General features: G+C 66.5%; 47 protein-coding genes and 1 other RNA gene (2 of these 48 cut by a window edge). 25 read left to right on the top strand and 23 right to left on the bottom strand.

Annotated features, from left to right (window positions below; translation table 11 throughout):
• From ABV408_RS00490 to ABV408_RS00465, 6 genes are all read left to right on the top strand, one after another.
• Positions 1-687: the 3' portion of a 5-oxoprolinase subunit PxpA gene (locus ABV408_RS00490; RefSeq protein ID WP_353980599.1), read on the top strand. 69 nt of this gene lie to the left of the window's left edge; the window shows 687 of its 756 coding nt (coding positions 70-756); the start codon falls outside the window, past its left edge; its stop codon occupies positions 685-687.
• A gap of 82 nt (positions 688-769) precedes the next feature.
• Positions 770-1,030: an acetyl-CoA carboxylase gene (locus ABV408_RS00485; protein ID WP_353980598.1), complete on the top strand. Its 261-nt coding sequence runs from the start codon at positions 770-772 to the stop codon at positions 1,028-1,030.
• Entirely contained in the window at positions 1,027-2,424 is a 1,398-nt protein-coding gene (locus ABV408_RS00480) for an acetyl-CoA carboxylase biotin carboxylase subunit (RefSeq protein WP_353980597.1), read from the top strand. The genes ABV408_RS00485 and ABV408_RS00480 overlap by 4 nt, the downstream gene beginning before the upstream one ends.
• Positions 2,421-3,317 (top strand): carboxyltransferase domain-containing protein, encoded by an 897-nt coding sequence (locus ABV408_RS00475; protein WP_353980596.1) that lies wholly within the window; start codon positions 2,421-2,423, stop codon positions 3,315-3,317. Before ABV408_RS00480 ends, ABV408_RS00475 begins: the two co-directional genes overlap by 4 nt.
• Positions 3,307-4,278 carry a biotin-dependent carboxyltransferase family protein gene (locus ABV408_RS00470; RefSeq protein ID WP_353980595.1) on the top strand — a complete coding sequence of 324 codons (972 nt, stop codon included), beginning with the start codon at positions 3,307-3,309 and terminating at the stop codon, positions 4,276-4,278. Before ABV408_RS00475 ends, ABV408_RS00470 begins: the two co-directional genes overlap by 11 nt.
• A gap of 132 nt (positions 4,279-4,410) precedes the next feature.
• Positions 4,411-5,754, top strand: a complete 1,344-nt coding sequence (locus ABV408_RS00465) for a cytosine permease (protein ID WP_353980594.1) — start codon at positions 4,411-4,413, stop codon at positions 5,752-5,754.
• A 73-nt stretch (positions 5,755-5,827) separates the two neighbouring features.
• Here the strand turns inward: ABV408_RS00465 and ABV408_RS00460 are convergent, their stop codons facing one another.
• Both ABV408_RS00460 and ABV408_RS00455 read right to left on the bottom strand, forming a co-directional pair.
• Positions 5,828-7,990, bottom strand: coding sequence for a prolyl oligopeptidase family serine peptidase (locus tag ABV408_RS00460; RefSeq protein WP_353980593.1), 2,163 nt, complete (start codon positions 7,988-7,990; stop codon positions 5,828-5,830).
• A 278-nt stretch (positions 7,991-8,268) separates the two neighbouring features.
• On the bottom strand, positions 8,269-9,846 hold the full coding sequence (locus ABV408_RS00455; RefSeq protein WP_353980591.1) for an FMN-binding glutamate synthase family protein: 1,578 nt from the start codon (positions 9,844-9,846) through the stop codon (positions 8,269-8,271).
• A gap of 221 nt (positions 9,847-10,067) precedes the next feature.
• On the opposite strand from ABV408_RS00455, the gene ABV408_RS00450 reads away from it, so the two are divergent.
• Together ABV408_RS00450 and ABV408_RS00445 are read left to right on the top strand one after the other, a co-directional pair.
• Entirely contained in the window at positions 10,068-11,447 is a 1,380-nt protein-coding gene (locus ABV408_RS00450; protein ID WP_207036446.1) for a GntP family permease, read from the top strand.
• Between the two features lie 177 nt (positions 11,448-11,624).
• Positions 11,625-12,758, top strand: a complete 1,134-nt coding sequence (locus ABV408_RS00445) for an alkene reductase (protein WP_353980590.1) — start codon at positions 11,625-11,627, stop codon at positions 12,756-12,758.
• 154 nt (positions 12,759-12,912) lie between these two features.
• Here the strand turns inward: ABV408_RS00445 and mmsB are convergent, their stop codons facing one another.
• Together mmsB and ABV408_RS00435 are read right to left on the bottom strand one after the other, a co-directional pair.
• Entirely contained in the window at positions 12,913-13,815 is a 903-nt protein-coding gene (gene mmsB, locus ABV408_RS00440) for a 3-hydroxyisobutyrate dehydrogenase (RefSeq protein ID WP_353980589.1), read from the bottom strand.
• A 69-nt stretch (positions 13,816-13,884) separates the two neighbouring features.
• A complete protein-coding gene (locus tag ABV408_RS00435; RefSeq protein ID WP_353980587.1) occupies positions 13,885-15,378 on the bottom strand; it encodes a CoA-acylating methylmalonate-semialdehyde dehydrogenase in 1,494 nt (497 codons plus the stop codon).
• Positions 15,379-15,571: 193 nt separating this feature from the next.
• Here ABV408_RS00435 and ABV408_RS00430 point away from each other — a divergent pair, with 193 nt between their 5' ends.
• Entirely contained in the window at positions 15,572-16,480 is a 909-nt protein-coding gene (locus tag ABV408_RS00430) for an AraC family transcriptional regulator (RefSeq protein ID WP_353980586.1), read from the top strand.
• Between the two features lie 36 nt (positions 16,481-16,516).
• Here ABV408_RS00430 and ABV408_RS00425 read toward each other — a convergent pair whose 3' ends face one another.
• From ABV408_RS00425 to ABV408_RS00415, 3 genes are all read right to left on the bottom strand, one after another.
• Positions 16,517-17,242 carry a 16S rRNA (uracil(1498)-N(3))-methyltransferase gene (locus ABV408_RS00425; RefSeq protein WP_353980585.1) on the bottom strand — a complete coding sequence of 242 codons (726 nt, stop codon included), beginning with the start codon at positions 17,240-17,242 and terminating at the stop codon, positions 16,517-16,519.
• Between the two features lie 7 nt (positions 17,243-17,249).
• Positions 17,250-17,732, bottom strand: coding sequence for a protein-export chaperone SecB (gene secB, locus ABV408_RS00420; RefSeq protein ID WP_035469782.1), 483 nt, complete (start codon positions 17,730-17,732; stop codon positions 17,250-17,252).
• Positions 17,733-17,802: 70 nt separating this feature from the next.
• The gene (locus tag ABV408_RS00415) at positions 17,803-18,225 is read right to left on the bottom strand and encodes a rhodanese-like domain-containing protein (protein ID WP_035469780.1); all 423 of its coding nucleotides are present in this window, start codon (positions 18,223-18,225) and stop codon (positions 17,803-17,805) included.
• 340 nt (positions 18,226-18,565) lie between these two features.
• Here ABV408_RS00415 and gpmI point away from each other — a divergent pair, with 340 nt between their 5' ends.
• From gpmI to ABV408_RS00400, 3 genes are all read left to right on the top strand, one after another.
• Entirely contained in the window at positions 18,566-20,146 is a 1,581-nt protein-coding gene (gene gpmI, locus ABV408_RS00410; protein WP_353980584.1) for a 2,3-bisphosphoglycerate-independent phosphoglycerate mutase, read from the top strand.
• A 48-nt stretch (positions 20,147-20,194) separates the two neighbouring features.
• The gene (locus tag ABV408_RS00405; RefSeq protein ID WP_353980583.1) at positions 20,195-21,343 is read left to right on the top strand and encodes a peptidoglycan DD-metalloendopeptidase family protein; all 1,149 of its coding nucleotides are present in this window, start codon (positions 20,195-20,197) and stop codon (positions 21,341-21,343) included.
• A 329-nt stretch (positions 21,344-21,672) separates the two neighbouring features.
• A complete protein-coding gene (locus ABV408_RS00400; RefSeq protein ID WP_353980582.1) occupies positions 21,673-23,019 on the top strand; it encodes a S41 family peptidase in 1,347 nt (448 codons plus the stop codon).
• Between the two features lie 74 nt (positions 23,020-23,093).
• Here ABV408_RS00400 and ABV408_RS00395 read toward each other — a convergent pair whose 3' ends face one another.
• The 7 genes from ABV408_RS00395 to ABV408_RS00365 form a co-directional block, all read right to left on the bottom strand.
• Entirely contained in the window at positions 23,094-24,338 is a 1,245-nt protein-coding gene (locus ABV408_RS00395; protein ID WP_353980581.1) for a UbiH/UbiF/VisC/COQ6 family ubiquinone biosynthesis hydroxylase, read from the bottom strand.
• Positions 24,339-24,363: 25 nt separating this feature from the next.
• A complete protein-coding gene (ubiH, locus tag ABV408_RS00390) occupies positions 24,364-25,587 on the bottom strand; it encodes a 2-octaprenyl-6-methoxyphenyl hydroxylase (protein ID WP_353980580.1) in 1,224 nt (407 codons plus the stop codon).
• 210 nt (positions 25,588-25,797) lie between these two features.
• Positions 25,798-27,327, bottom strand: a complete 1,530-nt coding sequence (locus tag ABV408_RS00385) for a TolC family protein (protein ID WP_353980579.1) — start codon at positions 27,325-27,327, stop codon at positions 25,798-25,800.
• Positions 27,328-27,378: 51 nt separating this feature from the next.
• The gene (locus ABV408_RS00380; RefSeq protein WP_353980578.1) at positions 27,379-28,770 is read right to left on the bottom strand and encodes an HlyD family type I secretion periplasmic adaptor subunit; all 1,392 of its coding nucleotides are present in this window, start codon (positions 28,768-28,770) and stop codon (positions 27,379-27,381) included.
• Positions 28,770-30,605, bottom strand: a complete 1,836-nt coding sequence (locus ABV408_RS00375; protein ID WP_353980577.1) for a type I secretion system permease/ATPase — start codon at positions 30,603-30,605, stop codon at positions 28,770-28,772. Before ABV408_RS00375 ends, ABV408_RS00380 begins: the two co-directional genes overlap by 1 nt.
• 444 nt (positions 30,606-31,049) lie before the next feature.
• Positions 31,050-32,429, bottom strand: a complete 1,380-nt coding sequence (gene pepP, locus ABV408_RS00370) for a Xaa-Pro aminopeptidase (RefSeq protein WP_353980576.1) — start codon at positions 32,427-32,429, stop codon at positions 31,050-31,052.
• A gap of 92 nt (positions 32,430-32,521) precedes the next feature.
• On the bottom strand, positions 32,522-33,142 hold the full coding sequence (locus tag ABV408_RS00365) for a UPF0149 family protein (protein ID WP_353980575.1): 621 nt from the start codon (positions 33,140-33,142) through the stop codon (positions 32,522-32,524).
• Between the two features lie 189 nt (positions 33,143-33,331).
• Between ABV408_RS00365 and ABV408_RS00360 the strand changes: the two genes are divergently transcribed.
• From ABV408_RS00360 to ABV408_RS00350, 3 genes are all read left to right on the top strand, one after another.
• Complete coding sequence (locus ABV408_RS00360) at positions 33,332-33,646, top strand: cell division protein ZapA (protein ID WP_353980574.1); 315 nt, start codon at positions 33,332-33,334, stop codon at positions 33,644-33,646.
• A gap of 74 nt (positions 33,647-33,720) precedes the next feature.
• Positions 33,721-33,906: non-coding RNA, 6S RNA (ssrS, locus tag ABV408_RS00355), on the top strand.
• Positions 33,907-33,999: 93 nt separating this feature from the next.
• Complete coding sequence (locus ABV408_RS00350) at positions 34,000-34,608, top strand: 5-formyltetrahydrofolate cyclo-ligase (protein ID WP_353982258.1); 609 nt, start codon at positions 34,000-34,002, stop codon at positions 34,606-34,608.
• A 571-nt stretch (positions 34,609-35,179) separates the two neighbouring features.
• On the opposite strand, the gene ilvA is transcribed toward ABV408_RS00350, so the two are convergent.
• Positions 35,180-36,697 (bottom strand): threonine ammonia-lyase, biosynthetic, encoded by a 1,518-nt coding sequence (ilvA, locus tag ABV408_RS00345; protein WP_353980573.1) that lies wholly within the window; start codon positions 36,695-36,697, stop codon positions 35,180-35,182.
• Positions 36,698-36,884: 187 nt separating this feature from the next.
• Between ilvA and rpiA the strand changes: the two genes are divergently transcribed.
• Positions 36,885-37,556: a ribose-5-phosphate isomerase RpiA gene (gene rpiA / locus ABV408_RS00340; RefSeq protein ID WP_353980571.1), complete on the top strand. Its 672-nt coding sequence runs from the start codon at positions 36,885-36,887 to the stop codon at positions 37,554-37,556.
• A gap of 7 nt (positions 37,557-37,563) precedes the next feature.
• On the opposite strand, the gene ABV408_RS00335 is transcribed toward rpiA, so the two are convergent.
• Complete coding sequence (locus ABV408_RS00335) at positions 37,564-38,559, bottom strand: 2-hydroxyacid dehydrogenase (protein ID WP_353980570.1); 996 nt, start codon at positions 38,557-38,559, stop codon at positions 37,564-37,566.
• Positions 38,560-38,639: 80 nt separating this feature from the next.
• On the opposite strand from ABV408_RS00335, the gene ABV408_RS00330 reads away from it, so the two are divergent.
• Positions 38,640-39,581, top strand: a complete 942-nt coding sequence (locus ABV408_RS00330; RefSeq protein ID WP_353980569.1) for a histone deacetylase — start codon at positions 38,640-38,642, stop codon at positions 39,579-39,581.
• Here the strand turns inward: ABV408_RS00330 and ABV408_RS00325 are convergent.
• The 4 genes from ABV408_RS00325 to ABV408_RS00310 form a co-directional block, all read right to left on the bottom strand.
• Positions 39,491-40,525: a glycosyl transferase family 90 gene (locus tag ABV408_RS00325; RefSeq protein WP_353980568.1), complete on the bottom strand. Its 1,035-nt coding sequence runs from the start codon at positions 40,523-40,525 to the stop codon at positions 39,491-39,493. The two genes, ABV408_RS00330 and ABV408_RS00325, sit on opposite strands and share 91 nt — an antisense overlap.
• 100 nt (positions 40,526-40,625) lie before the next feature.
• The gene (gene waaA, locus ABV408_RS00320) at positions 40,626-41,909 is read right to left on the bottom strand and encodes a lipid IV(A) 3-deoxy-D-manno-octulosonic acid transferase (RefSeq protein ID WP_353980567.1); all 1,284 of its coding nucleotides are present in this window, start codon (positions 41,907-41,909) and stop codon (positions 40,626-40,628) included.
• Between the two features lie 6 nt (positions 41,910-41,915).
• Positions 41,916-43,346, bottom strand: a complete 1,431-nt coding sequence (hldE, locus tag ABV408_RS00315) for a bifunctional D-glycero-beta-D-manno-heptose-7-phosphate kinase/D-glycero-beta-D-manno-heptose 1-phosphate adenylyltransferase HldE (protein WP_353980566.1) — start codon at positions 43,344-43,346, stop codon at positions 41,916-41,918.
• Complete coding sequence (locus ABV408_RS00310; protein ID WP_353980565.1) at positions 43,343-44,482, bottom strand: glycosyltransferase family 9 protein; 1,140 nt, start codon at positions 44,480-44,482, stop codon at positions 43,343-43,345. The genes hldE and ABV408_RS00310 overlap by 4 nt, the downstream gene beginning before the upstream one ends.
• Positions 44,483-44,607: 125 nt before the next feature.
• Here ABV408_RS00310 and ABV408_RS00305 point away from each other — a divergent pair, with 125 nt between their 5' ends.
• A complete protein-coding gene (locus ABV408_RS00305; RefSeq protein ID WP_353980564.1) occupies positions 44,608-45,828 on the top strand; it encodes a glycosyltransferase family 4 protein in 1,221 nt (406 codons plus the stop codon).
• On the opposite strand, the gene ABV408_RS00300 is transcribed toward ABV408_RS00305, so the two are convergent.
• Positions 45,823-46,950: a glycosyltransferase family 4 protein gene (locus tag ABV408_RS00300; RefSeq protein ID WP_353980563.1), complete on the bottom strand. Its 1,128-nt coding sequence runs from the start codon at positions 46,948-46,950 to the stop codon at positions 45,823-45,825. The two genes, ABV408_RS00305 and ABV408_RS00300, sit on opposite strands and share 6 nt — an antisense overlap.
• Before the next feature lie 198 nt (positions 46,951-47,148).
• Here ABV408_RS00300 and ABV408_RS00295 point away from each other — a divergent pair, with 198 nt between their 5' ends.
• From ABV408_RS00295 to ABV408_RS00265, 7 genes are all read left to right on the top strand, one after another.
• Positions 47,149-47,898, top strand: coding sequence for a 3-deoxy-D-manno-octulosonic acid kinase (locus tag ABV408_RS00295; RefSeq protein WP_353980561.1), 750 nt, complete (start codon positions 47,149-47,151; stop codon positions 47,896-47,898).
• Between the two features lie 6 nt (positions 47,899-47,904).
• A complete protein-coding gene (locus tag ABV408_RS00290) occupies positions 47,905-49,746 on the top strand; it encodes a DUF3413 domain-containing protein (protein WP_353980560.1) in 1,842 nt (613 codons plus the stop codon).
• Positions 49,747-49,819: 73 nt separating this feature from the next.
• Complete coding sequence (locus ABV408_RS00285) at positions 49,820-50,608, top strand: glycosyltransferase family 2 protein (protein WP_353980559.1); 789 nt, start codon at positions 49,820-49,822, stop codon at positions 50,606-50,608.
• A 4-nt stretch (positions 50,609-50,612) separates the two neighbouring features.
• On the top strand, positions 50,613-51,686 hold the full coding sequence (locus ABV408_RS00280; RefSeq protein ID WP_353980558.1) for a glycosyltransferase: 1,074 nt from the start codon (positions 50,613-50,615) through the stop codon (positions 51,684-51,686).
• Positions 51,687-51,767: 81 nt separating this feature from the next.
• Positions 51,768-52,763: an NAD-dependent epimerase gene (locus ABV408_RS00275; RefSeq protein WP_353980556.1), complete on the top strand. Its 996-nt coding sequence runs from the start codon at positions 51,768-51,770 to the stop codon at positions 52,761-52,763.
• Positions 52,764-52,880: 117 nt separating this feature from the next.
• Positions 52,881-53,978, top strand: coding sequence for a D-alanine--D-alanine ligase (gene ddlA, locus ABV408_RS00270; RefSeq protein WP_353980555.1), 1,098 nt, complete (start codon positions 52,881-52,883; stop codon positions 53,976-53,978).
• A 174-nt stretch (positions 53,979-54,152) separates the two neighbouring features.
• On the top strand, positions 54,153-55,697 hold the full coding sequence (locus tag ABV408_RS00265) for a sulfatase-like hydrolase/transferase (protein ID WP_353980554.1): 1,545 nt from the start codon (positions 54,153-54,155) through the stop codon (positions 55,695-55,697).
• On the opposite strand, the gene ABV408_RS00260 is transcribed toward ABV408_RS00265, so the two are convergent.
• A complete protein-coding gene (locus tag ABV408_RS00260) occupies positions 55,694-56,653 on the bottom strand; it encodes a hypothetical protein (protein WP_353980553.1) in 960 nt (319 codons plus the stop codon). The two genes, ABV408_RS00265 and ABV408_RS00260, sit on opposite strands and share 4 nt — an antisense overlap.
• 244 nt (positions 56,654-56,897) lie before the next feature.
• Positions 56,898-57,671, bottom strand: partial view of a glycosyltransferase gene (locus tag ABV408_RS00255; protein ID WP_353980552.1) — the 3' portion only. 375 nt of this gene lie beyond the right edge of the window; the window shows 774 of its 1,149 coding nt (coding positions 376-1,149); its start codon lies off the right edge, out of view; it ends in the stop codon at positions 56,898-56,900.

The raw sequence follows: 57,671 nt of genomic DNA, 5'->3' as shown, positions 1-57,671 counted from the left end.
GATCGCCATCTGCTGGCGCTGATCAGTAGCGCCAACATCGCCACCGGCTTCCACGCCGGCGACCCCTCGACGATGGCGCGGACCCTGCGCGAGGCGACACGCCAGGGCGTGGCGGTGGGCGCCCATCCCGGCTTCCGCGATCTGGTCGGCTTCGGCCGCCGGCATATCGATGCCAGCGCCGAGGAGCTGGTGAACGACGTGCTCTACCAGTTGGGCGCGCTACGCGAACTGGCCAGTCGTGACGGTATCGGGTTGCATCATCTCAAACTGCACGGGGCGCTCTACATGCATGCCGCGCGCGATGAGCCCTTTGCCGCCGCGCTGACCCGGGCCCTGGCGGCCAGCGCCCCCGGCCTGCCGATCTACTGTCTGGCCGGCTCGGCGCTGGATCGCGCCGCTGCGGACGCGGCCCTGCCGCGGGTCCACGAGTTCTACGCCGACCGCGACTACGACGATCAGGGCAGCATCATCCTGGTGCGCGGCAGCGATGCACTCGACCCTGAACGCGTGGCGCACAAGGTGCTCACCGCCTGTCGCGACGGGGTGGTGGAGAGCGTGACCGGGCGCCGCGTGGCGGTCAGTTTCCAATCGATCTGCTTTCACAGCGATACCCCCGGTGCCCTGGACCTGGCCACCGCCGCCCGCGAGGCGCTGACCCAGGCCGGATTCACGATCCGCACGACCTGACGCCCTCGGGGAGCGTGCCGCTCCCGCGACGCCAACGGATGAGAGATCTCGACACAATCACAATCAGGCAGGAGATACCCCTATGTCCCAACAACCGTCCCAACACACGATTCAGGCCCCTTTTCCCGGCGTGTTCTATCGTCGCCCGGCCCCGGATCAAGCGCCCTTCGTGGAACCGGGGCAGCGGGTCGAGGCGGATACGGTGATCGGGCTGATCGAGGTGATGAAGCAGTTCTGCGAACTGAAAGCCGAGGCCGCGGGCACCCTCGTCTCGATCGAGGTCGAGGATGAAGCCGTGGTCGAGGCCGGGCAGCCGCTGGCAATCCTGGAGACCGCGCCATGATCAAACGACTGCTGATCGCCAATCGCGGCGAAATCGCCCTGCGTATCGTGCGCGCCGCGCGCGAACTGGGTATCGAGAGCGTCGTCGCGCACAGCGAGGCCGATGCCGACTCCCTGGCGGTGCGTCAGGCCGATGCGGGCGTGAGCATCGGCCCGGCCCAGGCGACCAAGAGCTATCTGAACGCCGCCGCGATCCTCCAGGCCGCGCGCGAGTGCGGCGCCGACGCCGTTCACCCCGGCTACGGCTTCCTCTCCGAGAACGCCGCTTTCGCCCGTGCCGTGGTCGAAGCCGGTATGGTCTTCGTGGGCCCCGATGCCGCCATCATCGAGCGCATGGGCGACAAGGCCATGGCACGCCAGACTGCGGTCGATGCCGGGGTGCCGGTGGTCCCCGGTTCACCGGGCGCGGTGAGCGAGCCGGCACGTGCCGCAGCGATGGCGGCGGAGATCGGCTTCCCGCTGCTGATCAAGGCTGCTGCCGGCGGCGGTGGCCGCGGCATTCGCGTGGTCGAGAACGCCGACGAATTCGACCGCCAGTTGCAGGCTGCCCAGGCCGAAGCGCGCGCGGCCTTCGGCGATGACCGGGTCTATCTCGAGCGCTTCATCGAGCGCGCCCGGCACATCGAAGTCCAGGTGCTCGGCGACGGCGAGCGCGTGGTGCACCTGTTCGAGCGCGAGTGCTCGCTGCAGCGTCGCCGCCAGAAGCTGTTCGAGGAGTGCCCGTCGCCGGCACTCGACGAGGCGGCGCGCGAGGCACTGTGCCACTCCGCCGTGCGCCTGGCCGAACACGTGGGCTATGTCGGCGCCGGCACGCTGGAGTATCTGTTCGATAGTCGCAGCGGGGAGTTCTTCTTCATCGAGATGAACACCCGTATCCAGGTCGAGCACCCGATCACCGAGGCGGTGACCGGTATCGACCTGGTGCGTGAAATGCTGCACGTAGCCAGCGGCGAGCGCCTGCGCTTCGCGCAGTCCCAGATCCAGCGCCGTGGCTGGGCCGTGGAGATGCGCATCAATGCCGAAGACCCGGCCCGCGACTTCTTCCCCTCGCCGGGCACGGTGGCACGCCTCATCTGGCCCACGGGGCCCGGTATCCGCATCGACAGCGCGCTGTTCGAGGGGTATCGCATGCCGCCGTTCTACGACTCGCTGGTGGCCAAGCTGGTGGTCTGGGACGACAGTCGCGCGGCCGCCCTGGCGCGGGCCGCTCGGGCCCTGAACGAGTTCGTGCTCGAAGGCTTCACCACCACCGCCTCACTGCACCAGCGGCTGCTCGAGACACCGGCGCTGCGCGCGGCCGAGTTCGATATCGGCTTCCTGGAGCGCTGGCTCGCCGACACGCCGTTGCCCCCTGCCTCTTCCTCTGCCCCTGCCGCTCAGGAGACCGCACTATGACCGCCTCATCCCCCCCGGCGGCGCGCTATAGCCTGGCCGCCGATGAGTATCTGTTCGTGGAGGTCAGCGAAGAGATGACGCTGGAAGCGTTCTTTCGCGCCCTCTCCATTACCCAGCGCCTGCGCGAACTGGCGCTGCCCGGCCTGATCGAGATCTGCCCGGCCAATGCCTCCTATCAGGTGCGCTACGACCCCGACCGGATCTCGGCGCAGACGCTGATCGATACCCTCGAAACACTCGATGCCGAGGTCGCCGCCCGCCAGCGCAACACGCTGACGACCCGGGTGGTCGAGGTGCCGGTCCTCTACGACGACCCGTGGACGCGCGAGACCCTGATGCGCTTTCGGGATCGGCATCAGGACCCCAGTGGCACGGATCTCGATTACGCCGCGCAGATCAATGGCCTGCCCGACGCCGAGGCCTTCATCGCCGCGCACAGCGGCAACCCTTGGTTCGTCTCCATGGTGGGGTTCGTCGCCGGACTGCCGTTCATGTACCAGATGGTGCCGCGCGAGCGTCAGCTTCAGGTGCCCAAGTATCTGCGCCCGCGCACCGATACCCCCAAGCAGACGGTGGGCTACGGGGGCTGCTTCAGCTGCATCTATTCGGTGCGCGGGGCCGGCGGGTATCAGATGTTCGGGATCACGCCGATGCCGATCTACGATCCCAGCGGGCAGCAGCCGCACATCGACGACTCGATGATCTTCTTCCGCCCGGGCGATATCGTCCTGCACCGCGCCATCGACCGCGCCACCTATGACCGTCTCGATGCGGACGCGAAGGCGGGCCGCTTCCAGCCACGCGTGGCGCCGTTCGATTTCGACCTCGATGCGTTCTCCCGGGACCCGGACGCCGTCGCTGAGCAAGTGAAGGAGGTGCTGCATGCGCATTGACGTGATCAAACCCGGACTCGCCACCTCGATCCAGGATCTGGGACGCCAGGGCTACTACCACCTGGGTATCCCGCCCTCCGGGGGCATGGATCAGCGCGCGCTGCGCGCGGCCAATCTGCTGCTCGGCAACCCGGAAGGGGCGGCAGTGCTCGAGTGCGCCCTGCTGGGGCCGGAACTGCGCTTCGAGCACGCCTGCTGCGTGGCCGTTTGCGGCGCCGAGATGTCGCCCAAGGTGGACGCTCGGCCGCAGCCGCTGAACACCGTCTTCGAGGTGCCGGCCGGGGCGACCCTGAGCTTCGATTTCGTGCGCGCGGGGGCACGCGCCTATCTGGCGGTGGCGGGCGGTATCGATGTCCCGGAAGCGCTCGGCAGCCGCAGCACCTACGCCCTGGGTGGGCTCGGCGGACTCGGCGGGCGGCCACTGCAAGCCGGCGACCAGTTGACCACCCTCACCCCGGCAGCCCCTGCACGCGTGGGGCGGGCACTACCCGAGCCCTTGATACCGCGCTTTGCCAAGGCGTATCGGCTACGCGTGGTGCCGGGCATCTACGCCCACCGCCTGGAAGCGCACAGCCAGGAAAGATTCTATGCCGAGACCTGGACGGTGGCCTCGGAAGCGGACCGGGTCGGCTATCGCCTCAAGGGTGGCTCGACGCTGTCGTTCCTGGAGCGCGAGCCACCGTTCGGCGCCGGCAACGATCCGTCGAACATCGTCGACGCTTGCTACCCGATCGGGTCGATCCAGGTACCCAGTGGCAGCGAGCCGATCATCCTGCACCGGGATGCCGTCTCCGGTGGCGGCTACGCCATGATCGGCACGGTGATCAGCGCCGACATGGATTGGGTCGGCCAGATTCAGCCACACCAGTCGGTGCGCTTCGAGGCGGTCGATCTCGAACAGGCACTGGCGGCAAGGCGCGAATACCAGGACACCCTGGCGGCGCTGCGGCAGATACCGTGAGCACCATATTCCCATGGCCCGACCTCCGCGTCGGGCCCCGTCAAGGAGGGCTAAAACCACCGCCATGACAGCGCACCGCCCGGTGCTCCCCGACTCCTGCATAAAACAAGCACAACAAAAGGTATCCCCATCATGGCTAACGCTCCCCAGGCGCAGACAGGCGCCGACCTAGACTTTTCCGAACGCCCGGTACCCGACAGCGGGCGCATGCCCAAGGCCAATCTGATGATGGCCTGGTGGGCAGTGTGCAGCGCGATCTTCTATATGGTGGTGGCGGCAGCGATGGCGCGCAGCTACGGCACCGTAAACGCTCTGATCGGCATCGTGCTCACCGTGATCGCCTACGGCCTGATCAACGCCGTGATCAGCCGCTACGCGATGCGCACCGGGCTCACCGTGGGGCTATTCTCGCGCCGTCTGTTCGGCCAGGCGGGCGCGCTGCTGGCGAGCCTGATCTTCTTCGCCACCGCGCTCTACTATGCGGTGTTCGAAGGCTATGTCATGGCCCTGGTGCTAAGTCAGTGGAGCAATGGCCTGAGCATGGCCGTCTGCACGGCGATCGTTGCAATCATCGGCGTGTCGCTGATCTTCGGCAGCGTCCAGCACTGGCTCGACAAGTTCAACGGCGTGCTGCTGCCGGTCTACGTCATCGGCATGCTGATCGCCGTGGGCATGGCAATGGCCAAGTTCGGCTATCCCACGGGCTGGCTGACCCGGGTTCCCGCGGGTGGCGCCCCGGCCTGGGGCTGGGCCCAGACCTTCGCCTACTACATGGGCGTCTGGGTGCTGATGATGTTCACCTTCGACTATGCCCGCTTCGGCCGCCGCGAAGATGCCACTTTCCACGCCCGGGTGACCTTCGGCGTGCCGTTCTACCTGATGACCTTTCTGTTCAGCGGTCTAGTCGGCATTCTGCTCGACGCCATGATCCCGGTGGAAGGGCTGTCGGAAGTCTCGGTGGTGCTGGGGCTGCTCGACCTGATGGGTGTCGGCGGACTGCTGCTGGTCTGGGTCACCCAGAGCCGTATCAACACTGCCAACTACTATCTGGCGACGATCAATTTCGAGGCGCTGGTGTACAAGCTCACCGGCACCAAGCTCTCCAAAGTCGTTGCTGGTTGCATTATCGGCGTGCTCGCCTATCTGCTGATGATGGCCGACGTGTTCGGCTACATTCTCAAGGCACTGGCCTACCAGGGCGTGTTCGTGGTCGCCTGGGTCGGCGTGGCGCTGGCCTATATCCAGGCCCACCCGCCCGGTAGCGAGGATAGTGCCATGGCGCCTGAGCGCCTTTCCCGCGCCTACGACATGCACGGCCTGTGCGCCTGGTTCGGCGCCACCCTGGTGGGCATGGTGGTGATGCAGCTACCCGACCTGGCCGCCTTCTCGGCGCCGGCCACCGGACTGTGCGCCTATGCGCTGTATACCGTCGGGCTCAGGAGAGAAAGGCGCAACGGCGTGGGTTCGCCGACCTGACTCGGCGCCCCAGCCGCCTTTGCCTTTTGCTCGCTCCTCTCTCGTTTCCCTCTCGCTCCCCTCTCGGGCGGCTCTAACGGCCGCCCAGTCTTTGCCACAGAAAACGCCACGCCAGCGCACCGAGCCGGGCGCGCTGGGCGTTGTCGGCGGCGCCGCCGTGGCCGCCTTCGGTGTTCTCGTAGTAGTGGACGTCGCCTGCGTTCATCGCTTCCATCTTCGCCATCATCTTGCGCGCGTGCCCGGGGTGCACGCGGTCATCACGGGTCGAGGTGGTGAACAGCACCGCCGGGTAGTCCACGCCACCGTGCAGGTTATGGTAGGGCGAGTAGTCCTTCAGGAAGCGTTCCCAGTCGTCGCTGTCCGGATCGCCGTACTCGGCCATCCAAGAGGCGCCGGCGAGCAGCTGGTGGTAGCGGCGCATGTCGAGCAGCGGGACTTCACAGACCGCAGCGGCGAAGTGATCCGGGTAGCGGGTGATCATGTTGCCCACCAGCAGGCCGCCGTTGGAGCCGCCCTGAATACCCAGCCGGCGCGGCGTGGTCACGCCGCTGGCGACCAGGTCCGCAGCCACCGCGGCGAAATCCTCGAACGCCTTGTGACGATCCGCCTTGAGCGCGGCACGGTGCCAGCGCGGGCCGTACTCGCCGCCACCGCGGATGTTGGCCACCGCGTAGGCGCCACCCCGGGAGAGCCAGCAGCGCCCCACGTCGGGCGCGTAGTGCGGCGTGAGCGATATCTCGAAACCGCCATAGCCGTAGAGCAGCGTGGGCAGCGCTGTTTCACGTGAAACGTCGTCAGCGCCCGCCGGCAGCACGAGGAAATAGGGTACGCGGGTGCCGTCGGTGCTGGTGGCGAAGCGCTGCTCGACCCGCATGCCGCTGGCCTCGAAGAAAGCCGGCGCCTGCTTGACCGGCGTGGGCGCCGCGGACGCGGTCTCGGCCTGGGCCAGGTCGAGGCGCGATAGCGTGGTCGGGGTCAGATAGTCGGTGACCACGACGAAGACCTCGTCGCTGGCCTCGTCGTCCACCGCCGAGAGGCCGACCTCACCGGTGGCTGGCAGAGCGTCGAGGGCAAAGCTCGACCATTCGCCCTCGGCGCGTGGTTCGAGGCGCACGAAGCGGTGTTTGACGTCTTCGAGGATATCCAGCACCAGGTAGTGGCGGGTCCACTCGAACCCTTCCAGCGAGCGCCGGGCATCCGGCGTGAACAGCACGCGGAAGTCGCGGGCGCCGGCCTTGAACGCGGCGTAGTCGATCGCCAGCAGCGCCCCGCTGGGGTATCGGGTCGTCTCTGGCATCCAGTCGTCGCGCAGCAGCACCAGCAGCCACTCGCGGTGCACGCTGGCCTGGGCCGAGAGCGGCAGGTCGAGCGGCAGTTGGGTGCCATCGGGTAGCCGTTCGATCAAGCGCTGCTCGTAGAACGCCAGGGCGTGGTGGATGAAGTCGCGCTCGAAGCCGCGGGTGCGATCGCGAAAGGCCACCGCCATCAGATCACTCTCCGCCGCCTCGAACAGCGTCTCCGCCGCAGCCAGCGGCTGCCCCCGCCGCCAGCGCTTGACGCAGCGCGGATAGCCCGAGCTGGTGAGCGCGCTCTGCCCCGCGGCATCGGCACCGAAATCGGTATAGACATAGACCGTATCGCGGTCGATCCAGCTCATCCCGCCCTTGGCCGCGGGCCGCTGGAAGCCCTCCTCGACCCAGCGCTTGTTGACGAGATCGAACTCGCGCGTCACGTCGGCATCGGTGCCACCCGGAGAGAGTGAGACCAGCGCCCGCTCCCAGGTGCCCGCCGGGTCCTCGGGCTCGAGGCAGTGCGCGCCGTGCCACACCCAGCTCTCGCCCTCGGCGGTGTTGAGCGCGTCGACATCGATCAGCACTTCCCACGCCGGCCTGGCCTGGCAGTAGTCGGCCCAGTGGGTCCGCCGCCATACCCCGCGCGGGTGGTCGGCATCCTGCCAGAAGTTGTAGTAGTGCTCACCGCGCTTGACCACGAAGGGGATGCGGTCGTCGGCATCGAGGATCTCGCGCAGCTCGGTGGTCAGGGTATCGAGCTCGGGCCCGCCCAGGGCATCGAGGGTCTCGCGGTTGTGCGCCTCGACCCAGGCCAGTGCCGCCGGGTCGTCGATCGCCTCCAGCCAGCGGTGCGCGTCGGCCTCGGCGGTCACGTCGAGGTCGGCCCCTGCGCCCGCGGCATCGGGCGTCTCGGCAAGATAGGGAAATCCGGGGAAGCGGCGCATCGCGCGTCTCCTGTTTGTCGTCGTGGGCATCGAACCCTAGGGTTTGTACGAAAAGTCAGCGAGCAAAGGCAAGACAAGGCAAAAATCGGCGAAAACGCGGAGTTTACGGGGTGTAAATGAGCATTTGAGCCGATTTTTAACACCGTATTGCCGAGCGCAGGTAGTTTTCGTACAGAGCCTAGAGCCTAAGCCATGAGCAGAGTTCCACCGAGCGCGGATCTTCGCGCCCCGCTACGCGCGCCCTGATCCACGCGCCGGGGTCTGCCCCCGGCGCCGGCTCAGAAGTGATCGACGGCGGCGGCGCGCCAGTCGGCCTGCCACGCCGCGGGAATATCGTCACCCAGCAGCTGGCCGTCGTTCAGCCGCGGCAGCTCGAACGCCGCGTAGCCGCGCGCCGGCGCGTAGCTGCTGCGATGGCGGATATGGTCCGGGGCCAGCGCATCGAAACGCTCGAGCCCCATGGCGCCGGTGATCGCGGCGAAGCCATCCAGGGTCGCGCGGTGATAACGCGCCACCCGCTCGGCCTTCTCCGGCACGTTGATCGCGCGTGCCCGCTTGGGGTCCTGGGTGGCCACGCCCGTGGGGCACTTGTTGGTGTGGCAGCGCCGGGCCTGGATACAGCCGACCGCGAACATGAATGGCCGCGCGGCGTTGCACATGTCGGCGCCGAGCGCGGTCTTGACCACCATGTCGTAGCCCAGGGCGACCTTGCCGCTGGCGACCAGGCGGATCTTGTCGCGCAGCCCGGCACCGCGCAGGGCGTTGTCGACGAACGGCAGCGCCTCGTCGATGAACACGCCGAGGCGGTCCGAGAACTCCTGCGGCGCCGCACCGGTGCCGCCCTCGGCGCCATCGATGACGATGAAGTCGACCAGGGTGCCGGTCTCGATCATCGCCTTGCAGATACCCAGGAACTCGTGGCGCACGCCGAGACACAGCTTGATGCCCACCGGCTTGCCGTCGCAGAGCTCGCGCAGCCGGGCGACGAACGCCATCAGTTCGCGCGGGTTGGAGAACTCCGGATGCGCGGGGGGCGAGGCGCAATCCTGGCCGGCCTCGATCTGGCGCGTGCTGGCGATCTCCTGATTGACCTTGGCCCCCGGCAGCAGCCCGCCGTGAGAGGGCTTGGCCCCCTGGGAGATCTTGATCTCGACCATCTTGACCTGATCGCGGCGCGCCTTGTCGCGAAAGGTCTCGGCGTCGAAGCGGCCATTCTTGTGGCGGCAGCCGAAGTAGGCGGTGCCCAGCTCCCAGATCAGATCGCCGCCGTGCTTCTCGTGATAGGGGCTGATCGCCCCTTCACCGGTGTCGTGAGCAAAGCCACCCTGCTTGGCCCCCAGGTTCATCGCTTCGATGGCGTTGCCCGAGAGCGAGCCGAAGCTCATCGCCGAGATATTGAGGCGCGACGAGCGATAGGGGCGCGTGCACTGGGGGCCGCCGATGGTGATGAAGCGCTGCTCGTCGGGCACTTTGCGCGGCGCCATCGAGTGGAAGGAGAAGTTGTAGCCGGCCGCATCGACGTCACGGATGGTGCCGAACGGCGAGGTGTCGCCGGTGCCATCGGCGCGGGCGTTGATCAGGTTGCGCTGCTCACGGGAGAAGGGCCGCCCGCTGGTCTCGGACTCGAAAAAGTACTGGCGCAGCTCCGGGCGTACGAACTCGAGCATGTAGCGCAGGTGACCGATCAGCGGGTAGTTGTAGAGCACGTTGGCGGTGGAATTCAGATCGCGCCAGCCAATCAGCGCCAGTGGCACCCACAGCAGCAGCAGCCACAGCCAGGGGTGCCAGACCACGCCGACGGCGATGATCAGCGCCAGCGTCACGGGAACGAGAAGATAAAAGAGGCGACGGTACATGTCGTGGTGTCCATCCGAGGAGTCGGACCCTCAGTGTTGGTCGCGGTGACCGATTGTTCAAATCGGTAACACACCCCTCGCGTCTCCCCCTCTCCAGTCCCCAGCCTGCCTTGTCCGACATTGACCATCAAACATCTGACATAAAGACCATCGTCGACTGTCGTCGTCGCCCACTTCATGCCACTTTGATAGGTCAGGTTTCCCTACTAGAGGTCTCTCCCATGGACGGCTGGACGCAAACTCTGTCGGCCGGGCCGCTGCTCGGCATCGCCGCCGCCGCGATCGCCCTGCTGCTGGTTCTGATCATTCGCTTTCATCTGCACGCTTTCCCCACCCTGGTGCTGGTCAGCCTGCTGACCGCCTTTGCCACCGGCATCCCCGCCGGCGCCATCGTCGATACCATGACCGACAGCTTCGCCGGCACGCTGGGTTCGGTGGCGCTGCTGGTCGGCTTCGGCGCCATGCTCGGCAAGCTGGTGGAGCACTCCGGCGGTGCCCAGGTGCTGGCCGAACGCATGGTGTCGCTGTTCGGCGAGTCGCGCGCACCGTTCGCACTGGGTATCGCGTCGCTGATCATGGGCTTCCCGATCTTCTTCGATGCTGGGCTGATCGTGATGCTGCCGATCATATTCGCGGTGGCCAAGCGCCTCGGTGGCCCGGTGCTGCTCTATGCGCTGCCGGCGGCGGCGGCGTTTTCGGTGATGCACGTGTTCGTGCCGCCCCACCCCGGCCCGGTCACCGCCACCGAGCTCTACGGTGCCAACCTGGGCCTGGTGCTGCTGGTGGGTATCCTGATCGCCTTCCCGATGTGGTACCTCTCGGGTTACCTGTGGGGGCGTTTCGCCGCCAGCCGCTTCGACTTCAAGCTCGAGGTCAGCCTGTTCGGCGGACAGGACAACGACACCATCGAGAACCCGCCCAGCGTGGGCACGGTCATCGCGCTGCTGCTGCTGCCGCTGGCGCTGATCTTTCTCAACACCGGGCTCGATTTCGCCCGCGCCGCCGGCGTGGCCGACAGCGACGCCACCTGGTTCCAGTTTCTCTCCTCGCTGGGCGAGACGCCGATCGCGCTGCTGATCTCGGTGCTGGTGGCGATCTACGTGCTGGGCAGCCGCCGCGGCGAGGGCGGTAGCGCGCTGGAGAAGATCGTCGACTCCTCACTGGGGCCGATCTGCTCGGTGATCCTGATCACCGGCGCCGGCGGCATGTTCGGCGGCGTGCTGCAGGCCTCCGGCATCGGCGGTGCGCTGTCCGACTCGATGAGCGACCTGGGCATGCCGGTGATCGTCGCCGCCTATCTGGTCGCGGTGGTCATGCGCCTGGCCCAGGGCTCGGCCACGGTGGCGCTGGTCACTGCCGCCGGGCTGATGGCGCCGGCGGTGGCCAGCGGCGACTTCTCGGCCATGCAGGTGGTCGCGATCACGCTCGCTACCGCCGCCGGCTCGGTGTTCGCCGGCCACGTCAACGACTCCGGCTTCTGGCTGGTGGGGCGGCTATTGGGGATGGACGTCAAGACCACGCTGATGACCTGGACCGTGCAGCAGGCGCTGGAGTCGATGGTCGGCTTCCTGCTGGCCGGCGTCGTCTATCTGCTGTTCTGATCCAACCAGGGAGAAATATCAGGGATATCAACCGGGGTAGAGATCCAGCGTATAGTCAGCGCCTATCGCAACGGTAGTCAGCGACATTGGTTGGTCGGCTAATCGTTAACTAGACTTTGGTCGACCTGCCGATACCGGCAACCAATTCCGTCGCCAGTCTGGAAAGGAGTTCTCGATATGGCATCGCTGTTCGAACCGTTCGATCTCAACGGCACACGGCTCAATAACCGCATCGTCATGGCGCCGATGACCCGCTCGCGCGCGCCGGACGATATCCCCAACGAAATGGGCGCACTCTATTATCGCCAGCGCGCCTCCGCTGGCCTGATCATCTCCGAGGGCACGCCGATTTCGCGCCAGGGGCAGGGCTATCTCTACAACCCCGGTATCTTCGGCCCCGACCAGATCGCAGGCTGGGCCAAGGCGACCCGTGCGGTACACGAGCGCGGCGGTGTCTTCTTCGCGCAGATCTGGCACGTGGGCCGGGTCTCGCATACTTCGATCCAGATCGCCGGCCAGCCTCCGGTCGGCCCCAGCGAGCAGCAGGGTGGTATGGCCTTCGGCTACAACGAGGCCGGTACCCCGGACATGCTCGCGGCGAGCCAGCCGCGCCGGCTCGAGACCGCTGAAGTCCGCGAGATCGTGCGCGATTTCGCCCAGGCGGCGGTCAATGCCCGCGAGGCGGGCTTCGACGGGGTCGAGGTGCATGGCGCCAACGGCTATCTGTTCGAGCAGTTCCTCAACCCCCACGTCAACGACCGCGACGACGCCTATGGCGGCTCGCGGGAGAATCGCTGTCGCCTGCTGCTGGAGGCCGTCGACGAGGCGAGCAAGATGATCGGCGCCCACCGGGTCGGCGTCCGGCTATCGCCCTTCGGCACGCTGTTCGACATGCCGGAGTACGACGACAACGGTGAGACCTATCTGTATCTCGCCCGTGAATTCGACAAGCGCGGACTGGCCTATGTCCACCTGCACGATCAGGGTGGCCAGGGCATGCCGCCGATGCCGCGCGAGTATCTGCGCCGGTTCCGCGAGGTCTACCACGGTAATCTGCTGCTCGCCGGCAACCTGGATCAGGCCGAGGCACAAACACTGGTCGACGAAGGCACCATCGACCTACCGGTGTTCGGGCGTCTCTACACCTCCAATCCGGATCTGGTCGAGCGCATGCAGAACGGCTGGCCGCTGGCCGACTTCGACCCGAATACCTTCTACGGTGGCGATGCCCGCGGCTATGTCGACTTCCCCACCTATGCCGAAGAGCAGGCGCGCAAGGCGCGCGAGCAGGCGATCCAGGCGAAGTCCTGACATCCTGAAAGCCAGAGCGCCGCGTCAGATCATTGCGGCGCTCGATAGGCGCGTCACGCTGCGCACGCCACTCAGAGCAGACAGCCCAAACGCCCCGGCCAAGCGCCGGGGCGTCTGCGTGTCGTCACCCATGGCGCTCTCTCGCCGAGGGCGATCACTCATGCCCGCGCGCATAGAAGCGCTGAATGCTGGAGAAGTCGTGGCCCTCGCCACCGGCGGCGGCGTGAAAGCCATAGAGACTCTTGGCCAGCGCCCCCAGCGGCGTGGTCGAGTGGCTCCTGAGCGCGGCCTCCTGGGCCAGACGCAGATCCTTGTTCATCAGCGTGACCCCGAAGCCGCCCTGATAGTCGTGACTGGCCGGCGCCTCGGGCATCACGCCGGGCCAGGGGTTGTAGACCTTGAGTGCCCAGTTGCTGCCGGAGCTCTCGGCCATGATCGCCGACAGCACGGCGGGATCGAGGCCGTTGTCGACGCCAAGCTGCAACGCCTCGGCGGTGCCCGCCATGAGAATGCCCAGCAGCATGTTGTTGCAGATCTTGGCGGTCTGCCCGGCGCCGCTGTCGCCGGCATGGAAGACGTTGCGCCCCATCGTCTCCAGCACGGGCCGGGCGCGCTCGACCGCCGCCGCCGGGCCGCCGCAGATGAAGGTCAGGGTGCCGGCGCGGGCCCCGCCCACACCGCCGGAGACCGGGGCATCGAGCATGACCCGCCCCAGCTCGCCGGCACGCGCCGCCAGCGCGCGGGAGGTCGCGGCGTCGATGGTGGAGCAGTCGATGATCAGCGCCGCCGGGTCGATCGTCTCGAGCAGGCCGGCGTCAGCGGCGCCTTCGCCCAGATAGAGTCCCTGGGCCGCCGCCGCCGAGGGCAGCATGCTGATCACCACCTCGGCCCCGGTGACCGCCTCGCGCGGCGTAGCGGCAGCGCTCGCGCCGCTGGCCACCGCCGCCTCGACCAGCGCCGGCAGCAGGTCGAAGACACGCACCGTATGCCCCGCCTTGACCAGGTTGGCGGCCATCGGCCCGCCCATGTTACCGACACCGAAAAATGCGATGTTCATCGTCTCTTCTCCCAGGAGGTAGGGTCCATTCGATCGCATGAGCCCTAGCAGTGTCTGACTCGTGCCGTCTCACTCGAGCCGAATCGAGAGATTGGGCCCGGCCACGGCCTCCTCCTCGAACCAGCGGCTGGTGACCGTCTTGGTCTCGGTGTAGAAGCGCACCGCCTGCTTGCCGTAGGCGTGCTGATCACCGTAGAACGAGCCCTTCCAGCCGGTGAAGCTGAAGAACGGCAGCGGCACCGGAATCGGCACGTTGATGCCCACCTGGCCCACCTCGACCCGCTGCTGATAGCGCCGCGCCGCCGCCCCGCTGGCAGTGAAGATCGAGGTGCCGTTGCCGTAGGGGCTGGCGTTGACCAGCGCGATCGCCGCGTCGAGGGTGTCGACGCAGACACAGCAGAGCACCGGGCCGAAGATTTCCTCGCGGTAGATCGCCATCTGCGGAGTGACCTCGGTGAACAGCGTCGGCCCCACCCAGTTGCCATCGGGCAGCCCATCCACCTGGCAGTCGCTGCCATCCAGCCGGCAGGTCGCCCCTTCGGCCTTGCCGCGGGCGATCAGGTCGAGAATCCGCGCCTTGGCCTGGGGGCTGATCTGCGGGCCGTAAGCGGCATCGGGGTCGTCCCAGGCGCCGGGGCGCAGCTCGGCGAAGGCGGCGGTGAGCGGTTCGATGCACTCGCGCGCGCTGCCGACGAATACCGCTACGCTGATCGCCATGCAGCGCTGGCCGGCGGCACCGCAGGCGGACCCCACCAGGGCGTTGACCACCTGGGTCGGGGCGGCGTCCGGCATCACCACCATGTGGTTCTTGGCCCCGGCGAAACACTGGGCGCGCTTGAGGTGGTCGGTAGCGGTACGGTAGACGTGCTGGCCCACCGCCACCGAGCCGACGAACGAGACCGCGGCGATCTGCGGGTGCGTGAGCAGCGCATCCACCTGCTCGCGGCCACCGTGGATTACCTGCAGCAGATCCGGCGGCGCGCCGGCTTCGAGAAACAGCTCGGCCAGCCGGTTGGGGGTCATCGGGTCCTGCTCCGAGGGCTTCAACACGAAGGCGTTGCCGCAGGCGATCGCCAGCGGGAACATCCACAGCGGGATCATCGCCGGGAAGTTGAACGGGGTGATCCCCGCGCAGACCCCCAGCGGCTGGGTCCAGGAGTGGGTATCGATGCCGCGGGCCACGTTCTCCAGCGTCTCGCCCATCATCAGCGACGGCACGTTGGCGGCCTGCTCGACCACCTCGATCCCGCGCCACACGTCACCCTTGGCATCCTCGAAGGTCTTGCCGGTCTCCCGCGAGAGCCCCGCGGCGATCTCCGCCTGATGGGCCTTGAGCAGCGCCTGGTAGCGCATCATCAAGCGCGCTCGCTCGCTCACCGGCACCTCGCGCCAGCGCTCGAAGGCCGCCCGCGCCGAGGCCACGGCGCGCTCGATCTCATTCGGGGTCGCCGCTGGCGCCTCGCACAGTACCTGTTGCGTGGCGGGGTCGGTAACCGCTATCCAGTGTTCGCTCTCGCTCTGGGCGAATGCGCCCGCGATCAGTTGGGGCAGTCTTAGGGTCATGGTTCGCTCCTGAAGCGCCGGCAGACCGAGCTGACACCGGTGGGCGCCGTGGCGTGGATGCCACCGGCGGCGCCGCGCGGTCCATCTGCGAGGGTGATCTCGAGCCGTATCGAGCCGGGCCGTTCGATCAATGGCTAAGGTGTACCACGCGCCTGGCGGTCATAAGATGGCGGAAATTGCCGGGAGATGGACAATGTTGCGCCAACCGTTGCCACCATTGTCGGCCCAGACCTCACCCTGGCCGCTGCCGCTGAGCGGACGCCGGGTGGTGATTCCGCAGGTGGCGATCGCCACGCTGGAGACCCACCCGCTGTGCCGTGAGTGTCTGCCCCATGGGGTCGGCTTCTATCCCCACGCCGCCGGCCACCAGATGCGGCGGCCGGCCCCGCGCGATCATCTGCTGATCTACTGCGAGGCGGGGTCAGGCATGGTGGAGTGCGCGGGTAAGCTCTTTCCGGTGCGCGCCGGCGACGTGCTGCTGCTGCGCCCGCAGCGAGCGCATCGCTACCGCGCCAACCCGCGTGACCCGTGGACGATCTACTGGGTGCACCTGGGCGGCACGGCGGCGGCGGACTACTTCGATGCCATCGCCGACTCCCACGACGAGGTGTGTATCCCTATCGGCCACCATCCGCGAATCGTCGCCGAGTGGGAGCTGCTGCTGTCGGTGGTGACACGCTTTCGCACGCTGCCGCTGATCCACGCCGCCAATCAGCTCAAGGCGCTGCTGACCTACATCGCCCTGGTGCGCCATCAGCGCGAGGCGCGCCACGCGGCGCTGGACGTCGCCCGGGTCAACGCCTGGCTGCAGGCGCACCTCGACCGCCGGGTGGAACTCGCCACGCTGGTCGAGGCCACCAGCGAGCTCTCGCGCTGCCAGTTCATCCGCGAGTACAAGCGCCAGACCGGGCAGACGCCGATGCAGGCGTTCCAGCACTTCAAGATCAGCCGCGCCTGCTACCTGCTCGATGTCACCCCGCTCGGCGTGGGCCAGATTGCCGCCGACCTGGGCTACGACGACCCCTACTACTTCTCGCGTCAGTTCAAGAAGGTGATGGGCGTGGCACCCCGCGACTACCGCCGCGAGCGTGCCACGCATTGAGCGAGAGGGGCTGGCTTTAGGGGGCGGCGAGCTCGCCTAGAGATCGCCGAAATAGTGCTGCAGCAGCGTCAATGCCACTACCGGGGCGGTTTCGGTGCGCAGGATGCGCGGGCCGAGGGTGAGCGGCTGGAAGCCGGCGTGCTGCGCGGCGGCGACCTCGGCGTCGGTGAGGCCGCCTTCGGGGCCGATCAGCAGTGCGGCGCTGTCGACCGCCTCGGCCTGACGCCAGCTGTCGTCGGTGGCGGGGTGGAGCACCAGACGCAGGCGCTCGCCACGCGCGGCGAGCCAGGCGTCCAGCGTCTGCGGCGGATGCACCCTTGGCACGCTGGCGCGCCCGCACTGCTCGCAGGCACTGACCGCCACGCCTTGCCAGTGGGCGAGCTTCTTGGCCTCGCGCTCTCCCTTCAAACGCACATCGCCGCGCTCGACGTAGAGCGGGGTGATCGCCGCCACGCCCAGCTCCACCGCTTTCTGGATCGCATAATCCATGCGGTCGCCCTTGGAGATCGCCTGCCCCAGATGCACCGCCAGCGGTGACTCGCCGCGCCCGGATTCGAGCGACTCGACGCGCGCGACCACGCGCTTGCGCCCGGCCTCGATCAGGCGGGCGTGAGCTTCGAGCCCGGCACCGTCGAAGAGCACCAGCGGCGCGCCCTCGCCCAGGCGCAGCACCAGCGCCACGTGGCGCGCGGGGCCCTCGGGCAGAACGACGTCGCCGCCGACCCGGAAGTCGGCGGCGACATGAATGCGCGGCATGGCCATGGCGCGCTTACTGCGTGGTGTCGCTGGCCTGGGCGGCGCGCTGCTGCTTCTGGGCGTACATCGCCTCGAAGTTGACCGGCGCCAGCATCAGCGGCGGGAAGCTGCCGCGTCCGACCAGGCTATCGATGCACTCCCGCGCGTAGGGGAAGAGCACATTGGGGCAGAAGGCGCCCAGGGTATGGTCGAGCTGCGCGCCGTCGAGGCCCGCGATACGGAACAGGCCGGCCTGCTCGACCTCGACCAGAAAGGCGGTGGCGTCGTCTTCGTTGTTGGAGACCTGAGCCGTCACCTTGACCACGACCTCGTAGAGATCCTGGCCGACCGACTCGCTGGTGGTGTCCAGATCGAGACCGACCTTGGGCTTGAACGGCTGCTGGAACACGCGCGGGGAGTTGGGGGCCTCGAACGAGATATCCTTCACGTAGATGCGCTGCAGGGAGAACTGGAGCTGCTGTTCCTGCGTGCCCTGCTGATTGTTGTCTTCCGCCATGGTGCGTTTCCTTTGGGTTAGATCGGAGCGGTTGGCGCGTAGCCCGCGGTCGGGCACGTATCGGGTCGGCTCAGCGCTTGACCACCGGCAGGCTGTCGGCCTGCCACTGGGCCATGCCGCCCTTGAGCTTGTAGACCCGCGAGAAGCCCGCCTGGCTCAGCTCGGTGACCGCAGCCGCCGAGCTCTGGCCATGCTTGCAGACCACCACCACGGGCTGGTCCTTGTGCTTCTCCAACTGGCCCAGGCGCTCCTTGAGGCGGGCCTGGGGCACGTTCTTGGCGCCGGCGATATGGCCGGCCTTGAACTCGGCGCTGTCGCGGATATCGATGACGACGCCATCTTCGCGGTTGATCAGCGTGGTCGCTTCGCTGGTGGAGACGCCGGAAGCGCTGCCCCGCTTGGCCTCGAACGCCAGCCACGCGAGCAGCACGACCAGGAAGGCGCTGACCAGCAGCGGATGATTTTCAATGAATTCGAACAACTGATCGATCATGGGTCTGCCGACACTCTCAAAGCGGGAATGCTGGGGCCGGGAAGCGCCGGGCCGCAAGACGCGGCGGCGCGATTCCTGGCGCGCGTGGCCAAGCGCTGGCGCGGCACCTGAACCCAGGCAAAAGCACCACGCTGGCTGAAACTCACGGCCCGTTTTCGGGCGCCGGCCATTATACACGAGGCGGCAGCCGAGACGAGGCGCACGCCGGCCGAGCCGATGCCGCGGGTGCGCTATCTCCCGTGGGTGCGCTATGCTGCGAGGCCGGGGCGTGCCCGCCGCGCTGCCCTGCGTATCGTCACCCTGTATGTTTTTCGTTCATCCGATCTTACCGAGGCTTGTCATGGCAGAGACTTCCACGCCGCGCCCCGTGGCGCTCTTGATTCTCGACGGCTACGGCCAGAACGACGATAGCGCCGCCAATGCGGTCGCCAGGGCCGAGACGCCGGTGATGGATCGGCTCAAGCGCGACTACCCCAACACCCTGATCCACACCGATGGCCCCTATGTCGGTCTGCCCGAGGGGCAGATGGGCAACTCCGAAGTGGGCCACATGAACATCGGCGCCGGGCGCATCGTCTACCAGGACTTCACCCGGATCACCAAGGCGATCGAGGATGGCGAGCTGGGCGAGATCGCGGCGCTGACCACGCCGATCGACGATGCCATCGCCAATGACCGCGCGGTGCATCTGATGGGGCTGCTCTCGCCGGGTGGCGTACACAGCCACGAAGATCACCTGCTGGCGGTGGCCGAGCTCGCCGCCGCCCGCGGCGCCAAGCGTATCTACCTGCACGCCTTCACCGATGGCCGCGACACTGCGCCCAAGAGCGCCGGTGCCTCGATCGAGCGCGCCAACGCCAAGCTCGCCGAGCTGGTCGGCGGCGACAACGGCTTCGTCGCCTCGCTGGTGGGCCGCTACTACGCCATGGACCGCGACAACCGCTGGGACCGGGTCGAACAAGCCTACCGTCTGGTGGCCCTCGGCGAGGCCGATCAGATCGCCGAGAGCGCCGAGGCGGGGCTGGATGCGGCCTACGACCGCGGCGAGACCGACGAATTCGTCAGCGCCACCGCGGTACGCCCGAACGGTGACAAGCTCGCCATCGCCGAGGGTGACGCCGCGCTGTTCCTCAACTTCCGCGCCGATCGCGCACGCGAGCTGACCCGCGCCTTCGTCAATCCGGATTTCGACGGCTTCGACCGCGGCGAGCGGCTGAAGCTCGCGGGCGAGGGGCTGGTGATGCTGACCCAGTACGCCGACGACATCGACACGCCGGTCGCCTTCCCGCCCAAGGATCTGGTCAACACCCTGGGCGAAGTCGCCGCCAGCCACGGGCTCAAGCAGCTGCGCATTGCCGAGACCGAGAAGTACGCCCATGTCACCTTCTTCTTCTCCGGCGGCCGCGAGGAGCCGTTCGACGGCGAGGATCGCGAGCTGATCCCCTCGCCCAAGGACGTCAGAACCTACGACGAAAAGCCGGAGATGAGCGCTTATGAGCTGACCGACACCCTGGTCGGCGCGATCGAAAGCGGCAAGTACGACCTGATCATCTGCAACTACGCCAACGGCGACATGGTCGGCCACACCGGCGATCTCGACGCCGCCACCAAGGCAGTGGAAGCGGTCGACGTCTGTCTCGGCCGGGTGGTCGAGGCGATCCAGAAGGCCGGCGGCGAGTGCCTGGTCACCGCCGACCACGGCAACGCCGAGCTGATGACCGACCCCAAGACCGGCAACCCGCACACCGCCCACACCACCTTCATGGTGCCGCTGGTCTACGTGCATCGGGATGGCCAGGACGACGCGACCGCGCTGCAGGCGGATGGCCGCCTGTGCGACCTCGCGCCGACGCTGTTGCACCTGCTGCACCAGCCGGTCCCCGAGGAGATGACCGGCAACGTGCTGATCAAGGGGGCCTGACGCGGGCATGGTGGTAGTGCAACGTGACACCGCAGGACCCCGGCGCTCGTGACGCGCGGGGGGCTGCGCCTGGGGGTGATCGTGCTGGCCGGCAGCCTGCTGCTGGCCGGCCCTGTGTGGGGTCAGGCCAACCCGCAGGAGGCGCGCGCGCGTCTCGATAGCCTGGCCACCGACATCGAAGCGCTGCAGGGCAAGCTCAAGCAGACCCAGGCGGCGCGCGGCGACGCCCAGGGCCAGCTCGAGACAGTGGAGACCGCGATCGGCGCGATCCACAAGCGCATGGATGCGCTCCAGGACGAGCGCCACGACCTCGACGACCAGGTGGCCACACTCAGCGCCCAGCGCCAGACCTTGGACGCCGAACGCCACCGCCAGCGCCAGGCCCTGGCGCAGCAGTTCGATGCGCTCTATCGGCTCGGCACCACGCCGCAGCTCAAACTGCTGCTCAATCAGGACGACCCCGCCGAAGTCGATCGTCTGCAGCACTATCTCAATGCGATCTCGCAGGCGCGCCAGGCACGCCTCGACAAGTTGCGCGATCTCAACCGTCAGCTCGACCAGAACCTCGCCGCGATCGACCAGCGCCGCCAGCGTCTCGATCAGGTGCAGCGCGATCTCGACCAGCAGCGCGAACGCCTGGCCACCAGCCTGCGCGAGCGCCAGACGCTGGTCGCCAAGCTCGACTCGCGCTATGCCAGCGAGCAGTCACGGCTGGAGGATCTCAACCAGGACCGCGCCCACGTCGAGCGGCTGCTCGATCGCATGCAGCAGGAGCTGTCCAAGCTCAAGCAGCCGCCGCCCTCGACCGCCATCCGCAAGACCCGCGGCGATCTGCCGTGGCCGGTACAGGGGCGCGTGCTCTCGAATTATGGCGACGGTGACGGGGTCGATCGCAACGGCGTGCTGATCGGTGCCGCTGCCGGCAGCGCGGTCAAGGCGGTGCATGCCGGGCGCGTGGTGTTCGCCAACTGGATGCGCGGCTTCGGCAACTTGCTGATCCTCGACCACGGCGATGGCGTGCTCACCCTCTACGCCCACCTGCAGCAGTTCACGGTCACCCCCGGCCAGCAGGTCTCCAACGGCCAGACCGTGGGTGCCGTGGGCGACACCGGCGGCCAGACCCGCCCCGCGCTCTACTTCGAGGTGCGCCAGAACGGCGAGCCGATCAACCCCAACCGCTGGATGGCCAAGCGCTGAGCCCCTCACATGCTAGAACGTCTTTCGCGACCGCTAGACGACATGAGCTTATCCGGCGGCAGGGCGCCGCGAGGGCACTGTGAACCCCTCCCTGGGCGCTACCTTTGCCATCCCTGACAAAGGACCCTCGCTTTGCCCTGCCCCCGGCGCCCATCGTCGGAGGGTTTGGAAATGGGCTCTTGCGCCGCGTTAACATCCGCCCCGGGAGAGGCTATGCTGGGGTTATAAAACGCCGTTCCATCATCCGGACAATCGCATCCACGTAGCGCCGGGTGGCAGCCCCCGTCGGCGCCAGCGGCCCCTCATCCAGCCCGAGTCGCGGAGACCGCATGACATCCACCCGCCCGAATGCCCTGGCTCGTCGCCGGTGGCTCGCCCCCGCCGCCTGCGCCCTGAGCCTGGCCCTGGCCATTCCCGGTGCGGCGCTGGCCGCCGAACCGGCCGCGACACGCCAGCCCACCGACGACGACCTGCCGGTCAAGGACGTGCAGACCTTCGCCGAGGTCTTCGAACGTATCAAGCGCGCCTACGTCGAGGAGGTCGACGACAAGACCCTGCTGCGCAACGCCATGCGCGGCATGCTCAGCCAGCTCGACCCACACTCGGAGTATCTGGATGCCGATGCCTTCGAGGCGCTGCGTGAAACCACCGAGGGCGAGTTCAGCGGCGTGGGCATCGAGGTCGGGCTGCGCGACGATCAGCTCACGGTGATCTCGCCGATCGACGACACCCCGGCGGCCAAGGCGGGTATCCAGCCCGGCGACCGTATCGTCGCCATCGACGGCACGCCCACCGAGAACCTGACGCTGCAGGAAGCGGTCGACCTGATGCGCGGCGACCCCGGCAGCCACATCCAGCTGACCATCCTGCGCGACAGCGAGCAGACGCCGCGCACCTTAGACCTGCAGCGTGAGTCGATCCAGTCGGAGAGCGTCACCCAGCGCGAGCTCGAGCCCGGCTACGGCTACCTGCGCATCAGCCAGTTCCAGAGCCGTACCGGCGACCAGACGCGTGAGGCGCTGGCAGCGCTCACCGCCAAGGGGCCGCTCAAGGGGCTGGTACTGGACCTGCGCAACAACCCCGGCGGCGTACTCTCCAGCGCCACCGAAGTCGCCGATCAGTTTCTCTCCAGCGGGCTGATCGTCTACACCAAGGGCCGCCTGGTCGACGACGACATGCGCTTCACCGCCCACGCTGCCACCCTGGCGCCGGACGTGCCGCTGGTGGTGCTGATCAACGGCGGCAGCGCCTCGGCGGCGGAGATCGTCGCCGGTGCGCTGCAGGATCAGCAGCGGGCGGTCTTGATGGGCACCCAGAGCTTCGGCAAGGGGTCGGTGCAGCAGGTACTGCCGCTGGGCAACGGTGACGGCCTCAAGCTGACCACGGCGCGCTACTACACCCCGAGCGGGCGCTCGATCCAGGCCGAGGGTATCACCCCAGACGTGCGTGTGGTGCGCGGCCGGCTGGAGGTCGACGATACCCCCGGCTTCCAGCTGCGCGAGTCCGATCTGCGCGGCCACCTGCAGAACGCCAGCCCGAGTGCGCAGCGCAACGCCCCGGAGACGCCTATCGCCGCCAACGACTATCAGTTGAGCGAAGCGCTCAACCTGCTCAAGGCGCTCAACGTGGTCAAACGCCCGAGCGCTGCGCCTGCCGCCACGCCCGCGACCCCCTGAGCGGCACGCCGGCGCTCCCTGGACGAGTTATCTAGCAAGACGGCTGCCCATGGGCAGCCGTCTGATGACACACACTAGCGACACCGCTGTGGCACGTCGCCATATTCGCCCAGCGCCTGGCGGATCAGCAGGCGCTTGAGCAGCGGCAGCCGGTCGACCCCGGAGAGCCCCCAGTTGCGTGCCAGCCGCAGCGCCGGCTGACGGCTGCCGAAGAGCCGCTGGAAACCCTGCATGGCGGCGAGCATCGCCGCGTTCTCGCCGCGCCGGCGCCGCGCATAGCGCGCCAGAATGCGCGGGTCGCCGGGCTCAGCCCCGCGCTGGCGGGCGCGTATCCACTCCTCGGCCAGCACCGCGGCGTCCATCAGCCCCAGATTGACTCCCTGCCCGGCCAGCGGATGCAGGGTGTGGGCGGCATCGCCGATCAGCGCCAGGCCCTCGGCGACATAGTCGCTGGCGTGGCGCTGCACGATGGGAAAGTGGGGTGCCGCATCGATCACCTCGAGCCGCCCCAGGCGCCCGTCGCTGGCCCGTTCGAGCTCACCGGCCAGCGCTGCACGCCCGCTCTCCTGCTCGCCCAGTGCGGTGAGCCGGTGGGCCTCCGCCGGCGTGGTCGACCACACGATCGAACAGTGGTGCGCTGCGCCATCGATCACCAGCGGCAGAAACGCCAGCGGGCCGCTGGGCAGGAAGACCTGGCGCGCGGTGCCCGCATGGCCATGCTCGCAGCGTACGCTGGTGACCACCGCCGCCTGGCCGGTATCGCGGGCGGAGAGCGCGATGCCCGCCAGGGTCCGCAGCGGCGAGTGAGCCCCATCGGCGCCCACCACCAGCGGCGCGCGCCACTGCTCGCCGCTGTCCAGGGTGATCACCGCCTGCCCCGCCTCGCGGGTGTAGCCGGTCAGGCGCACGCCGCGCAGGCAGGTGACCTGGGGCAGCGCCTCGAGCCGCGCCTCGAGCCCGGCGACCAGCAGATCGTTCTCGACGATATGGCCCAGCGCCTCGACGCCGACGTCATCGGCATCGAAGCCGATCTCGCCGCCGCCCTCACCGTCCCACACTTGCATGCGGCGATAGGGCGCGACGCGCCGGGCGGAGACCCAGGGCCAGACGCCGAGCGATACCAGCAGCCGCTGCGAGGCGGCGGTCAGCGCGCTCACCCGCAGGGCCGGTGCGCCCTCGCCCGGCGGCGTCGCCCGTTCCGCGGGCGGCGCGGCATCGAACAGCGCGACCCGCCAGCCGGCCTCGCCCAGCAGCAGCGCCAGCGTGGCGCCGACCATCCCGCCGCCGACGATCAGCACGTCGCTGGTTGGCTGTGTCATGTCGGATCTCCCGTCTTGCTCGTCGTCATCTCTCGAGCCCCATGGCTCGTCTCGCCACCATTCGCTTGAGCGGCGCCAGGGCGTTGAGCCCACTCAGCCCCAGCCCACGCGCCTGCCCCATCAGCGGATAGTTCAGACCGAACAGCCGGATCAAGCCGTCGCTGAAGCGCACGATCTGGCGATAGTCGGCACTGCGCCGCGCCTCGAACGCCGCCAGCACGCTGGCATCCCCTGGCGAGCGCCCCTCGGCCCGGGCACGTTGGATCTCGGCGGCCAGGTCAATCACCCCACGCAGAGCCAGGTTGAAGCCCTGCCCCGCCACCGGGTGCAGCGCATGGGCGGCGTTGCCGAGCACCGCCAGGCCGGGGCGGATCGTCTCGCGCGCGGTGACCAACGACAGCGGATAGGCGTGACGCTGGCCGACCCGCTGAAAGCGCCCGGCGCGATCACCGAAGGCGTACTGCAGCCGGCTCAGAAAGGCATCGTCGGAGAGCGCCAGCGCGGCCTGTTCGGCACCCTGCTCGAAGGTCCACACCAGCGTCATGCGCCGCCCCGAGAGCGGCAGCAGCGCGATCGGCCCCTCGCTACTGAAGCGCTCGAAGGCCCAGCCCTGATGCGCCCGGCTGGTCTCGACGGTAGCGATCAGCGCGCTCTGATCGTAGGCGTGGTGCGCGCTCTCGATCCCCAGGCGCTCCTTGAGGCCGGAGCGGCCACCGTCGGCGAGCACGGTCAGCCCGGCCTCCAGCCTCTGGCCGTCGTCCAGGGTCAGCCGATAGCCTTCGGGGGTAGCGTCGAGCGCCTCGACCCGGGCCGGACAGTGCCAGTCGAGTGGCAGCTCGGCGAGCCGGCGGTGCAGCACCCGACCCATCCAGGCATTGGGGATCACATAGCCCAGCGCCTCGCTGCCGACATCCTCGGCGTGCAGCCGGGTCACCCCCAACTGGCCGCGCTCGCTGATATGGATATGGCGGATCGGCGTGGCCTGCGCCGCCATGCCCTCGCCCTCGGCGGCAGACCACAACGCCAGACGCTCGAAATGGCGCCGCGAGCCGTAGGCGATGGCGCTGGCCCGCACGTCGAAGCTGGGCTGCAACGGCGCCGTATCCGTGGCGGGCAGCGGCTGGGCCTCGACGATCGCGATGCGCAGCCCCGCCTCGCGGGCCAGCTCGCCCAGCGCGCAGGCCAGGCTGGCGCCGACCAGGCCGCCGCCGATGATCGCCACATCGACCTTGATAGGGTGAGATCGCATGTCGCTGTCTCCCTCCGAATGCTTGCGTTGGCCCGCTATCCTTGACCGACGGCTACTCAAAACACAGCGGCTGCCGGCACATTGCCGACAGCCGCTGCTCTCGAGTTTACCGCAGGCACAGCTACAAGCCAGACCAATGACCTATACCAGCGACACACAGAGCGCCGACAAAACCCGCCGTGATATCGGCGTGCGACTAACAGCCATGCCTCATCCAGTCGCTGGCCGCGCCACGATGTGATTCAACTGGCGCATGACATTAACCATATCGTTGGTATCGAGATCGCCTACGGCAGCCTCCAGCTTGAGACGATCGAGCAACCATCGGCGGAAGACCTCGACATACTGGATACGCTGGGTGTAAAGATCGGCGCGGGCATCGAGTACGTCCACGAGATCGCGCAGACCCAGGGCCGCGCCTTTGTCAGCCGCTTCGAGATAGAGCTCTCCGGAGTCGATCGATCGCGCCAGCGCTTGGAGGCGCTTGATATCAGCGCCGATGCTGCGTCGATATTGGCGTATTTGTTCCCAGGTTTGACGTTGCGCGTTGGCAACGTCCGCCATCGCCGCCTTTTCGAGCAGTGTTCCTTGCCGTACCCGGGTTTGGGTGTAGCCGCCACGATAGAGGTTCACGCTGGCCTGCAGGGTGGCGCGCTTATCCTCGCTGTCACGATAGGGGTCGTCGCTGTCACGCTTCGAATAGGAGAGGCCCAGCGTCAGCTCGGGGTAGTAATCGGCCCGGCGAGTGTCGATATCGGCATGGGCCAGGCGCCGGCGCGCTTCGGCCAGCCTTACATCGGCGTTGTTGGCGATACTATCTTTCAACTTGGCCAGTACCACTGGCGGCTCGAAGCCATCGACCGGGAGTTCACGTAGCACGAAACCGTCGAAATCTACCGTAATACCCGTCAAGCGCTCCAGCGCGGTGAGGGAGTCGATGACGTCATCACGGGCGGCAGCGATGTCGGCCAGCGTGCGGTCGAACTCGGCCTGTGCCGCCAGCAGGTCGATACGATCACCGATGCCGAGATCATAAGCTCGCTGGGCTTGCCGGACTTGCAGGTCGAGCGATTCGCGCTTGCTCTCCAGCAGGTCGACACGCAGCGCGTAATAAAAGCTATCGAGATAGGTTTCCGCAACTTGCAGCGCCAGATCTCGCTCATGGGTCTCGACTTGTAACCAGGCAGCATCTCGCTGGCGATTGGCCTTTTGCAGTTGGCGTACTCGCTCCATCGAGAAGAGCGGCTGCGACAGCGATAGCCGTCGATCCGTATCGGTCGCGATCCCTTGGCAGCGCCGCTCGAACGCCTCACCAGCGGCGGGCACCCCTGTCTCGGGGTCATCGATACAGCTCTGCACATTACCGTCGGTGTAGATATTGCGGCTTCGGGTGTAACTGCGCGACAGACTGGCATCGATTTGGGGCTTGAATCGCGCCCAGGCGAGCGGCACCTCGAGCCCTTCGGCCTGGGCACGCAGGCGCTGGCTGGTCAGCGACGCTTCGTGTTCCAGCGCATGTGCGAACAGTTGCGGCAGCGAGGGTAGTTCGCTCTGCCCATCGCCGGCATCATCGCCAGGCAATGGTGTGCCAGGCCGCTCGACAGGTGTCGCGGTGAGCGGTAACTGCCCCGAGGTGCGCCAGGTCTCACCGTCTTCTGGAGCAATGACCGAGCTACGAGCGATGTTCGCGAAAAAGTCCGCACTGGCACTCGGGGCAGCCATCAGCACGCCAGCGAGCAAGACTGGGGCCAGGCATCTCGACCGGGATATCGACGTTATCACGCGGCCTCCTCAGTCCTGGCGCATGGCACGGTGGAGCATGTCGACGACAGGCTGGATGAGATAGTCGAGCAAGGTCTTTTCTCCGGTCTGAATCATTACCTCGGCGGGCATACCGGAGAGCAGCCGCATGTCATCGGTCATCTCCTTCTTCCCTGACGGGGAAACACGCAGCAGCGCTCGGTAATAACTCACCCCCGTACTTTCATCCTCGAAACTGTCGGCAGAGACATGCTCGACTTCACCCGCCACCACCGGCGCACGGCGCTGGTTGAAGGCACTGAAGCGGATTTCGGCCGGTTGGCCAGGGTAGATACTGTCGATGTCTTGCGAGGGGATACGCGCTTCGATCAGAAAGCCACCGCCCTTGGGCACGATGCTCATCAGCGGTTCGCCGCCCTTAACCACTGCACCGATCGTATGGATATCCAGCCCAACAACGGTGCCAGTGACCGGGGCCAGAATGCGTGTGCGCCTGACTTGATCCCTGAGTGCAACCCTGCGCTCGCTGGCATCGGCTAGTTGCGCCTGAGCCTGACGTAGCTGCTCACCGAGTTCGCGCTGATAATGCTGGCGCTGGGTTTCGATACGAGAACGGTTTTCGCTGATTCTCGACTGTAGCTGGGCGATCTGTGCCTTGGCCTGGGCGATGTCGGATTCGAACTGCAGCACCTGGCGCCGCAGCTCCCGGATGCGCTGGTTGTTGCCAAGACCTTCCTTGAACAGCGACTGGTAATCTTCGATCTCCGCGCGCAGGGAGTCGATACGCTGCCGATCGATGCCACTGGTCTGGCGCAGGCCATCGATCTGCTCATGAAATTGCCTGGTCTGCTGCTCGAGCGAGGCGATCTCGCCTTGTAGCGAGCTGCGCCGAGAGAAGAACAGGCTGCGCTGGACATCCAGGATCTGCCCAAAGCGTTCGTTCCCTTGCGCCATCTCTCGTAGCGCCTGGGAGAAGGCCAGATCGGTGTCGCCACGCTGCTCTGCGAGCAGCCTCGCTTCCTGAGCCCCTGCGATGAAAGCGTTGGCGCGGGCGATATCGAGCTGCGCGCGTGCCTGCGTATCGTCCAACACCATCAAGGTATCGCCGGCTTCCACGTCGTCACCGTCTTCGACATTGATGGCGACGACGATACCCCCTTCCAGATGCTGTACTGTCTTTTTGAAGCTTTCGACCGAGACACTACCGCCCGCCACGACCGCCACCGACAGGGGCGCCAGCGCCGCCCATGAGCCAAAGCCGCCAAAGGCGACCAGCAGAATCGCCATCCCCACCCATTGCGCGCGACGACCGCTGGTAGGCAACCGATGCTGGCGCAGGATCGAGTCCTGGGTATCGCTGCCCTTGGCTTGCTGGCCACCATCGGTATAGCTAGGCGCCGAGGTCTTCGTCTTCTTGCGCATCATTCGCTCCCCCTCGCACCCTTGATCGTGGCCCGAGAAGGCATAGAGGCACCGTGGTTAGAAGGCTGGTCGCTGGCCGCTGTTCGCGGCGGTCCCGCCAGTTTTCCCAGTAGCTCCCGGCTGGGGCCGGAGGCTGCGACCTTCCCTTCCTTGAGCACCAGGAGGCGATCGACTCGCCTGAGAATCCCCGTGCGATGGGAAATGATGAACAGGGTGACGTCGTCCTGTTTGAGTCTCTCGATCGCCTCGCCCAGGGCTCGCTCACCGCTGTCGTCGAGATTGGAGTTGGGTTCGTCGAGGATCACCAATCGCGGCTGGCCATAGAGTGCCCGAGCCAGCCCGATGCGCTGACGTTGGCCACCGGACAGCGAGCCGCTGGCGTCAGCAATGACGGTGTCGTAGCCCTCGGGTTGCTGCAGTATCATCTCGTGCACACCCGCCCGCCTGGCTGCTTCGACCACCAGTGCCGAATCGACCTCACCGAAACGGGCAATGTTCTCGCCGATGGTGCCTTCGAACAGTTCGATATCCTGGGGCAGATAGCCGATATGAGGCCCCAGCTCATCACGGTTCCACTGCGTGATGTCGGCACCATCGAGCCGCACCTTGCCAGCCAGGGGCGGCCATAGCCCCAATAGCGCACGCGCCAGAGAGGATTTACCGGAAGCACTGGGACCGACGATGCCAATGTGCTCGCCCGGCTCGACGTCGAAATCGATACCACTCAGTGCCGGCGTGCGCGCACCCGGCGGGCCGACCGTCAGATGCTGAACGCTGACTTTTCCTTGTGGCACGGGCAGTGACATGCGCTCTTGTTCGTCAGTCGTTTCGGACAATAACGTCTGGAGCCGCTGGTGGGCGCTGCGCGCAGCCACGAAGCCCTTCCAGGCATTGATCATCTGATCGATGGGCGCCAGCGCTCGCCCCATCAGAATGGAGCCAGCGATCATCATGCCGGGGCTGATGGCGCCATCCAGCACCAGCAAGGCACCGAGCCCCAGGATCAGAGACTGGGACAGCAGGCGTAGCACCTTGGAGACATTGGAGAAGGTGCCGGCCCGATCGCTGGCCCACGACTGTTTGAGAAGAAATGCCTGATGGTGCGTCGCCCAGCGGCGTCGAATGCCGGGCAGCATGCCCATGGCGTGCAGTACCTCGGCGTTGCGCAGATTGGCATTGGCCAGCGCCTGGGCCTGAATGTGGTCGCCATTGGCTTGAGCCAGTAATCCTCGGGTCGCGTACTCGTTGGCGATCGCCATGATCAGCAACACGCTGGCGGCACCGATGGCGAAAACACCGAACCAGACGTTGAAGAGAAACAGCACACCGATGTAGATCGGTATCCACGGAACATCGAAAAAAGCGAACAGGCCGTTACCGGCCAGAAACTGACGCAGGCTGGAGAGATCGCTGAGCGGTTGCGCCGTCTGGCGTCCGGCAGCCGACAGCCCCCGGCGAAACATCGCGGTATAGAGCTGTTCGCTGACCAGCGTGTCCAGGCGGTTCCCGGCTCGCACGAGCAGCCGCGAGCGGACGATTTCCAGGCCGCCCATGACCACGAAGAGGAAGACCATGATGAGCGTCAGCATCAGCAGCGTGGCTTCGCTGCGCGTGGTGATGACGCGATCATAGACCTGCAGCATGTAGAGCGGCGGCACCAGCATCAACAGATTGATGAACAGACTGAAAAAGCCTGCCGAGACGAAAGTGTGCCTGCAGGCTTTTATCGCCCGACTCAACGCTGTCGGTACATCATTGCCGGATGAGCCGGGCTTTACGGCGGGTGTTGGCCTTGACCTGGACCTTGATTTTATCATTTGACGCTCAGTCCACATTGTCTGTCGTAGCGTTTGCTCCGCACGACGCCTCCGCAACGTGCCAGATGCTCATTTAATAATTTCTTTATTTATTATTCCTAATAGGTTTTTGCATGCCGACTCCGCATCAGCGCTTTATTCATTGTCGTGCACGAGTCAATGGCAGCACGACTGAAAAAGCAATAGCCGCAAGACCATTGTAGATTTAGACAAATCTAAAAAAACATATCCTAACTTTTAATCAGAAGCGGGGCCGCCTCGGGACGCATTCGGGGGAGGGTGTGGCAGAGGGGTGTCCGACAGACATGTGTCTGACAACATCGAACGCCATGGCGCCATCGCGAAAACCAGATGACCGCCAGCAGTGGCGGTCATCATTGGGTGTCGCTGATGGGATTCAGCAGCAGGTCGTTCAGTGCGATGGCTTTATAGCGCAGCGCCATCGATGCTGCCGACCAGATATCACTGCGATGCCGCGCCGGCCATCAGCGCTTCGATCTCGTCAGCCGCCTTGGGCACGCCGGCGGTCAGCACTTCTCCACCACCAGCGGTCACCACCACATCGTCCTCGATACGAATGCCGATACCACGATAGGCCGCGGGGATATCCTCGGCGTCGGGGATGTAGAGGCCCGGCTCGATGGTCAGCACCATGCCCGGTTCGAGTGGGCGCGGCTCGCCGTCGACCCGGTAGCTGCCGACATCGTGCACATCGAGCCCCAGCCAGTGCGAGGTGGAGTGGAGATAGAAGCGACGGTAGGCCTTGGACTCGATGCACGCGTCGAGTTCACCTTCGAGCAGGCCCAGTGCCAGCAGCCCGGCGGTGAGATCGCGCACCACGCCATCGTGGATCGCTTCCAGCGTGGTGCCCGGAGCGACCGCGGCCACGGCGCGCTCTTCCGCCGCCAGGACGACGTCGTAGAGGGCACGCTGGGCCTCGCTGAAACGGCCGTTGACCGGAAAGGTGCGGGTGATGTCGCCGGCGTAGAGATCGAACTCGGCACCGGCATCGATCAGTACCAGATCGCCGTCGGCGAGCCGGGCGGCATTCTCGACATAGTGCAGCACACAGGCGTTGATGCCACCGCCGACGATGGTGCCATAGGCGGGTGCGCGGGCGCCGTGCCAGGCGAACTCGTGCTCGATCGCTGCCTGCAGCTGATACTCGAAGCACCCCGGGCGGCTTTCGCGCATGGCGCGGCAGTGCGCCTGGGCACTGATCTCGGCGGCATGGCGCATCAGCGCCAGCTCGCTCTCGCTCTTGGTCAGGCGCAGTTCGTGGATCAGCGCGCTGACATCGACGAAGCCACTCGGGGCCGCCGCGCCGCGTCGTGCGCGCGCCTGCAGCCGGGCACGGATGCCGTCGGCCAGGGTCATGGCGTGGCTATCCGCCAGCGGCAGGTAGAGCGTGCGCCGCCCTTCCAGCAGGTCGGCCAGGTCGTCGCGACTGGCGTTGTCGAAGGCCTGATCCATACCGTAGTCACGTACCGCCCCTTCGGGGCCGATGCGAATGCCGGTCCAGGCCTCCTTCTCGGGGTCCTTCTCCTGGCAGAACAGCAGCGCCTCACCGGCCTCGCGGCCGGGCAGCAGCACCAGCAGCGCGTCCGGCTCGGGGAAGCCGCACAGATAGTGGAAGTCGCTGTGCTGACGGAAGGCGTAGTCGCTGTCGTGGTTGCGGGTCTTGAGCACGGCACCGGGCAGCAGCACCGCTGCGTCCTGTGGCAATTCGGCCATCAGGCGCTCACGCCGGGCGGCGTACTCTTCCTGGGCGATCGGGGCGGGCCCGGGGCGCAGATCCTCTGTCGTCACGGCGTCTTGTGTCGAACTCGCGGCTGTCGGCATGCTCTCTCCATAGGCGGGGTGTCCATCGCGCCAGGTGTCGTGCTCTTGGCGGTGCTCGTAGTGATGATCGTCATGGGAATCGCGCTGGCAGCTCAATGCAGCATCGGCGTGTCGTCGTTGCCGGTGGCGTCCGCGTCAGCCGAAAGGTCCTGCTCGCTCTGCTCGACCTGGGGCTGGCCGGGGTGCTGCTCGGTATACAGCAGCATCGCCGCCATGCGCGCGTGCTCGGTGAGCGCGAACAGGTCGTTCTCGTTCTCCGGGTCGTCGTCGATCTCGACCTCGATCGCCGCCAGCTGGCCAAGATCCTCGAGCGCTTCGCGCAGCGGGCTCGACCAGCGTTCGTAGGTCTCGCCATCGACTTCGTTGACCACTTCGGTGAAGCCCTGCACCCACTCCTTGAGCCCCTGGGCGCGCTCGCCCAGCGAGAACAGCTCGTCGGGCAGCAGCGGCTCGAAGTTGAGCTCCGATGCCGCCAGCGCGTCCAGGGTCTGGCGCCGCCAGCCCAGCAGCACGTCGGCATCTTCGCGGCTCTCCGGCTTTTCGACGTTGAGCGCCAGGCTCACCTCCTCCAGCCAGCGCTCGGCGCTGAGGTCCTCGAGCGCCAGCTCGGCGCACAGTCGCCCGTCGAAGAAGGCCGGTGACTGCAGACTGCCGTGGGCCAGGAATACATTGGCGACGGTGGAGAAATCGAGTTGCTCGTTGATGATCGACATGTCGGCATCCGTAGTGGCACGCCGCCCTGTGGCCCGCGCCGGCAGCGCGTTGACCGGGTGTGGGCGGCTCTCTATAGTGGCTGGTCAATCGCGGCGCCAGCGGCGCCGGCGGCCATCAGCATAGCCGCTGGCGGCGCGAATCCCCCCATTTTACCCGATCGGTCTTCAAGGCCCACCCCGGAGCGAACCATGAGCGACACGTCTCGCCCGACCACCGAAGTGACCCTCTTGGGCAAACCCTACGTGATCGCCTGCCCGCCGGAAGAGCAGGAGCAGTTGAAGCGCGCCGCGCGCTATCTCGACCGCGCCATGCACGGTATCCACTCCCGCGGCAAGGTACTGGGCGCGGAGAAGATCGCCATCATGGCGGCGCTCAACATCACCCACGAGCTGCTCAGTGCCCTCGATGCCAACCGCGCCGGCGAGCAGAGCTTGAGCGAGCTGGGTGAGCGTCTGGAGCGCGCCCTGAGCGGTATCGGCAACGACACGCAGGCCTCCCGCTGAGCCAGCAGCCCGGTCGTCGACCCGCCTGAGTCGATTGCGATTGGGCAACGCCGCCCCCTCTGCTACGATAGTGTCGTTCCCTGGGGTGTGCGCCAGTCGTTACAAGTCCCTCGAGCCTATGCGCAGTACCCAGGGGGCCAATAGCTAGGCAGGCCCGTGTGCATGTCCGCGCGACGGAAAGCCTAACGGCCTGCCTGCGGCCACCCACCTTGAACCAATGGGTTCAAGGGCCAGAACGACAGCGGCACTCTGGGGAACTCTGCTTGTCTTCGACGTCGATCACCAGCGCTCTCGATGACGGGTCCACCGCTGACGGACCCAACGCGCTTGCCCTCTCGGGCGATCGGCGTCGCCTGCGGCGCGACCTGCGCCGTGCTCGCCGTGCGCTGAGCCCTCACCAACAGCGCGTCGCCTCGCAGGCGCTGTGTCGGCGTCTACGCCGGCTGCCGGAGCTCCAACGTGCCCGCCGCGTGGCGCTCTACCTGCCCAACGATGGTGAAATAGACCCCACGCCGCTGATCGCCTGGCTGCGCCGGCGAGGTGCCGAGGTCTATCTGCCAGTGCTGCGCCCCCTGGTCGAGAACCGACTGTGGTTCGTGCGCTACGATAGCGATACGCGCATGCGCCGCAACCGCTTCGGCATCGCCGAGCCGCACACCCGCTTCGGCGCCAGACGCCAGCGCCGGCTGCCGGCCTGGGCGCTGGATACGGTACTACTGCCGCTGGTGGGATTCGATGGGGCCGGTGAACGCATCGGTATGGGTGGCGGCTTCTATGACCGCACCTTCGCCTTCACCCGCCTGCGTCGCCCGGCACCACGCTTGATCGGCCTGGCCCACGCCTGCCAACGGGTGACGGCGCTGCCGGTGGCCGTCTGGGACGTGCCGCTGGATGCGATCGTCAGCGACCGCGAGGTTCTCCGCCCGCAGCGCACCAAAGGCACGAACGACGACGGCCGGTAGCGCTGGAAACGCTACCGGCCGTCTTGCGATCAGTGCCCCGCCTCGGGCGGTCACTGATCGAGCGTGTCTGGTCTATCTACTACTGCTCTAGCTACTAATCTGACCTATCTACTACCCACTATCTAATAGTTACAGACTACTGACTACTACCTGCGAGTTTACTATCCGCAAAGGCTGCCCGCGGCCGTTACCCGCCGTATTGCCATCTTGCCGTATTGCTACAGCCTCAAGCGCCGAGTAGCGTCTGTGCATATCCCGTCGCAACGACACCCACGCCGAAAATCAGTACCAGTGCCATGACCAGGTCGGGCTTGCGTTTCATTTCGACTCCCAGAGATTCGGTTCGGTCTCCGCCCCCGCGGCGACGCGCACGACTATAGGGTTAGGCTAAAAGCTTGACAAGACGCTTGCCAGGCGGACTCCCCCCTTTTTTCGTTACTGAAGATTATCGGACGTTACCGAAAAAGGTTTAGCTCGAATTGACCCCGAAAAAGGAGCTATTTCATCATCGCCAAAACGCCGCCGGCCTCATGTAGAGGCCAGCGGCGTCAGGAATGGGGGAAAAGCCTGCTCAGGCCATGAACAGCCGGTAGGCGGTATTGTCGGTCTCTTTCCAGTAGCGGTAGCCGATCCGATCGAAGTGCTCCTCGGCATGGGCCCGGTCGCCATTGGGCATCTGCAGCCCGACCAGCACCCGCCCGTAGGCAGCGCCGTGGTTACGGTAGTGGAACAGCGAGATGTTCCAGTCGGCGGGCAGATGCGTCAGGAAGTTCATCAGCGCGCCGGGGCGCTCGGGAAATTCGAAGCGATAGACCTCTTCCGAGAACTCGACCTTGGGCCGACCGCCGCCGAGATGGCGAATATGCAGCTTGGCCAGTTCGTTATCGGTGAGATCCTCTACGGGGTAGTCCGCGTCGCGCAGCTTTTGGATCACCTCGGCGCGGTCCTCGCCACCCGGCTTGACCTGCACACCGACGAAGATATGCGCGCGGTCGGCGTCAGCGTAGCGGTAGTTGAATTCGGTCACCATGCGCCGCCCGATGGCGCGGCAGAACTGCTTGAAACTGCCCGGCCGCTCGGGGATCTCGACCGCCAGGATCGCTTCACGCTGCTCGCCGAGTTCGGTGCGCTCGGCGATGTGCTGGAGCCGGTCGAAGTTGATATTGGCGCCGGAGTTGATGCACAGCAGCGACTGGTCGCGCGCCTGGGTCTGCTGTACGTACTTCTTGAGCCCGGCCAGCGACAGCGCGCCGGAGGTCTCGGCGACCGCCCGGGTGTCATCGAAGGTGTCCTTGACCGCGGCACACATCTCGTCGGTGTTGACGGTGATGACGCCATCCACGGTGTGACGCAGGATCTCGAACGGCGCCTCGCCGATCTGGGCCACCGCGACCCCCTCGGCGAACACCCCGACCTGGTCCAGCACCACCCGCTCGCCGGCCTCCAGCGCCGCCTTGAGGCAGGCCGAATCCTCCGCCTCGACGCCGTAGACCTTGACCTCCGGGCGCAGGTACTTGATGTAGGCAGCGATCCCGGCCAGCAGCCCGCCGCCGCCCACCGGGACGAACACCGCATCCAGCGGCCCGGTGTGCTGGCGCAGGATCTCCATCGCCACGGTGCCCTGACCGGCGATGACGTCGTTGTCGTCATAGGGCGGAATATAGGTGTAGCCGTGCTCGGCGATCAGCGTCTTGGCATGCGCCAGCGCTTCGCCGAAGGCATCCCCCTTGAGTACCACCTTGGCGCCCCAGCCGCGCACCGCAGCCACCTTGATCTCGGGGGTGACCCGGGGCATCACGATCACCGCCTTGACCCCCATCTGACGCGCCGCCATCGCCAGCCCCTGGGCGTGGTTGCCGGCCGAGGCGGCAATCACGCCCTTCTCCTTCTGCGTCTCGTCGAGCTGCGCCATCTTGTTGTAGGCACCGCGAATCTTGAACGAGAACACCGGCTGCAGGTCTTCGCGCTTGATCAGAATGCGGTTGCCGAAGCGGCGCGAGAGCGAGGGCATGGGCGAAATGGGGGTCTCCCGGGCCGCTTCGTAGACGCGGGCCTGGAGGATCTTCTTGACGATGTCTTCGAGTAGCATTGCGGTGTCCTGGCGTATCGCACCACGGGTGGCTGCCTGAGCGCGCCGCGGAGAGCCCGGCGGCGGCGATGAGCGTGGCGGATCGACATTGTTAACAGACGCCAGCCCCGAGCGTCCAGCGGCATCGGCAGCGCGGGCGGCTTGCTCTATACTGGCGGCTCTCTTTTGCCAGCCTGCCAGAGCCGACATGACCCAGGACGACCTCAAACGCGCGGTGGCCGCCGCGGCGCTCGACGACATCGATAGCCTGCTGACGCCGGATGCGGTGATCGGCATCGGTACCGGCTCCACCGCCAATCATTTCATCGATCTGCTCGCCGCGCGGCGCCATGACTTTCGTGGTGCCGTGGCCAGTTCGGAGGCCAGCGCGGCCCGTCTGAAGGCCAACGGGATCGACGTGCTCGAGCTCAACCACGTGGGCACGGTGCCGGTCTATGTGGACGGCGCCGACGAGGTCGATGGCCGCCTGCGCATGATCAAGGGCGGTGGGGCCGCGCTCACCCGCGAGAAGATCGTCGCCGCCTGCGCCGAGCGCTTCGTCTGCATCGCAGATGCCAGCAAGCGGGTCGAAGTGCTCGGCGGCTTCCCGCTGCCGGTCGAGGTGATCCCGATGGCGCGCTCCTACGTCGCCCGTGAGATGGTCAAGCTCGGCATTACACCGGTCTACCGCGATGGCGTGCTGACCGACAACGGCAACCGCATCCTGGATGGCTACGACAAGCTGTTCGACGAGCCGGAAGCCATGGAAGCGGCCCTCGATGCCATCGTCGGCGTGGTCACCAACGGCCTGTTCGCCAAGCGCCCGGCCGACGTGCTGCTGCTTGGCGGTGCTGCGGGAGTCGAGCGCATCACCCGCTGAACGCGGCTCAAAGCTGGTTGGGGCAAGCCAGGTCGCGGGCGTAGGCGACCAGGTTGGCGCAGGTGACCTGCGCGATCTCGTCCAGCGCCTCGGCGGTGAAGAAGCCCTGATGGCCGGTGATCAGCACATTGGGGAAGCTGGCCAGGCGAGCGAAGACGTCGTCTTCGATGATCTCCGCCGAGTGGTCGTGGAAGAACAGCTCGCTCTCCTGCTCGTAGACGTCGATCGCCAGCGCGCCGAGCTGGCGCGACTTCAGCGCATCGATCACCGCCGGGGTGTCGATCAGCGCACCGCGCGACGTGTTGACCAGCATGGCGCCGGGCTTCATGCCCGCCAGCGCGGCGGCGTCGATCAGATGATGGGTCGCCTCGTTCAGCGGGCAGTGCAGCGAGACGATGTCCGCACGTGACAGCAGCGCCGCCAGCGGCACGTTCTCGCCGTAGGCCTCGAAGGCAGCCGCGGGAGAGGGGTCGTAACCCAGCACCTCGCAGCCCAACCCGTGCAGTATCCGCGCCATGGCCAGACCGATGCGGCCACTGCCGACCACCCCGGCGGTCTTGCCGTGCAGGGTCACCCCGAGCAGCCCATCGAGGGCGAAATTGCCCTCGCGCACCCGGTTGTAGGCGCGATGAGTCTTGCGGTTGAGCGTCATGATCATGGCCAGCGCATGCTCGGCCACCGCCTCCGGCGAGTAGGCCGGCACCCGCGCCACGAACAGGCCGAGCCGCCGGGCGGCCACCAGGTCGACGTTGTTGAAGCCGGCACAGCGCAGCACCACGGCGCCCACGCCCTGGGCGGCCAGGGCCTCGAGCACGGCCGCTTCGAGGGAGTCGTTGACGAACACGCAGACCGCGTCACTGCCCGCCGCCAGCGCCACCGTCTGCCGGGTCAGGGCGACGGGCTGGTAGTGCCACTCGATCTCGGCATCAGCGAAGCGGGTGGCGCCGACCTCGTCGAGAAAGCGACGGTCGTAGGGCTGGGCACTGTAGACGGTGACTCGCATGGCAACGCTCGCACGGCAATCGAAGAGCCCCTATCGTAATCGATCCACATGGCCCCACCAGTGACAGGACGCCGCAACCCGTGACCCGGCCCCTCGCCCCGCTACCGCTCATCCACCACCCGGGCTACAGCTGCGCCTGGCCCGAGCGCCACCCCTTCCCCATGGCCAAGTTCCGCGTACTGCGCGAGCACCTGACGACACAGGGTTTCGACCGCCATCCGGCGGTATGCTGGATCACCCCTGGACCGGCGACCAGCGATGCGCTGCTGCGGGTGCATACCCCAGAGTATCTGCAGCGCTTCGCCCTGGGCGAGACGAGTCCGTCACGCCGCACGCCCAGCGGCTTTCCCTGGTCGCCGGCGCTGGTGACGCGCACCCTGCTCGAGGTCGGTGGCACCCTGGCCACGGTGGACGCCGCCCTGCGCGAGGGGCTGGCCCTGAATACCGCCGGCGGCACCCACCACGCCTATCCGGATCGCGCCAGCGGCTACTGCTTGCTCAACGACCTGGCGGTCGCCGCGCGCCATCTGCTGACGGTGCACGGTCTCGAGCGGGTGCTGATCGTCGACTGCGACGTGCATCAGGGCGACGGCACGGCCTGGATCTTTCGCCAAGAGTCACGGGTATTCACGCTTTCGCTCCACGCGGCCGACAACTTCCCCTTCGCCAAGCAGTGCAGCGACCACGACCTGGCGCTGCCGCGTGGCACCGGTGACGAGGCCTATCTCGCCGCATTGGGCGCGGCACTGGAGCAGACGTTGACCCGGTTCGCGCCGCAGTGCGTGCTCTACGACGCCGGGGTCGATGTGCACGCCGGCGACCGCCTGGGGCATCTGTGTCTGAGTGATGCCGGCCTGCTGGCGCGGGATCGACTGGTGCTCGGGCGCTGTCGTCGCGCCGGCATCCCCGTGGCGGGGGTGATCGGCGGCGGTTACGATCGCGACCTGAACGCGCTCGCCGGTCGGCACGCCCAACTGTTCCATGCCGGGCTGGCCACCCTCGAAGCCGCGGCATCGAGCTGACCCGAGAGCGCCAGGTACTTGTGCATCACCATAAGCCCCAGCAGCAGCTCCTGGCGTGGATCGCGAAACTGGGCGACATGGGCATTGGCGCGGCGCACGATCGCTTCGGCCTCGGCGGGGTGGGCATCGTAGTAGTCCATCTTGGCTGCCATGTCGCGGCAATCTTCCGCCAGCGGTACGTAGTGCACGTAGGGCTCGAGCGTGCCCTCCATGAACCAGGTCTCGAAGCGCGGCGGCGGCATGAAGCAGAGCGAGTTCGAGGCGAGAATCCACTTGAGGTTGGTGGCCACATCCTTGCCTTCGAGGCTCAGCACGTAGCGATAGCGCAGCTGTTCACGGATCGACAGGTAGGGTCGATAGTCGCGCTGATGGCGGCGCTTGGCGTGGCTCTGGCCGATATCCATGCGCGGATGATCGCAGAACTCGCGCAGCACCGCGGCGCGATGCGCGTGGAAACACTTTCCCCGCCACACCACGCCCGAGCGCTTGTCACGAAACGCCAGACGATCATCGACGAACTGGAAATGGCGCACGCTGTTGAGCTTGAGCAGCACGCCGTTGGCGTTGCCCGGCGGTGTGGTGTGACAGATCGGGCGGCTCTTGACCAGTGTGGGCCGCTCCGGCACCCAGGTGACATCGCCGAAACGGTAGGTGAAGCGGTGGTGCGGGGCGAAGTGGCGCACGATCTGCTTGGCATCGAGATAGTAGGCGCCGCGCCGTTCGTAGCGGAAGTCGCCGACGGCGACCGCGCCTTCGCCGGGATCGAACGCCTCCCCCACGCGGTTGTAGTAGTCGACGCGCGCGGCGAGCCGCTGCCACTCGGCCTCGGAGAGTTGTTCCAACCACTGCACCAAGCGCCGACGGTAGTACGCATCGGGGATCAGCAGGCGCACGGCACCCGCGGTGTAGAAGCGCAGCTTGCGGCTCTTGAAGCGGATATCCATCGGCGGTCACCGGCAGTGATTCCTGGTCGGGGACGATTGTCGGGGTCGGGCATGACAAGCGTTTGACAGGCATCACAGCCCGTTGCCAGCGTGCCTGGCGTCAACTGCCGCCGGTGGCGGTATCCACAAGATACGTGGCGAGATGCTGGCGCGTGGCGGCTAGCGCGCCGCGGTTGGCCGCGACCACCTGGCGACCGGCATCACCCAGCCGCTCGCGCCGCGGGGCATCGTCGAGCAGTGCCGCCACCGTCTGCCCCAGGGCCTCGCCATCGGCGACCTCGCAGCGCGCCTCGTGCTCGGCCAGGGTATCGGCGATCTCGCGCAGATTATCGAGATGGGGCCCGCTCACCACGGCCACGCCGAGGGCGGCCGGCTCGAGCAGGTTGTGGCCGCCGATGGTCACCAGCGAGCCGCCGACGAAGGCGACATCGGCGCAGCCGTAGAGCTTGATCAGATCGCCCATGGTGTCGCCCAGCAGCAGCGTGGTTTCGGCGTCCACCCGGGCGCCGGCGCTGAGCCGCACCAGACGCTCGCCGGCGGCCTCGCACAGCTCAGCCACGCTCTCGAAGCGCTGGGGGTGACGCGGCACCAGGATCAGCAGCGCTTCGGGAAGCTGGCGCCGCACCTGGGCGTGGGCGGCGAGCACCTGTTCATCCTCCCCGGGGTGGGTGGAGCCGGCGATCCAGACCGGTCGCGGCCCCCAGCGCTGGCGTAGACGCCGGCTGGCCGCCAGCACGCTTTCGTCGACATTGAGATCGAACTTGAGCGCGCCGGTCATCGCCACCGCCTCGGGACGCGCCCCGAGGGTCCGGAAGCGCTCGGCATCGCTGGGCGACTTCGCTCCGACCCAATCGAGCGGCGCGAGCATGCCGCGACACAGCGCGCCGAGGCGCCGATAGAGGCGAAAGGCACCGGGGCTGAGGCGCGCGTTGGCCACCACCACCGGTATGTCGCGGCGGTAGCAGGCCGCCAGCAGGTTGGGCCACAGCTCGGTCTCGGCGATGATCGTCAGGCGCGGATTGATGCGCGCGACGAAGCGCCGGGTCGCGCCGGGAAAATCGAGCGGCAGGAAGTGGTGGCGCACGCGGTCGCCGAAGGTCTGCTGCAGCTGCCGGGCGCCGGTGGCGGTCATGGTGGTGACGATCAGGGCGTGATCGGGGTAGTCGTCGAGCAGGGCACGAATCAGCGGGGTCGCAGTGACCACCTCGCCGACCGAGGCCGCGTGCAGCCAGATACAGCGGCGCGCGCCCACCGCGGGCACATAGCCAAGCCGCTCGCGGCGCGGGTGAGTGGGCAACCACTCACGCCACACCCGCCACCAGATAAGCGGTGATAGCAGATAGAGCAGCAGCGAGTAGAGTCGCCGCGCCAGCCGGGGAGACATCGCCGCTCAGCGCTCGCGGTCGAGAATGGTATCGATCATGGTGGTGGTCGAGACGCCATCCTCGAATCCCAGCACGCGCACCTCGCCGCCGTTGGCGATCACCGCCGCGCCGCCGGCGATCTGCTCGGGAAGGTAGTCGCCGCCCTTGACCAGCAGGTCGGGCAGCACCGCCTCGATCAGCCGCGCTGGCGTATCCTCGGCAAAGCCCACCACCCAGTCGACCGCAGCCAGCCCGGCCAGCACCTGGGCACGCCGCGCCAGGGTGTTGATCGGCCGCTTGGGACCCTTGAGCCGGGCCACCGAGGCGTCGTCGTTGACCGCCACGATCAGCCGGTCACCGAGCTTGCGCGCCTGCTCCAGATAAGCCACGTGGCCGGCATGGAGAATGTCGAAGCAGCCGTTGGTCATCACTACCTTCTCGCCGCGCGCCTGGGCCGCGCGCACCGCAGCGATCAGCGGCGCTTCGGCGATCACGCCGAACTCGGCCAGCTTGTCGCCGTGCAGCGCGGTGTAGAGCTCGGCCACCGAGAGCACCGCGGTGCCCGGCTTGGCCACCACCAGCCCGGCGGCCAGATTGGCCAGCATCACCGCCTCGCCGAAACCGTGCCCGGCGGCCAGGGCCAGCCCCAGCACACCGATCACGGTGTCACCGGCGCCGGTGACATCATAGACCTCGCGCGCATGGGTCGGCAGATGCAGCGGCGCGTAGCCTTCGCGGATCAGCGTCATGCCGCGCTCGCTGCGGGTCACCAGCAGCGCTTCCAGGGCCAGCTCGGCGCGCAGGCGCTCGCCCTTCTCGGCCAGTTCGGCGTCACTGGCGCAGGGGCCAACGATCGCCTCGAACTCGCCCAGATTGGGGGTGATCACGCTGGCGCCGCGGTAGCGGGTGAAGTCGCTGCCCTTGGGGTCCACCAACACACGCTTGCCCGCTGCCCGCGCCGTGGCGATCAGCTGCTCGACCCGGTTGAGGCTGCCCTTGCCGTAGTCGGAGAGAATCACCACATCGACCCCGGCCAGAGCCTGCTCGACCTGGGCATCGAGCGGCGCGGTATCGACGTTCCACAGCGGGCTTTCGAAATCGAGACGGATCAGCTGCTGGTTGCGACTCATGACTCGCAGCTTGGTGATCGTGGGCACTTCGGGGCTACGCTGAAAGTAAGTGCTCACATTGGCAGCATCCAGCGCGCGTTCGAGACGCTCGGCGTTATCATCATCGCCGACCACGCCGGCGAGACTCGCCCGCCCGCCCAGGGCAGCGATGTTGAGCGCCACGTTGGCCGCCCCGCCCGGGCGATCATCGGCCTCCTCGACCTTGACCACCGGCACCGGTGCCTCGGGCGAAATGCGCGACGTGCCGCCATGCCAGTAGCGGTCGAGCATCACGTCGCCGACCACCAGCAGACGCGCGTGCTCGAGCTGGGAAAGATCGACTTTCATGCGTTGGACTCCCTGTCATCATGAGCCACCGGCCCCGCCTCGGGCCGATGAATCCCGCCATCATCCCGATTCGTCGCGGTATCCGCCAGCAGCCGATCCAGTTGATCGACCACGTCGTCGAGGATGATCAGGCTCATGGCATCGGCATGGCGCACACGGGTGCCCCAGTTCACCGTCTCCGGTGTCTGATGCAGATAGTGCGCCAGGGCATCGGGATAGCGGTCGACCACGTGGCGACGCCAGCAGTAAGGCGCGGCGCGATCCGGGTTGGTGGTGGCATAGAGCCCCAGGGTCGGCGTGCCCAGGGCGTTGGCCATGTGCACCGGGCCGGAGTCCGGCGCGATCACCGCGCGGGCGCGGTCAAGCAGCGCCAGGAGCCCCTTGAGTGAGGTGCAGCCGATCGCATCGACGATCTCGACCTGCGGGCAGAGCCGCCGAATCTGCTCGCCCATCTCGCGCTCCTGGGGGCTGCCGCCGCCGCTCAACACGCTGACTAGGCCGTGGCGCTCCCAGGCATGCGCGATCACCGCGGCATAGCCCTCGGCCGACCAGTTGCGGAAATTGCGCAGTCGCGGGTTGGCGCACGGGCTGATCACCAGATAGGGCGCTTCACCGCTGAGGCGGGCGGCCTCGGTATAGGCGGCGTCGGGAATCGGCAGCGACCAGTCGAGCGAGGTGTCCTCGACCCCCAGCAGACGGGCGAAATCCATGAACGACTCGAGCACGTGGGCGCGCGGGTGCGGCGCCAGCTGGCGCTGGGTGAACCAGTGCTGCCAATCCTTGGCCCGCGCCTTGTCGTAGCCCACGCGCAGATCACACTTCAACCCCAGCGACAGCACGCTGGCCCGCAGTGCCTGCTGCATGTGCAGCAGCACATCGAAACGCGTGCCGCGCAGTCGGCGCCAGATCCGGCGCATGCCGCCGAAGCCGGTGGACTTGTCGTAGACCACGAACTCGACGCCGGAGAGCCCCTCCAGCAGCGCGTGCTCGGTCTTGCCCACGATCCAGGTGATACGCGCATCCGGCCACTGGCGCTGCAGGGCACGCACCGTGGGCACCAGATTGCACACGTCGCCCAACGCCGACAGGCGCAGAATGGCGATATGGCGGGGCTGCGACGGGAGGGAATGTTTCATGAGGTCGACCGACTTCCCACTAGCTTAAAGCGTTCATTCTAACGGATGTTGCAAGAGGATGATCCGCGGTCAGAAGAACAAGCGTTATAGTGACACCTCATGACAGCTTTCGAGAGACAAGGCCTATGACTGGAAAAGACTTTTCTGATCCCAGCACGATTCGAATGGGCCACTTGGTCAGCCTGAGGAACTTAGGTGGTGTCGAGCGCTATTTTACGCGCTTCTATACGCGCCATGCGCCCCGGAACGACCATCATGTTCTACTACAAACCAACGACGTGCATCCATTACTCGAACCCGCGTATACCGCCTATCGGCCATCACGGCTGCACAGCATCAAAGGCGGTCGTTGGCATATTCCCAAATTCATGCCAGGCACGCGCAAGCGCTATCAGTTGAACATGATGCGCCGTCTCGAACTAGACGCTGTGGTTGTCTGGAATAAAATCGCCAATCATCCTTTGGCGTTCGACGGCACTATCCCGTTGATTCATTTCGAGCGCGGCAGTGCCTGGCTAGCACAGGACGCACCTGGCTTGAGAGGCTATCTCACCCGACTGAACGGCGTTTTATGCAACTCCTACGCTGGCCTGCGCATGCTGCAACTCAAATGGCAACTCGATGAGCATATCCCCCATCAGGTATTGCAGAACGCCATCAGCCTGCCGACACGGATAGCGGACCATCCCGGCGATCGCTTTCGACTCGGTTTTGCGGGACGGATGACGGGGCTGAAAGCGCCAATGGTTGCCCTGGAGACCTTCGCCGAACTCAAACAGCGCTGCCCCGAGGCAGAGCTGTGGATTGCGGGTAATGGACCACTGGAGCCGGTACTCAAGCACTGGACATCCAAATGGGGACTGGAAGAGAGCGTGCGCTTCCTAGGGCTGGTCGATGACATGCCGCAGTTCTACGCGTCTCTGGACGCCTTTATTTGCCCCTCCTGGCGCGAGCCTTTTGGCAACGTGGTTCAGGAGGCTTTGGCCCATGGCGTGCCGACTCTGGTGGGCAATGTAGATGGTCTACCGGAGCTGGTGCGTCATGATGTCAATGGCGCAGTATTGAGCCCCAGTCGCTCTCGTCAAAGCCTGGCGCATTACGACCCCCGCTGCGCAGAAGGGCCCAACGATGTCTACGACCCTACCACGGACAGTCTCGCCGATGCAGGCATCCTCGAGCCGGCGGAGGCCGCAGCGGTACTTGAGAGCTGGGCTCACGCGCCCTCATTGCGCAAACGTATGGCCCTCGCAGCCCGCGAGCAGGTAGAACAAGAGTTCGATCTCGACCGCTACGGAGAAACACTGGTCGATTTCGTCAGGCAAGTGGCTCGTAAAACCTCCTCATAGTGAGGCAAAAGAACGCTTCAGCTTTTCCGTCTGTCGGCGATAGGAGTACGCGCTCGCCAACCGCGCCAGAGACTCGCCTAGAGCGTCGAGATCGTCTTGCTCGATCAGCCGCTCAATGCGCGCCACCCAGCCTTGAGTATCTCGGCTATCGAAGATCAGATCGGAGTGCGACTCTTCGAGCAGTTCGGCCGCGCCGGTGGTGCGCGACAGCAGCACCGGCGTACCGCAAGCCATCGCTTCGAGCGAGACCCTGCCGAACTCTTCGATATGTGCCGGCAGCACGAATAGATCCAGCGCGCCATAGAGGGTCTCGACATCACTGACCGTCGAGCGCCACTCGAAAGCGTCGGCGATGCCGGCAGTGTCGGCCTGCTGGCGGTAGGGAGCGGCATCGTCCTTGCCCACCACCAGGAAGCGGCAGCGTCCTGGCAGTCGCTGTGTCAGCGCCGTCGCCATCTCGACGAACCCCGCCACGTTGCGCTTGGTGAAATTACCGGAGGTGATCAAGCCGATCAGGAAGGTGTCGTCGTCAGCGCCGAGCGCTTGGCGCCGGGCATGGCGATCTCCGCGCGCACGTTCGACATTGAACACTTCGGGGTCATAGCCCGGATAGCTGATCTCTATCTTGGCGGCGTCGATGCCGTAGCGTGTTTGAAAATCCTCCGCCATCAGGCGCGAGTTGACCGCCACCTGGCGAAACTGGCCGCCGCTGAGCACGTGATCATGGATCGCCGCGACCTCGTGCCCCGCTGGCAGCTCGCGCCCATGAATCAGGCGGCTGGCGAGGTGCACGCAGTTGTGCATGTAGACCGTATCCGGCGTCTCGACGTCGCCGTGGCTCACCAGCAGCGCTGGACGCTGACGACGACACCAGGCCTGCACCCGGCGATTGAACCAGAAGCGCCGGAAAGGCCCTTTCAGCGGCCAGCGCCATAGGCGAACCAGCTCGGCACCGAAGCGCTCGGCCAGCGCAGGGCGGCCACGCTCGGCCAGAATGACCACGCGGTAGCCCAGGCCCCCCAGGGCGACCGCCTGCTCGAAGGCGTTGCGACTGGCGCCGGTGCTCTTATCCACCTGGCGAATGGCAATGACCGCCAAGGGCTTGTGTGAATCGCGGGTCACGAGGCTTCCTCATGGATGAAAACGGATAACAACGCGCGTCGAGTGCCGCGCTATGCGCGGCAGGTGCCTGCGCCGGGCCACGCAGCGTGCCTAGGCGCTTGCCTTCCGGCACGGGTACAATGCCGCGCGAACAGTGGACGGCGCCTGGCCGTCAGTCAAACCGCCGGCTGAACATGGCGGCGCCAACAGGATCCGGCCATGGCCCTTGCGACCTACCATCACCGCGGCACCCACATCTTATACGATCCGGCCCGCCTCGCTCAGCCCGATCATGCGCTGCTGCCAACTCCAGGCCCGGATTGGCTGAGCCCCGCCGCGTGGCGTGCCAAGGGCCTAGTGGTGGGCTCGGCACCCGGCCGCGGCGCGAGTCAGTTCCTGCAGGTGGGAGACCAGGCCTGGGTGCTGCGCCCCTATCGGCGTGGCGGCATGGTCGCCCGCCTCAGCGAGCAGCGCTACCTCTGGCAGGGCCTTGAGCGCACCCGGGCCTTTCGCGAGCTGCGCCTGACCCTGGCGCTCTACGAGCGTGGCCTGCCGGTACCGGCCCCGGTGGCCGCGCTGGTCTGCCACCGGGGGCTCAGCTACCGTGCGGCCCTGCTGACCCAGCGCCTGGCGCACTCACGCGCACTGGCCGACTGCCTGGACCCGAACGCGACAGCGCTGCTGCATGACGTGGGGCGGGTCATTCGGCGCTTCCACGACGTTGGCCTCGACCATGTCGATCTCAACGCGCGTAACCTGCTGATATCGACCGACCCGGCTTCAGGTCGCAACAAGGTGTGGATGATAGATTTCGACCGCTGCCGCCTGCGCCCGGCCGGAGCCTGGCAGCAGCGCAACCTAGCACGCCTGGAACGTTCCCTGGCGCGCTTTTCCCCCGCGAACGCCAGCGCCCTCTTCGCCGCCATACTCGATGGCTATCACGGCGCCGACGCTTCTGATCAAGGTTAGAGTCCCATGCACGACACCCTGAGACGCCGCTGGCGTACCACGCTGGTCTTCGCCCTGCTGCAGCTACCGCTGGTGTGGCTGATCGCCCTGCGCTACACCCCCTATCTGGCGCTGCCGCACAATGCCATGGGCATCGCCTATCTGGTCCTGACCTGGATCGGACACTTCGGCATGCTGGTGCTGCTCGGCTGGCTGCCGCTGGGCGTGCTGGCGCTGGTGCTCAGGTCACGCTGGCTATGGCTGCCGGCCACACTGCTGGGCGCGCTGGGACTGTGCGCGCTGCTGCTCGATACGGTGGTCTACGCCCAGTACCGCTTCCACGTGAATCTGTTCATGGTGTCGCTGTTCTTGAACGACAAGAACGGCGAGATCTTCGACTTCACCACCTCGACCTGGTTGGTGGTCGGTGCCTGTGTCTTGGTGGCGCTGGCGCTGGAAGCCTGGCTCGCCCGCCGGGTGATCATCGGCGATCGCGGGCGCCGCCTGCCCAAGGGCCTGATCTGCGGCGTGATTCTGCTGACACTGATCGGCAGCCATGTCGTGCACCTGATCGCGGATGCCCGCTACATGCGTAGCGTCACCCAGCAGGTGGGCATCTACCCGCTGCTGTTCCCGGCCACCGCCAAGGACTTCATGGAGAAGCATGGCTGGCTCGACCCGCGTGCGGCGCGCGCCGAGCGCGCCGACATCGACGGCAAGCAGGCGCAGAATCTCGACTGGCCCAAGCACCCGTTGAGCTGCCAGGCAGACTCACCGCCCAACGTCCTGGTGGTGCTGATCGACTCCTGGCGCGCCGACGAATATGGCCCCGAGAACACGCCCAATCTCTACGCCGCACTCGACGCCAGCGGCCGACGCTATCTCGACCACTTCAGCGGCGGCAACGCCACCCGCAACGGCACCATGAGCCTGTTCTACGGCCTGACCGGCAACTACTACGCCTATCTGGACAACACCCAAACCCCGGCGCTGTTGATCACGCAGATGCAGAAGCAGGGCTATGCCATGGGTATCTTTGCCTCGGCCAGCCTCAACGGTATCGGCTTCGATCGCACCATCTTCTCCTCGATCCAATCACTGCGTCTGCGCACCGAGGGGCCGACACCTGCCGCGCGCGACCGCCAGATGACCGACGACTGGCTGGCCTGGCTGTCGCAGCAGGAGCAGTCAGACACGCAGCCGTGGTTCGGCATGCTGTTCTACGACGCCCCTCACGGCTACGACGTGCCGGCAGACGCAGCCCAGCCCTACCAGCCCTCGATCCAGGATATGAACTACCTGAAACTGGGGCCGGATACCGACCCGACGCCTTACTTCAACCGCCACCGCAATGCCGTGCACTACGACGACACCCTGCTCGGCGAGGTGATCGACGATCTCAAGGCCAAGGGCGAGTGGGGCAACACTCTGCTGGTGGTCACCGCCGATCACGGCCAGTCGTTCAACGACTTCGGCAAGAACTATTGGGGCCACAACAGTAACTTCGCCGCCCCCCAGACCCACGTGCCGATGATCGTGCACGGCCCTGGCGTCGACCCCGGCACGGTCGACGGCATGACCAGTCATCTCGACGTGGCGCCGATGCTGATGCGCCATGCCCTCGGCTGCACCAACCCGCTCTCCGACTATGCCCAAGGTGTCGACCTGCTCACCCCGGGTATCGATCAACCCTGGGTTCAGGCCAGCAGCTATCTGGACTACGGCATCATCGAGCCGTCGCGGATCACCGTGATCGACGGTGCCGGCCAGTGGCAGATTCTCGACCACCGCCTCGACCCGATCCCCGGCGCCGAGTTCTCGCCCGCGGTTTTTCAGGCGATGCAGACTTTCCGTCAGTTCTATCGCTAGGACGTGCGCAGCTACAATGGACGCCGCCAAGCCCCTCCAGGGCGCGCGTCCATCGACGACTCAGGATACAGCCATGGCTAATATCAGCGGCGTGGTGATCACGCTCAACGAAGCGGACAACATCGAAGCCTGCCTGGCCTCGCTGGGACGCGTGTGCCAGGAGCTGATCGTGGTCGACTCCGGCTCTCGCGATGCCACCGTGGCCCTGGCCGAGGCCTGCGGCGCACGTGTCATCAGTCAGCCCTATCTGGGTGACGGCCCACAGAAGAACGTCGGCCCGGCGGCCGCCAGCCATCGCTGGGTGCTGTCGCTGGACGCCGACGAGCGTCTCACCGACGCGGCGGTGGCCACGATCGGTGCACTCGATCTCGAGAACACGCAGCACGACGCCTTCGCCCTGCGCCGGCGCAACTTCATCGGCAGCCGCTGGGTGAAGCGCTGCGGCTGGTACCCGGACTACTGCCTGCGACTCTATGATCGCCAGCGCTGCGCCTTCTCCGACTCGCGTCAGCACGCCTCGGTGCAGGCACGCCAGCCGCACCGGCTCGATGCCGATCTCGAGCACTACTCCTTCGCCAACCTGGGCGAGCTGTTCGGCAAGGCCAGCGGGCGCTTCTCCAACCGCGCCGCCAAGATCATGTATCTGAAGGGCAAGCGCGCCAACGCCGGCTCGCCGGCGCTGCACGGTGCCAACGCCTTCATGCGCAAATACCTGTTCCAGGGCGGCATGCTGGGCGGGCTGGACGGCCTCTCGGTATCGCTCTCCGCGGCGGTCAACGCCTATCTCAAGTACGCCAAGCTGCTCGAACTTCAGCGCGATGCCCGGGTGCGCGACGCCGAAGATTTCGACAAGGTGTGGTGAACGCATGTCGGCTGCTCCTCTGCATGTCCGCCACGTCAATCTCGCCCGCGGCTTCCGTGGCGGCGAGCGTCAGACACTGCTGCTGATCGAGGCGCTGGCACAGCTCGGCCAGGGCATCACCCAGAGCCTGGTATGCCGGCGCGATTCACCGCTGCGTAACCAGCTGATCACCCCGGAGGTGCAGTTGATCGATGCCGATCACGCCCTGGCCGGACACCTGCGTGCGCCGCGCCCCAGTCTGGTCCACGCCCACGAGGCCAAGGCAGTGCACTGGGCCTGGCTCGAGCGGCGCCTGCGCGGTACCCCTTATCTGCTCACCCGGCGCGTGCCCCAGCCGGTCAAGGACAAGCCCTTCAACCGCCTGACCTATGGTGCTGCAGCCCGCGCCGTGGCGATCTCCTCGGTGATCGAGACCCATCTGCGTCAGCGCGCCTGGTGCCCGGTCGAGCGTATCCCCAGCGTGCTTTCCGGTCAGCCCAGCGACCCGGCGAAGGTGGCGGCGCTGCGCCAGCGTTTCGCCGGCCATCCGGTTATCGGCCACATCGGCGCGCTGGTCGACCGCCACAAGGGCCAGCGGGTCCTGCTCGATGCCGCCCGCCGTCTGCGCGAGAGCCACCCCGAAGTGCGCTTCCTGCTGCTCGGCGAGGGCGAAGATGCTGAAGCGCTCGCGGCCGAAAGTCGGGATCTCGGCAACGTGATCTGGGAAGGTTTTCAGCCCAACGTCGGCGACTATCTCGAGATCATGACGCTATTCGCCTTCCCCTCGCGCAACGAGGGGCTGGGCTCGACGCTGCTCGACGCCATGGATCATGGTGTACCCATCGTGGCCAGCCGGGTCGACGGCATCCCGGATCTGATCGAGGATGGGGTCAGCGGCGTGTTGGTGCCGCCCGCCGATGGCGCCGCCCTGAGCGCAGCGCTGGCGCAGCTGCTCGACGATCCGTCACGCCGCCGGGCGCTGGCCACGGCCGCCCGTGCGCGTTTGGCGGCCTTCACACCCGCGGCCATGGGGGCGTCCTACCTGGCTTGCTACCGTAGTATCCTCGACGAGCGCAGGCAGCTTTCACCCGACGTCTAACGTCACGCACAGGGCGTGATAAACCACAACCGCGCCCTGCTACCCACTCATAAGCGAGCGGCCGGCACCAAAGACGACACCATGAAACTACTCATCACCGGCATGGCCGGTTTCATCGGCCACGCTGTGGCAAAGCAGTTGGCCCCGCGCGGGATCGAGATCGTCGGTATCGACAATCTCAACGACTACTACGACGTGGCGCTCAAGCACGCCCGCCTCGCCGATCTCGAATCCTATGCCAACGTGCGTTTCGTTGCCTGTGATCTGACCGATCGCGACGGCATGCAGGCGCTGTTCGCGCGCGAACGCTTCACCCGGGTGATTCACCTGGCCGCCCAGGCCGGCGTGCGCTATTCGCTCGAGAACCCCCACGCCTACACCGACAGCAACATCAGCGGCCATCTCAACGTGCTCGAGTGCTGCGCGCATCACGCCATCGAGCATCTGGTCTACGCCTCCTCCAGCTCGGTCTACGGCATGAACCCCAAGGTGCCGTTCTCGACCCAGGACAACGTCGATCAGCCGATCAGTCTCTACGCGGCCACCAAGAAAGCCAACGAGCTGATGGCCTATACCTATGCCCACCTGCATCGTCTACCGGTGACGGGGCTGCGTTTCTTCACCGTCTACGGCCCCTGGGGGCGACCCGACATGGCGCCGTTCAAGTTCACCCGGGCGCTGCTGGCGGGCGAACCGATTCAGGTCTTCAACCATGGTGACATGCAGCGTGACTTCACCTATATCGACGACATCGTGGCCGGGGTGACGCGCATTCTCGAGGTGATCCCGCTGGCAGGCAGTCTCGATGCCGACCCCGGCAGCCAGCGCCCGCCCTACGCGCTCTACAATATCGGCCATGGCAGCCCGGTGGCGCTGATGGACTTCATTCACGCCCTCGAGAAGGCGACCGGACGCCAGGCACGCTGCGACTTCCAGCCAATGCAGCCGGGCGACGTGCCGCGCACCTGGGCGGATACCGAGGCCTTCTTCGCCGCCACCGGCTATCGCCCCCGAATCGGCGTGGAGGAAGGCGTGGCACGCTTCGTCGACTGGTATCGGCGCTTCTATCGCGTCTGACATCATCAGGCACCGCGGCCATGGCCAGCCCGGGCAGCGCAAAGGCCGACGACGTGGCATCATGGCGCGCAGGATGGCGCCCCAGGCGCTCACCAGATCTATCAGCGGAGCGGTGGCATGAGCAAAATTCGGGTCGGAGTGATCTGCGGCGGCAAGTCGGCGGAGCACGAAGTCTCTCTGCAGTCGGCGAAGAACATCGTCGACGCGCTGGACCGCGAGCACTTCGCGGTCAGCGTCATCGGTATCGACAAGCAGGGCCAGTGGCATCTCAATGCGGCCGATGACTTCCTGCACCACGCCGACGATCCGCGGCGTATCGCGCTCAATCCCTCGGCGGGCGATCTCGCCCTGGTCCCGGGCCGCCCCAGCTCACAGCTGATCGCCGCCGACGACGCGCGCCAGATCCTCGACCAGCTCGATGTGATCTTTCCCATCGTCCACGGCACCTTGGGCGAGGATGGCTCGCTGCAGGGACTGCTGCGTATGGCCAACCTACCGTTCGTCGGCTCCGGCGTGCTCGGCTCCGCCGTGGGCATGGATAAGGACGTGGCCAAACGGCTGCTGCGCGACGCCGGCGTCCCGGTTGCCCCCTTCGTCACCTATACCCGTCACAGCGCCCGCGAAGCGGACTTCGAGGCCCTGCGCGACACCCTGGGGACGCCGCTGTTCGTCAAGCCCGCCAATCAGGGCTCCTCGGTGGGCGTCAGCCGGGTCGAGAGTGCCGCGGCGTTCACCGAGGCCTTGGAACTGGCTCTGGCGTTCGACCACAAGGTGCTGATCGAGGCCGCCATCGACGGCCGCGAGATCGAATGCGCGGTGCTCGGCAACGAACACCCCGAGGCCAGCGTCTGCGGCGAGATCGTGGTATCCCAGGGTTTCTACTCCTACGACACCAAGTATATCGACGACGGCGCGACCATCGCAGTGCCGGCGGACATCGAAGAGGCGGCGAGCGAGCGTATCCGAGCGCTCGCGGTGCGCGCCTTCCAGGTGCTGGAGTGCGCTGGCCTGGCCCGGGTAGATGTCTTCCTGACGCCGGCGGGCGAGGTGGTGATCAACGAGATCAATACCCTGCCGGGCTTCACCCGTATCAGCATGTACCCCAAGCTGTGGCAGGCGAGCGGGGTGACCTATCCGGCACTGGTGACGCGCTTGATCGAACTGGCACTGGCGCGTCACGCCGCCGACGAAGCTCTACGCAGCTCGCGCGACTGAGATTTTTTGCGCAAAGTCGGCGAGGAAGCCGGTCACCGAACGGTCATGATAAAGTCATCCTGACCCGCCGCGAGCCGGCACGCTCGAGCAACGGCACTCAGGCGGTACCCGGGATGGGTGCCGCGCCTCAGCGGACGTTCACGGATCGAAAACGTCATGACTCTCTCCCGCAATATGCGACGTTGGTTTGTACTCACTTACATCGGACTCTGCATCGGCTATGCGGTCATGGTGATGTGGGTACTGCCCTGGTGGACCCCGGCGCTGATCGCGCTGGCCTGGCTGGTACCGGCCCATCGCTTCGGCTGGGGCGCCCCCGAGCAGCGCGCGGCGCGGCGCCGAGCCTGGCCCTGGTCGCTGCTGCCGCTGGCCCTGTGGTGGGTCTATATCTATCTCGATGACAGCTTCGGCAAGCTCGATCTCGGTGCGGTGATCTTTCACCTCCAGGCCGGCATCGAGGAGAACGGCAGCACCGACCGCCAGATCGCCGGCGCAATCTACACCCTCGCCGCCATCCTCATGCTGGTATGCGTGACCTGGCTGGTACGCGCAGACCATCGCTGGCGCCTGTGGGAGCGCGTGCTCAGCCTATTTCTGCTCGCTTTCAATCCGCTGCTGTTCGGACTCTCGCTGCGTGGTGCCTCGGTGATCGACGACAACGCCTCGTGGCTCGCCGATCGCTATCGTCCGCCGCAGATCGTCTCCGCTCCGAAGCAGCCACCCAACCTGATCTATCTCTATCTGGAGAGCACCGAACGCACCTATGCCGATACCCAGCGCTTCGGTAATGCCTATGAAGACCTGACCGCGCTGGGCCGCCATGGCGTGGTCTTCCACGGCGTTCAGCAGCTCGACAACACAGGCTGGACCATGGCCGGCATGGTTGCCAGCCAGTGCGGCGTCCCGCTGATGCCAGCGGGGCTGATGCACGACAACCAGTTCGAGCCGCTCTCCGACGTGCTTCCCGGCGTCGACTGCCTGGGCGACCTGCTCAAGGCCAGAGGCTATGCGCTGACCTTCATGGGTGGCGCCAGCACCAAGTTCGCTGGCAAGGCGAAGTTCTATCGCGGCCACGGCTTCGATACCGTGCTGGGCAAGGACGAGCTGCTGGATCGGACCCCCAAGGACTATCTCAACGACTGGGGGCTCTATGACGACACTCTGCTGGGCCTGGCCGAGGCGCGCATCCGCCGCCTGCACGACGCCCACAAGCCCTACGCCTTCTTCGGTCTGACTCTGGCTGCGCATCCGCCGTTCGGCCATCCGTCGCAATCCTGTCGCGACAATCAGGGGCCGTTCGATGGTACCGACATTCTCTATTCGGTGAAGTGTACCGGCTGGCTGGTCAAGAACTTCATCGCGCGGCTCGATGCCGATGGTTTGCTAGACAACACGCTGGTGGTGGTGTCCAGCGACCACCTGTCGATGAAGAACTCGGCCTGGGAGCAGTTGATCGCGGGGCCGCGTGAGGACACCTTGATCCTGTTGGGCAAGCACCAACGCCCTCGTATCATCGAGCGCCAGGGCAGTATGGTCGACGTCCTGCCGACGGTGCTCGAGGCGATGGGCTTTGGTGTGCCCGACCATCGCGCCGGCCTGGGTGTCTCACTGCTGTCGTCGCAGCCGACGCTGGTCGAGCGCTACTCGCTGGAGGAGCTGAACCGACGCATGCGCAGCGAAAATCGCCTGCAGGAAGAGCTATGGAACGGCGTCAACTAGCACGCCGTCCTGTCGCGTTGCTCTTGATGCCCTTCGCCGCTGGCACGCGCCCGCTCCTCTCCACAAAGCGCCCAAGAGGCGGCACGCATGGGTGATGGGCACGCCGTCGGATGCTGCCGGCGTGGAGCCGGCCAACTAAAGGGCTCCTCTCGGCGAACCGGATCTAGATCACCCGGCTCGCGCTCCGGCAGGCACCCTGGCAGCGCCGCGGCGACCCGGGCCAGCGCCTGCTCGCCCCGCGCGCCCTGGACCACGCGCTCCCACCAATGGCGATGCACGGCGCGAACCACCACCGGAATCGAGGGCAGACCCAGGCGCTGGGCCATTGCCAGCCGATGCAACCCGCGATTGATCTTGAGCAGCGTGCCGTCACGGGTCACCGCCACTCCCAACGCATCCTTGCCCAGGCTGGCATCGAAGCCATAGGTAGCCATATGGTCGAGATAGCCTAGGTAGGTGCGCAGATAGGCCAGGATCTTCTCTTCGGAGTCGAGCACCAGGCCTTGGCTGCGCGAGCGCCAGGGGTTTCCCGCCGCCAGCCGAGAGCGATACTGGCGAAAGCGTTCGGTGCGGGTGAGATCGTCGCGGTTCTCATCCAGATCGCTGATGAAGCGATAGCGCGAACCGAAGCGCAGATCCCCCCGGCTACGGTCCCAATCGCCCTCCCAGATGAACGCGGACGATGGATTCTTCCGGCCACCGACGCCCGCGGCGTTGCGATCGCGAATCAGCTGACGTGGATCGATCTCGACCACCAGCGCAGCGCCCAGCCGCGCATCGACCACCCGGCGTGGCAGGCCTCGCCGAACTACCAGGTCACCGCCCGGCCAACCCCGTTGCCAGTAGCTGAAGAGCGCGTTTTCCAACGGTCGTACAACGCTCTGCTGGACGGCGCCACGCAACCGTATCACCCCGCGTGCAGCGGTCTGCTCGATCGCCGGTTCTGACGCGCACATACCATCCTCTCGCTCCCGCCTATGGCGAGAGTGCTCGGGCGCCGTTGTCGGCAGCGAGGGGCAGGCGTGACGGGACATGATCGACTCGATTCTTCGGGGAGTTGCCAGCAAGCGCATGAAACGCGGCTCGGCAAAAATATAGCACCCTTATTAGGGTGCTATTCAATTTCCCTTAGGATAGCAGTCGGACAAGCGTCGTCCAGGCACTATCGCGGATTATGTTGAGCGCCATTCGCGCGCAGTATCAGGAGGTGGTGGACAGGGCCAGAAACTGCTGCATGATGCGGGTATCACGAAAGCGCTCGACCAGCTCCGGGTCGCTCGCGAGGTCCGGCGGCTCGTTCAAGCCTTCGCGAATCTTCTGCGCCAGGCTAGCGATACTGTCATCGGCTATTAGACGTGCCTGATCGTGCACGAGCACGTTGCGCACGCCACCGGGGCAGCCGATCGCCGCACAGGGTGTGCCACAGATCAGGCTCTCCGCCAGCACGATACCGAAGGCTTCGCTGTGCGAACTCAGGGCGAACAACCGAGCGTGCTTCATCCACGGATAGGGGTTGGTCTGGCTGCCCACGAAGTGAACGCGCCGGCGCAGCCCCAACTCGTCGACGAGCGCCTCGAGCTCTGGCCGCTTGGGGCCGTCACCGACGATGACCAGATCCTCTTCGATCTGCGCTTCACGATAGGCTCGGATCAGCCAATCCTGCCGCTTGACCCGGGAGAGCCTAGATACGTGTACGATGAAGGGTCGCGATGGCAGCTCGATCGGCGCCTCGGCCTGACGCCGTATGCCCTCGATATCGCACAGGTTGGGGATGGTCACGCTGTGCGCTGGCGTGATGCCATGGCGCTGCCACAGGACCTCGAGCTGCCGGGCCACGAAGTCGCTGACGCTGATCACCCGCTTGCCTTGATAGAGGCACGCCAGATAGCGCCCTCTCAGCCAGCCACGGTGCTCCCCCGGCCACGACTCGGTGACCTGCCATAGCCGCGGGTCGCGCCACGACCAAGCGGTCTC

Origin of the sequence: Salinicola endophyticus, from assembly GCF_040536835.1 — a bacterium.
Classification (GTDB): Bacteria; Pseudomonadota; Gammaproteobacteria; order Pseudomonadales; family Halomonadaceae; genus Salinicola; species Salinicola endophyticus_A.
This window is presented reverse-complemented; position numbering and strand designations above follow the sequence as displayed.

Excerpts from the sequence above, each read along its gene's own strand:
- secB (WP_035469782.1), bottom strand. The coding sequence starts at position 17,732 with ATGGCGGAAGACAACAATCAGCAGGGCACGCAGGAACAGCAGCTCCAG.
- ABV408_RS00280 (WP_353980558.1), top strand. The coding sequence starts at position 50,613 with ATGTCGGCTGCTCCTCTGCATGTCCGCCACGTCAATCTCGCCCGCGGC.
- ABV408_RS00415 (WP_035469780.1), bottom strand. The coding sequence starts at position 18,225 with ATGATCGATCAGTTGTTCGAATTCATTGAAAATCATCCGCTGCTGGTC.
- ABV408_RS00295 (WP_353980561.1), top strand. The coding sequence starts at position 47,149 with ATGGCCCTTGCGACCTACCATCACCGCGGCACCCACATCTTATACGAT.
- waaA (WP_353980567.1), bottom strand. The coding sequence starts at position 41,909 with ATGTCTCCCCGGCTGGCGCGGCGACTCTACTCGCTGCTGCTCTATCTG.
- ABV408_RS00400 (WP_353980582.1), top strand. The coding sequence starts at position 21,673 with ATGACATCCACCCGCCCGAATGCCCTGGCTCGTCGCCGGTGGCTCGCC.
- ABV408_RS00335 (WP_353980570.1), bottom strand. The coding sequence starts at position 38,559 with ATGCGAGTCACCGTCTACAGTGCCCAGCCCTACGACCGTCGCTTTCTC.
- pepP (WP_353980576.1), bottom strand. The coding sequence starts at position 32,429 with ATGCCGACAGCCGCGAGTTCGACACAAGACGCCGTGACGACAGAGGAT.
- ABV408_RS00455 (WP_353980591.1), bottom strand. The coding sequence starts at position 9,846 with ATGTACCGTCGCCTCTTTTATCTTCTCGTTCCCGTGACGCTGGCGCTG.
- ABV408_RS00460 (WP_353980593.1), bottom strand. The coding sequence starts at position 7,990 with ATGCGCCGCTTCCCCGGATTTCCCTATCTTGCCGAGACGCCCGATGCC.
- ABV408_RS00275 (WP_353980556.1), top strand. The coding sequence starts at position 51,768 with ATGAAACTACTCATCACCGGCATGGCCGGTTTCATCGGCCACGCTGTG.
- ABV408_RS00380 (WP_353980578.1), bottom strand. The coding sequence starts at position 28,770 with ATGCGCAAGAAGACGAAGACCTCGGCGCCTAGCTATACCGATGGTGGC.
- gpmI (WP_353980584.1), top strand. The coding sequence starts at position 18,566 with ATGGCAGAGACTTCCACGCCGCGCCCCGTGGCGCTCTTGATTCTCGAC.
- ABV408_RS00480 (WP_353980597.1), top strand. The coding sequence starts at position 1,027 with ATGATCAAACGACTGCTGATCGCCAATCGCGGCGAAATCGCCCTGCGT.
- ABV408_RS00360 (WP_353980574.1), top strand. The coding sequence starts at position 33,332 with ATGAGCGACACGTCTCGCCCGACCACCGAAGTGACCCTCTTGGGCAAA.
- ilvA (WP_353980573.1), bottom strand. The coding sequence starts at position 36,697 with ATGCTACTCGAAGACATCGTCAAGAAGATCCTCCAGGCCCGCGTCTAC.
- ABV408_RS00290 (WP_353980560.1), top strand. The coding sequence starts at position 47,905 with ATGCACGACACCCTGAGACGCCGCTGGCGTACCACGCTGGTCTTCGCC.
- ABV408_RS00310 (WP_353980565.1), bottom strand. The coding sequence starts at position 44,482 with ATGAAACATTCCCTCCCGTCGCAGCCCCGCCATATCGCCATTCTGCGC.
- hldE (WP_353980566.1), bottom strand. The coding sequence starts at position 43,346 with ATGAAAGTCGATCTTTCCCAGCTCGAGCACGCGCGTCTGCTGGTGGTC.
- ABV408_RS00285 (WP_353980559.1), top strand. The coding sequence starts at position 49,820 with ATGGCTAATATCAGCGGCGTGGTGATCACGCTCAACGAAGCGGACAAC.
- ABV408_RS00365 (WP_353980575.1), bottom strand. The coding sequence starts at position 33,142 with ATGTCGATCATCAACGAGCAACTCGATTTCTCCACCGTCGCCAATGTA.
- ddlA (WP_353980555.1), top strand. The coding sequence starts at position 52,881 with ATGAGCAAAATTCGGGTCGGAGTGATCTGCGGCGGCAAGTCGGCGGAG.
- ABV408_RS00435 (WP_353980587.1), bottom strand. The coding sequence starts at position 15,378 with ATGACCCTAAGACTGCCCCAACTGATCGCGGGCGCATTCGCCCAGAGC.
- ABV408_RS00395 (WP_353980581.1), bottom strand. The coding sequence starts at position 24,338 with ATGACACAGCCAACCAGCGACGTGCTGATCGTCGGCGGCGGGATGGTC.
- ABV408_RS00445 (WP_353980590.1), top strand. The coding sequence starts at position 11,625 with ATGGCATCGCTGTTCGAACCGTTCGATCTCAACGGCACACGGCTCAAT.
- ABV408_RS00305 (WP_353980564.1), top strand. The coding sequence starts at position 44,608 with ATGACTGGAAAAGACTTTTCTGATCCCAGCACGATTCGAATGGGCCAC.
- ABV408_RS00260 (WP_353980553.1), bottom strand. The coding sequence starts at position 56,653 with ATGTGCGCGTCAGAACCGGCGATCGAGCAGACCGCTGCACGCGGGGTG.
- ABV408_RS00485 (WP_353980598.1), top strand. The coding sequence starts at position 770 with ATGTCCCAACAACCGTCCCAACACACGATTCAGGCCCCTTTTCCCGGC.
- ABV408_RS00375 (WP_353980577.1), bottom strand. The coding sequence starts at position 30,605 with ATGTGGACTGAGCGTCAAATGATAAAATCAAGGTCCAGGTCAAGGCCA.
- ubiH (WP_353980580.1), bottom strand. The coding sequence starts at position 25,587 with ATGCGATCTCACCCTATCAAGGTCGATGTGGCGATCATCGGCGGCGGC.
- ABV408_RS00470 (WP_353980595.1), top strand. The coding sequence starts at position 3,307 with ATGCGCATTGACGTGATCAAACCCGGACTCGCCACCTCGATCCAGGAT.
- ABV408_RS00465 (WP_353980594.1), top strand. The coding sequence starts at position 4,411 with ATGGCTAACGCTCCCCAGGCGCAGACAGGCGCCGACCTAGACTTTTCC.
- ABV408_RS00475 (WP_353980596.1), top strand. The coding sequence starts at position 2,421 with ATGACCGCCTCATCCCCCCCGGCGGCGCGCTATAGCCTGGCCGCCGAT.
- ABV408_RS00450 (WP_207036446.1), top strand. The coding sequence starts at position 10,068 with ATGGACGGCTGGACGCAAACTCTGTCGGCCGGGCCGCTGCTCGGCATC.
- ABV408_RS00265 (WP_353980554.1), top strand. The coding sequence starts at position 54,153 with ATGCGACGTTGGTTTGTACTCACTTACATCGGACTCTGCATCGGCTAT.
- ABV408_RS00430 (WP_353980586.1), top strand. The coding sequence starts at position 15,572 with ATGTTGCGCCAACCGTTGCCACCATTGTCGGCCCAGACCTCACCCTGG.
- mmsB (WP_353980589.1), bottom strand. The coding sequence starts at position 13,815 with ATGAACATCGCATTTTTCGGTGTCGGTAACATGGGCGGGCCGATGGCC.
- ABV408_RS00325 (WP_353980568.1), bottom strand. The coding sequence starts at position 40,525 with ATGGATATCCGCTTCAAGAGCCGCAAGCTGCGCTTCTACACCGCGGGT.
- ABV408_RS00425 (WP_353980585.1), bottom strand. The coding sequence starts at position 17,242 with ATGGCCATGCCGCGCATTCATGTCGCCGCCGACTTCCGGGTCGGCGGC.
- rpiA (WP_353980571.1), top strand. The coding sequence starts at position 36,885 with ATGACCCAGGACGACCTCAAACGCGCGGTGGCCGCCGCGGCGCTCGAC.